Genomic DNA, 57,124 nt, shown 5'->3' on the forward strand with positions numbered 1-57,124 from the left:
GCGCCCGCAGGGCCGCGGCCCACCGGTCGGCGAGCCCGCCGACCGGCTCCAGCAGGCCGATCGCGCCGTGCACCTCGTCGAGCCGGCCGCGCATCGCCGCCGCACCGGCCGCGTCCAGCCCGGTGCAGGCGGGCGGCAGACCGACGCAGATCCGGTCGGCGAGGCCCGCCGCGACCTCGCCGAGCGCGCCGTGGTCGGTACCGCGGACGTCGCCGTAGCGCAGCGCGCGGACCAGCGCGGGCAGGGCGCCCGCCAGCTGGGCGACGTCGGTGTCCAGCGCGGCGCAGTCGGCGAGCACCCGCATCACGGCGGGCAGCGCGTCGGCCAGCCCGGCGAGCAGGCAGGCCTCGACCAGGGCCGTCAGCTCGGTGAGCTCCACCGCGGCCCGCGCCGCACCGACCGCCCGGCCGGCCGCCGCGCCCTCGACGGTGGTGCCCCACTGGGCGGCCTCGACGATCCGGACGGCGAACTCGGGCTGCCAGCGGAGCCGCCAGCTCTCCCGGAAGGTGCCCGTCGAGTTGACGGCGGAGCGGCTCGGCACGCCCCAGTCGATGCCGAGCAGCCGCAGCCGGTGCAGCAGCCGGGAGCGCGCCGCGTCGTTCTCCTTGCGCAGGTCCAGGTCCAGCTCCCGCGGCTCCACCGCCGGCTTCAGCCGCAGCGAGCGCTGCAGCCTGGTCAGGTCCCGTTGCAGCGGCACCGCCGGCGCGCCGTCCGGCACCTCCCCGAGCGCGTCGCCGGTGACCAGGCGGTCGTGCACCAGCGCCAGCGCGACGTCCGAGCCGTCGCACATCACCGAGCGGACGGCGTCCAGGGTCTCGGTCAGCCCGGCGAGCGGGCGCTCGCGCATCACCGCGAGTGTCCGGGCCAGCCGGACGGCCTCGATCACGTGCGCGGAGGAGACCGGGTGGTCCTCGGCGCGCAGCAGCTCGGCGGCCCTGGTCAACCAGAGCGGCAGCGGATCACCCGCGGTGGTGAACAGGTGGTGGTACCAGCCCGGCGAGACGATCCCGGCGCCGTAGCCGCTCTGCTGGGAGAGCCGACGGTGCGTCCACGGCACCCAGGTGATGTCGGTTCGCACCTTCTTCGGCAGACCGGCCAGCACCGCCCGGTCGTGGGCGACGGTCGGCATGACGGCCAGCGCCGGGACGTGGAACGCCCCGCAGACCACGGCGATCCGCCGGTGCCCGGCCCGCTTGGCGGCCCGGACCTGCTGGCGCATGTACGCCTCCCGCAGGTCGTCGCGCCGGGCGGCCGGGCCGTCGGCCGCCCCGCCCTCCCGCAGCGCCGCCATCGCCTCGGCGACCGCGACGAACGGGGCCAGCGCATCCGTGCCGGGCGAGCGGTGCTCGATCACGTCCTCCCACCAGCGCTCCGGGTCGTCGCAGCCGGCCGCCTCGGCGAGCATCCCGATCGGATCGCCCGGTCGCCCGTCGGGCTGCCCGTGCCGTTCCGTCCCGGCCGGTTCCCCGGGCTCGGCCGGCTCCCCGGGCTGCCCTGGCTCCCCCGGTTCCTCGGCGAGGCTGTAGGCCGCCGGGAGGTCGATGAAGCGCACCGGCACGCCGGCGTCGAGTCCGTAGCGGATCGCCACCCACTCCGGGGAGAACTCGGCGTACGGCCAGAACGCCGCCCTGGCCGGGTCGTCCACCGCGTGGGCGAGCAGGGCGACCGGGGGCACCATGTCCTTCCCGGCCGCCAGCCCGACGATCGGGTCGGCCTCCGGCGGGCCCTCGATCAGCACCGCGTCCGGCCGCAGCCGCTCCAGCGCGGCGGCCACCGCGCGGGCCGAGCCGGGGCCGTGGTGCCGTACGCCCAGCAGCGTCACCTCTGCGCTCATCGCGCCTCCCTCCTCGTGCCCAGAACTGCCTAGAAATGCCTCGGACGGCCTCGAACCGCCTCGGCCTCAGCGGGTGTGCTCGCGGGCGGCGCGGTAGAAGTCCTTCCAGCCGTCCCGCTCGCGCAGCACGCCCTCGACGTACTCGCGCCACACCACCTGGTCGGCGACCGGATCCCGGACGACGGCGCCGAGGATGCCGGCCGTGACGTCACCGGCCCGCAGCACGCCGTCCCCGAAGTGGGTGGCCAGGGCCAGGCCGTTGGTCACCACCGAGATCGCCTCGGCCGTCGACAGCGTGCCGCTCGGCGTCTTGACCTTCGTCCGGCCGTCCACCGTGAGGCCGGCCCGCAGCTCACGGAAGACGGTCACCACGCGCCTGATCTCCTCGGCCCCGCCGGGCAGTCGGGCCAGCTCCAGCGAGCGGCCGAGCTGGTCGACCCGCCGGGTGACGATGTCCACCTCCTCCTCCAGCGAGGCGGGCAGCGGCAGCACCACGGTGTTGAACCGCCGGCGCAGCGCGCTCGACAGCTCGTTGACGCCGCGGTCCCGGTCGTTCGCCGTGGCGATCAGGTTGAAGCCGCGCACGGCCTGCGTCTCGCCACCCAACTCCGGTACCGGCAGCGTCTTCTCCGACAGGATGGTGATCAGACTGTCCTGCACGTCCGCCGGGATCCGGGTCAGCTCCTCGACCCGGGCGATCTTCCCGTCCGCCATCGCCCGCATCAGCGGCGAGGGCACCAGCGCCTCCCGGCTCGGACCCTCCGTCAGCAACCGGGCGTAGTTCCACCCGTACCGGACGGCCTCCTCCGGTGTGCCGGCCGTCCCCTGGACCAGCAGGGTCGAATCACCGCTGATCGCGGCCGCGAGATGCTCCGACACCCAGGTCTTCGCGGTGCCCGGCACGCCGAGCAGCAGCAGCGCCCGGTCCGTGGCCAGCGTCGTCACGGCGACCTCGACGATCCGCCGCGGCCCGACGTACTTGGGGGTGACCACGGTGCCGTCCGGCAGCTCGCCGCCGAGCAGATAGGTCGCGACGGCCCACGGCGACAGCTTCCAGCGCTCGGGGCGCGGGCGGTCGTCCTGCCCGGCCAGCGCGGCCAGCTCCGCCGCGAAGGCGTCCTCCGCGTGCTGCCGCAGAACGTCGGTCATGAGAGGGGCTCCTTCGGGTCGGCCGCCGGACACACCTGTGGCAGGCGGCGAGGTGATCGGGGGGAGCCAGGTCGGCGTCCCGGCCTGCGAGAACAACCCTGCACCGGACCACTGACAATCCTGACCGGACCTCAGTTCGACCACCCTGCCTGTCAGTCCCCCCGCCTACCGTCGTCGGCATGGAGGAACGCTGGAGCACCGAACACGTCCTGTCCCTGGCACCCGACGCGAGCTCGCAGAAGGCCGCGGGCAAGCTCTCCTCGCCCGCGCCCTGGTCCGCCACGGGCACCGACGGCACCGCGCTCTGGGGCGAGTGCGAGGGCAGCGGCCGGACGCCGTACCGCACCGCCGTCGAACTGGCCACGCCCGCCTATTCGTGCACCTGCCCGAGCCGCAAGTTCCCGTGCAAGCACGCCCTCGGGCTGCTGCTGCTCTGGAGCGGCACCCCCGAGGCCGTCCCGGCCGGCGAACCGGCCGACTGGGCGTCCGACTGGCTGGCGGAGCGCCGGGACCGCGCCGAGCGGCGCGCCACCGGCGCGGCCGCCCCGGCGGACCCGGTGGCCGCCCGGCGCCGGGCCGAGAAGCGCAACGCCCGGGTGGCCGCCGGCGCCGGCGAGCTGCGCCTGCGGCTGGCCGACCGGATCCGCCACGGCCTCGCCGACCCGTCCGCCGCCGGCCCGTGGGAGGAGGTCGCCGCCCGGATGGTCGACGCCCAGGCCCCCGGCCTCGCCACCCGCGTCCGCGAGCTCGACACCACGCCCGGGCCCCACCTCCTGGAGGAGTACGCCATGCTCCATCTGCTCGCCACCGCCGCCACCCGGATCGACGACCTGCCCGGCCCGCTCGCCGCCACCGTCCGGGCCCGGGTCGGCTACACCACCGACGCCGCCGAGGTACTGGCCGGGCCCAGCGTCCGCGACCGCTGGCTCGTCCTCGGCAGCCGCACCTCGCCGTCGGAGGGCGGTGCGGACGATCGCCTCACCACCCGCCGCCTCTGGCTGCGCGGCGCCAAGACCGGCCGCCCCGCCCTGCTCCTCGCCTTCGGCCGCCCCGGCCGGGCCCCCGACCTCGCCCTCCCCACCGGCCGGCTGCTGGAGGCCGAGCTCGCCTTCCACCCCGGCGCCCGCCCCCTGCGCGCCGCCCTCGGCACCCGCTACGGCGCCCCCGGGCCGGGCCCCGCCGCCCCACCGCCCGGCGTCACCCCCGCCGAGGCCGTCGCCGCCTACGGCGCCGCCGTCGCCGACGACCCCTGGCTCGACGCCTGGCCCACCGTCCTGACCGGCGTCGTCCCCGTCCTCACGCCCGACGGCTGGCACCTCACCGACGGCCGGCACACGCTCCCGGTCCACCGCGGCGCCGCCCCCGAAGCCGCCCTGTGGCGCCTCGCGGCCGTCTCCACCGGCCGCCCCCTCACCGTCTTCGGCGAGCACGGCCACCAGGGCTTCGCCCCGGTCACCGCCTGGGGCACGGACCACCGCCCGATCGACCTGACCGCCCCATAGGGCCCCGTCCGGGCCCCGTCCGGCGCGCGGGCGGCCCCGCGCGCGACGCCCGCCCGGCCCCGTCCCCGGAGCTGACCGGGAGCGGCCCCGAAGCCGCCTCCCGAGAGCCTCCGCACCGCACCCACCGACCGCAGGAGCCCCGCGTGCCGCTCACCACCCCGCCCCCCGCCGACCCCTGGGAGACCCTCCACACCACCGCCCTCCTCGGCACCGACCGCCGCCCCCTGCCACCCCCCGCCGTCGACGACTCCCCCGCCCACCGGGCCGTCGACCGCACCGACCCGGCCACCGCCCTGCTCGAACTGGCCGCCCTGGAGACCGTCCGCCGCCGCGCCGGCGCCCTCCCGGCCCCCGCCACCGAAACCGTGACCGCCCTGCTCACCGCCCCGGCCCCCGAGGACCACCGGCCCGAACTGCCCGCCCCCGCCGCCCGCCGGCTCACCCTGCTGCTCGGCAGCCGGAGCGCCGGGTCCCCCGGCACCGTCGCCAACCTGACCGAGCTGCTCCCGCAGTGGCTCGCCACGGCCCGCGCCCGAGGCCTGCGCCCGCCCGCCGCCGTCGTCCCGGCCCTGCTGGACGCCGCCCGCGGCCGGACCGAGCTGCGCCCCGACGCGGTGGCGCTGGCCGGCCCCCTGGGCCGCTGGCTCGCCACCCGCAACCCCGACTGGCGGTTCGTCCTGCGCACCACCGCGGACGCGCCCGGCGGCGCACCCGGGCCCGACGGCGCGGCGGCCGCCGCCGGGGACGACCACCTCTGGCACGAGGGCCTCTTCGCCGAGCGCGTCACCCACCTCACCGCGCTGCGCCGCACCGACCCCTCCGCCGGACTCGCCCTGCTCGCGAGCACCTGGCCCACCGAACGCGCCGAGGACCGGCTGCTCTTCCTCGACGCCCTCCAGGACGGCCTCGCGCTCGCCGACGAACCCTTCCTGGAGGCCGCGCTGGGCGACCGCAGCAAGAACGTCCGGGCCACCGCCGCCGAGTTGCTCTCGACCCTCCCCGGCTCCGCCCTCGCCCACCGGATGGCCGAGCGCGCCCGGGCCGCCGTCCGCCTCTCCGAGCGCGGCACGCACCTGCTCGTGACCCCGCCCACCGAGTGCGACGCCGAGATGCAGCGCGACGGCATACCGCTCAAGTCACCCACCGGGCGCGGCGAGCGGGCCTGGTGGTTCGGCGAGGTGATCGCCGCCGCGCCGCTGCGCCTCTGGCAGGAGTCCACCGGCCTGACGCCGAGCCGGCTGCTCGGGCTCCGGGTGGGCGACAGCATCGACGAGACCAACAGCAGCTGGGCCGACGACCTGCGCGAGGCCTGGGCCCGGGCCGCCGTCCGCCAGCAGGACGCCGACTGGGCGCGGGCGCTGCTGGGGCCGGCCCCGGCCCCGGCCCCGGGTGGCCGCACCGCCCGCGCCCCCCGGAGCACCGGTGCCCCCGCCAAACTGCTCTCGGTCCTGCCGCCCGCCGAACGCGCCGCCTGGACGGCCGCGTTCATCGAGGTGCACGGCCTGGGCGAGGCCTTCCAACTGCTCGGCGCCTGCGGGGCCCCCTGGACGCCGCCGCTGTCCACCGCCGTCGTCGCGGCCCTGGCCCGGGCGGCCGCCTCCGGTGCCTACCCGTGGAGCCACAGCGGGGTGCTCGGCATGACGGAGCGCGCGCTCTCCCCCGGAACGGCCGCCGCCGTCGAGGAGTTGGCGGCCGAGGCCGCTCCCGCCGGCGCCTGGGCCGAGACCTTCGCCCGCCTGGCCGGCACCCTGCGCTTCCGGAAGGCCATGCTCGCCGAACTCGGCGCCTGAGGCACCTGAGGCACCCGGGGCACCCGCAACCGGGAACGGCCGAGCCGGTACGGGACACCCGTACCGGCTCGGCCGAGGACTCGGCGGCAACCCTGGCAGCCGCACCCGCCGGCGCGTGTCCCGAAGGCGCGTACCCGGGAACCGCACGCCAGGACGCACGTGCCCGGAAGGCGCGTGCCCCGAGCGCGCGTGCTCAGGAAAGCCGCACCCGGCGGAGGACGTCCGCCGGAGGGCTCAGCTCGCGGCCCGCAGGTTCGCCTCGACCCAGGCCACCACGTCCCGGGTCGGCGTCCCCGGGGTGAAGATGTCCGCGACGCCCATCGCCTTGAGCTCGACGATGTCCTCCTCCGGGATGATGCCGCCGCAGAAGACCTTGATGTCCTCCGCCTCGCGCTCCCTCAGCAGCTCGAGCACCCGCGCGCAGAGCGTCATGTGCGCCCCGGAGAGGACCGACATCCCGATGCCGTCCGCGTCCTCCTGGATCGCGGTGTCGACGATCTGCTCGGGCGTCTGGTGCAGGCCGGTGTAGATGACCTCCATCCCGGCGTCACGCAAGGCGCGCGCGATGACCTTGGCGCCGCGGTCGTGACCGTCGAGCCCGGGCTTGGCGACCACCACACGGATCGGGCCTGACACACCCATCACTGCCTCCTGGACTTCGTCGTCCACCACCCCACGGACCTCGTCGGGCACGGGCGCGGTTAACCAGCAATAACCAACCTGAGGGGAGGTTAGCGTCACCCGGCCGGGCTGACCGTGCCGCCCCTCAAGAGGAGGGAAAAATCACAGCTCCCCCTCTTGCTACCGGTCGGTACACCTGCCGGATCCGCCCGCAGCGCGCCAACTCCCCTCTTGACATCCGGACTTTTGTCCGGATGTCGGCGTTGCGGCTACAGTCTCGGCTGTTTTCCCCTCGTCTTTCCGCCCGCCCTTCCCCTCATCCTTCCCCTCGCCTTTCCCCTCGCCCGACGACGTGCCAGAGGCCCACCGAGGAGGCAGCCCCCGATGGCTCCCGACGCAGCCGCCCGCCCGACCCGTGCGGAACTGCGGGTGGCCGCCCGCGAGCAGGTGCGCGCACAGCGCCGCGGCGCCGCCAAGGCGGCCACCCGGACGGCGCTGCTGCGCGTCGCCCTGCCCTCGGTGGCCGCCCTCGGCGTGGCCGGGGCAGCCGCCGTGACCGTCCAGGGCGAGGCGGACCAGCAGCGCGCACAGGCGGCCGGCCGGGCTCCCGAGCAGGCCGCCGAGGCCCCGGGCACCGCGCCCGCCAGGGCCGCCGCCCAGCAGGCCCTCGCCGCGGGCGAGGCCGACCAGGCCTCCCGCGGCGACGCCCGCACGCCGTTCTCCGGCACCCAGCCCGTCGGCACGGCCGGCGGCCCGCCCGTGGCCGAGGACGGCCCGGCCCCCGCTCCCGCGCTCCCGAAGGTCTCCCTCCCGGTCGCCCAACGGGGGCTCGGCGAGATGTTCGGCGCGTCCGGTACGCACTGGGCCGCCCGTCACACCGGCATCGACTTCCCCGTCGACGGCGGCACCCAGGTCATGGCGGTCAGCGACGGCACGATCCGCACGCAGTGGAACCCGTCGTACGGCTACATGTCGATTCTGAAGATGGCCGACGGCACCGAGGCCTGGTACTGCCATCTGCGGTCGTACAAGATCCGCAAGGGCACCGTGAAGGCGGGCGACGTCATCGCCTTCGTCGGCAGCAGCGGCAACAGCACCGGCCCGCACCTGCACTTCGAGATCCGCCCGGCCGGTGGCGGCGCACCCGTCGACCCGCTGCCGTGGTTCCTCGCCCAGGGCGTCGACCCGCGCTGACCCCGGCCACGCCGCCGCCTGACCCCGGCCCCGGCCACGCCGCCGCCCGGCCACGGCCCCGGCCACGCCGACCCCGGGCCCGGATGGCGGCGCCACCCGGGCCGGAGCGGGCCGGGGGCCCGGCCTCCCGAAGCTCTACAGCTTCTCCACCGGCGCGTACCGCAGCAGCAGCTGCTTGCGCCCCTCCGTCCCGAAGTCCACCGTGGCCTGCGCCTTCTCCCCGACCCCGGCGGTGGCCACCACGGTGCCCAGGCCGAAGGTGTCGTGGGTGACGCGGTCCCCCACCGCCAGGGCCACGACCTCGCGCTCGACCGCGGCCCCGGCGCGCCGCGCCGACTGCCCCCAGCCCGCCTTCGGCGAGGCCGCCGCCGCCGCGCCGCGCGAGGCGCCCCGGGAGGAGCCGCCCGAACCGGCGGACTTCCCGCCCCAGGACGACCCGGAGGAGTACCCGCGCGAGGCGGGCACCGTCGACGCCCCCGTCCGCTTCCACTCGACCAGCGTGTCCGGGATCTCCTCCAGGAACCGCGAGGCCGGGTTGTACGAGGGCTGCCCCCAGGCGCTGCGCAGCACCGAGCGCGTCAGGTAGAGCCGCTCGCGCGCCCGGGTGAGCCCGACGTACGCGAGCCGCCGCTCCTCCTCCAGCTCCTTGACCTGGTTGAGCGCCCGCATGTGCGGGAAGATGCCGTCCTCCATGCCGGTCAGGAAGACCACCGGGAACTCCAGCCCCTTGGCGGTGTGCAGGGTCATCATCGTGATGACGCCCCGGCCCTCCTCGTCGTCGTCCGGGATCTGGTCGGAGTCCGCGACGAGCGCGACCCGCTCCAGGAAGTCGGGCAGCGAGCCGACCGGCGGCGCGCCGTCCTCGCCCGCGTCGGGCCGCTCGCCCGGGTCCTGCTCGTACTCCAGGGCGACGGAGGCGAGCTCCTGGAGGTTCTCCACCCGCGTCTCGTCCTGCGGGTCCGTCGAGGACTGCAGCTCGGCGAGGTACCCCGTCTCCTCCAGCACCGCCTCCAGCACCGCGGCCGGGCCGGCACCGGACTCGACTACCTGCCGCAGCCCGGCCATCAGCGCGTTGAACTTCTTCACCGCGTTCGCCGAACGGGCGGCCATCCCGTACGCCTCGTCGACCCGCTGCAGCGCCTGCGCGAAGGAGATCCGCTCGCGCCCGGCGAGCGCGTCGATCATCGCCTCGGCCCGTTCGCCGATCCCGCGCTTGGGCACGTTGAGGATCCGGCGCAGCGGCACGGTGTCCTCCGGGTTGGAGAGCACCCGCAGGTACGCCAGGACGTCCCGGACCTCCTTGCGCTCGTAGAAGCGCACCCCGCCGACCACCTTGTACGGCAGGCCGACCCGGATGAACACCTCCTCGAACACGCGCGACTGGGCGTTGGTCCGGTAGAAGATCGCGACGTCGCCGGGCTTGGCGTCGCCGGCGTCGGTGAGCCGGTCGATCTCGTCGGCGATGAACTGGGCCTCGCCGTGCTCGTCGTCCGCGACGTAGCCGACGACCTTCTCGCCGTGGTCGCCGGCCGTCCAGAGCTTCTTCTCGCGGCGGCTGGTGTTCCGCTCGATGACGGCGTTGGCGGCGCTCAGGATGGTCTGCGTGGAGCGGTAGTTCTGCTCCAGCAGGATGGTGGTCGCGTTCGGGTAGTCCTCCTCGAACTGGAGGATGTTGCGGATCGTCGCGCCGCGGAAGGCGTAGATCGACTGGTCCGCGTCGCCGACCACGCACAGCTCGGCCGGCGGCACCTCGGCGAGGCGCCCGGTCGCCGGGTCCACGAAGTCGCCGTCGACGGTGCGCTTCGGCGCAGCCGTGGCGGAGCCCCCGCTGAGTTCCCGCACCAGCATGTACTGGGCGTGGTTGGTGTCCTGGTACTCGTCGACCAGGATGTGCCGGAACCGCCGCCGGTAGTGCTCCGCGACGTCGGGGAACGCCTGGAGCAGGTTCACCGTCGTCATGATGATGTCGTCGAAGTCGAGCGCGTTGGCCTCGCGCAGCCGCCGCTGGTAGAGGAAGTAGGCCTCGGCCAGCTTCTTCTCCATCGGGTTCGCCGCCTGGTCGGCGTACGTCTCCTCGTCGATCAGCTCGTTCTTGAGGTTGCTGACCTTGGCCGTGAAGGACTTCGGCGGGAACTGCTTCGGGTCCAGGTCGAGGTCCCGGCAGACCAGGGACATCAGGCGCTGCGAGTCGGCCGAGTCGTAGATCGAGAACGACGACGTGAAGCCGAGCAGCTTGCTCTCCCGGCGCAGGATCCGCACACAGGCGCTGTGGAAGGTGGAGACCCACATCGCGCGGGCCCTGGGCCCGACCAGCTGCTCGACGCGCTCGCGCATCTCGCCGGCCGCCTTGTTGGTGAAGGTGATCGCCAGGATCTCGCCCGGCTGCACCCCGCGGGCGCCGAGCAGGTGGGCGATCCGGTGGGTCAGCACGCGCGTCTTGCCGGAGCCGGCGCCGGCCACGATGAGCAGCGGCGAGCCGGCGTGCAGCACGGCCTCGCGCTGCGGGTCGTTCATCCCCTCCAGCAGCTGGGCCGGGTCCACCACCGGGCGGGCGGCACCGTTGCGGTAGAAGGCGTCCCGCTCGGCCTGGGCCGCGTGGTCGGTGTGGAAGAGCCCCTCCGGGATCGCCTCCTCGTAGGCGTCGTACGGGACGTCGTCCTCGAACGGCGGCGGCTCCTGGGCCGTCGGGGCGGCGGCGGGCTGCTGCTTCGACCCGGCGGCGGGGGCCTCGAAACCGGGGAGCGGGAGGTCGTCAAAGAGGCTACTCATGGCCCTACGAGTCTATGGCCCCGCACTGACAAGCCCGCCCGGCCGGAAGGAATCCGGGCCGGGCGGGAGGCGTCGGGGGCGGTCAGACCAGGCGGCGGGCCGTGGCCCACCGGGTCAGCTCGTGCCGGTTGCTCAGCTGGAGCTTGCGCAGCACCGCCGAGACGTGGCTCTCCACCGTCTTCACCGAGATGAACAGCTGCTTCGCGATCTCCTTGTACGCGTAGCCGCGCGCGATCAGCCGCAGCACCTCGCGCTCGCGCTGGGTCAGCCGGTCGAGGTCCTCGTCCACCGGCGGGGTGTCCGTGGCGGCGAAGGCGTCCAGCACGAAGCCGGCCAGCCGCGGCGAGAACACCGCGTCGCCGTCGGCGATCCGGAAGACCGCGTTGACCAGGTCGGTGCCGGTGATCGTCTTGGTGACGTACCCGCGGGCACCACCGCGGATCACCCCGATGACGTCCTCGGCGGCGTCGGAGACGGACAGCGCCAGGAACTTCACCTGCTCGCCCATCAGCCCGGCCGAGCGGCGCAGCACCTCGACCCCGCCGCCGCCCGGCAGGTGGACGTCGAGCAGCACCACGTCGGGCCTGGTCTCGGCGACCACGCGGACCGCCGACTCCACGTCGTCGGCCTCACCGACCACGTCGATGCCGGTGACCTCGGTGCGCCCGATCTCGGCGCGCACCCCCGTGCGGAACATCCGGTGGTCGTCGACCAGCACGACCCGCGCGACCCTTCCCCCGCCCTCGGCCGGGGTCCCCCCCGTCGGCGCTGCGTCAGTCATTCGTTCTCTCCATCTCCAGCTCGACCTCGGTGCCGCCGTCCGGCGCGGGCCGCACCCGTGCGGTGCCGCCGTGGCGCTTCATCCGGCCGATGATCGACTCGCGGACACCCATCCGGTCCTCGGGCACCGAGTCGGGATCGAAGCCGGGGCCGTGGTCGCGTACGAACACCGACACCGTCTCTCCCTCCACCTCGGCGTAGACCTGGACCGGTCCCCCGCCACCGTACTTGGCCGCGTTGACCGTCGCCTCCCTCGCGGCCTGCATCTGCGCGGCGATCCGCTCGTCCATCGGGCAGTCGCCGACCACGACCAGCTCGACCGGGACGCCGTGCCGGTCCTCGACCTCGGCGACCACCGCGCGCAGGCTCTCCGCCATGGTGTCCGGCGCGTCCTCGGCGACCGCCTCCGGGCGGTAGAGCCAGAGCCGCAGCTCGCGCTCCTGGGCCCGGGCGAGCCGCAGCACCTCCTTCGGGTCCTCGGCCCGGCGCTGGATCAGGGTCAGGGTGTGCAGCACCGAGTCGTGGACGTGCGCCGCGATCTCGGCCCGCTCCTGGGCGCGGATGCGGGCGGTCCGCTCGGCGCCCAGGTCCTGCCACATCCGCAGCGCGTACGGGCCCACCAGCACCAGGACGCCGGCCAGCACCGCCAGCGAGGCCTCGACCACCGAGCCGAGCGTGGAGCCGCTGCCCTGCATGGCGAGGAAGGCGATGGTGCCGGCCACCACCAGCAGCACGCCGCCGCCGACCCGGGTGTAGGCGCCGCGCCGCTTCTCGCCCTCCTCCAGGCCGAACCAGCGCTGCCAGCGGGAATCGTCGGCCTGCCGCCAGACCAGCGCGACACCGACGCCGATCGCCAGCAGCGGCCAGGTGTAGGGCCGGGCGGTCTGCACGCCGAGCACGCTGAGCAGGGCGATCAGACCGATCACCATCATGACCAGCGCGGCGAGCTGGCCCAGTCCGCCCTGGCGCCTCCCGGAGGCCGACCGGGCCGGAGTGCTCTCCCCGCCCGGTTCGGCCGCAGCCGTGGCGGGCTCGCCCTGCAGGGCATGCTGGAGCAGTTCGCGCAGCCGGCCGATCCAGCCGCGCCGGCCCTTGCTCAGCTCCGCCCCGGAGGCACCGGAGGCCTGCCAGGAGCCGGACGGCACGAAGGCGCCGTTGACGTAGACCCAGTGCGCACCGCCGCGCTGCGCGGGCTCGCCGATGCCGATCGGCACCACGAACCAGAACGCCGCGTACAGCAGCGCGCCGATCCCCTGCGCGAAGAAGAGCAGCACGAAGGCGACCCGGACCCAGGCGACCGGCAGCCCGAGGTGCACCGCGAGCCCGTGCGCGACGCCGCCGAGCATCCGGCCCTGCGGGCTCCGGTAGAGCCGCCGGTACGGCGGGCGCTCGCCGCCGGGCGCGGCCGGGTCGGCGCTCGCCGCCGTCGCGGTGTCGGGGGCGAGGGGTCGGGGATCGGTACCGGGTGCTGCCACGGCACCGATGGTTCCACGCGCGCGGGCCCGGGCGCATCAGGGTGGAGCCCCCATCCGTCTCAGGGACAAGTCAGGGTCCGGACAGGGCTTCCACCGGTTGGGCGGGGCCACGGAAGCCACCAGGATGGTGGGCATGACCGAAGACCACCGCATCCAGGAGACCGGGCCGAGCGCCCCGCCGGCACCGGACCGGCCGCCGCTGAACCGCACCGAGCACCACCGCGTGGTGGCCGGTGTCTGCGGCGGCCTGGGCCGGCACCTGGACATCGACCCGGTGGTCTTCCGGGTGGTGACGGTCGTGCTCTGCCTCTCCGGCGGCCTCGGTCTGTTCCTGTACGGGCTGGCCTGGCTGATCGTCCCGACCGAGTCGGTCCCCGACGGCCGGGGCGGCAGCAGGGCGGGCCGCACCGAGCTCCAGCGGGTGCTCACCGGCCGGGTGGACGGCCAGTCGATCGGCGCGGTGCTGCTGACCGTGATCGGCACCGGTGTCTTCTTCGCCTCGATGGGCGACGGGGACACGCTGTTCCCGCTGCTGCTGCTCGCGGCCCTGGTCTTCCTGGCGGTCCGCTACGACCCGGAGCGGCGCCACGGCCGCCTGCGGGGGCGCCGGCGCGGCCGGGAGCGGCGGCCCGGCCCGTACGACCGGTGGTTCCCCGAGTCGGAGCCGTCGGCCGTCGACCACTCCTGGCCGGGCACGGACGAGAACGGGCGGGCCCGCGAGCGGCACGCCCGGGAACGGGCGGCCGGCACGGTGCCGACCGACACCCCGCACGCCGGCCCGAGCGGCTACCTGTGGGACCCCCGCCACCCCGAGCGCAACCCGTACGGCGCAACCGCCGGCCCGCCGCCCGGCGGGCCGGCGCAGCCGTGGTGGCAGCGCACCGACCTGCCCGAGGGCGACCCGCTGCGCAAGGGCGGCCCGGCGGGCCCGCCGCCGCGGCCGGTGGTGGTGCGCCACCGGCACGAGCGCTCGCCGCTCGGCCTGGTCGGGCTGCTCCTGGCGGTCGGCGCGGCCAGCGCGGTCTGGTCGGCCTCCGCTCACGGCGACGCCAAGGTGGTGACCGGTACGGTGCTGGCCACCGCGCTGCTGGTGGTCGGGCTGACCCTGCTGGTCGCCGCCAGGTACGGCCGGGCCCGCAAGCTGGTCGTGCCGGGCCTGCTGCTCACCCTGGTGCTGGCGTTCTCGGGCGGCTCGTCGTTCTCCGTCCGGAACGCGCTCGGCGACCGCGACTGGACCGTCGTCGCGGCGAGCGACCTGGAGGACCGGTACACCCTCGGACTCGGCGACGCCAAGCTCGACCTCACCGGGCTCGACCCGGCCGGCGGCACCCTGCGGAGCACCGTCGAAGTCGGTGCCGGGCAGCTGACCGTCCTGGTGCCGCCGGACGTGACGGTGAACCTGGAGACCAGGGTCGGGCTGGGCAACGTCAAGGTGCCCGGGGCGGACGAGGTCAGCGGCAACAGCTCCCGCAGCTTCGAGCTGCACCCCGTGAACGGTCAGGCATCCAAGGGCACGCTCGACCTCAGGCTGATGGTCGGGCTCGGCGACATCAAGGTGGTCCAGTCGTGAGGAAGCACCAGCTCGATCTGTTCTCGCTGATCGCGGGCGGGCTGTTCACCGTGATCGCGGTGCTCTACCTGGTGGCGGCGCTGAACGACATCTCCGTGAACGGCCGGATCGTCATCCCGGTGACCTTCATCGTGCTCGGCGTCGGCGGGCTGGCGGGCGCGGTCGCGGCTGCGGTGCGGCGCGACCGCCGGGACCCGCGGGACCAGGAGGCGCCCTGACGGCCGGGCGTTCCCGGCCGTCCCGTTCAGCTCTGCAGCGGGCCGAGGTTCAGCTTGTCGCCGTCCTTGGTGACGCCGTACCTGGGCAGCGGCTTGGTGGCCGGACCGTTGACCACCGCGCCGGTGGCCGCGTCGAACCGGGAGCCGTGGCACGGGCAGTACAGCTGGCCGTTCTTCGGCGCGTCGACCGCGCAGCCGGAGTGCGTGCAGGCCGAGGAGAAGGCGCAGTACTGGCCGGCCTTGGGCTGGACGATGTAGACCGCGTCGCCGGTGGCCGGGTCCTTGACCTGGGCCGAGCCGCCGACCGGGACGCTCGCGGCGTCCACCGAGACGGCCGGCCCGGCGGGCGCCGGCGCGGCCGACGGCCCGACGGCCTTCTTGTCCCGCCCGAAGGTGGCGGTCAGCGAGCCGGTGAGCAGCCCGGCGCCACCGATCGCGACGGCCGCGATCCCGCCGTCCACCAGCGCCCGCCGACGAGCGTGCTGCTCGCGCAGCCCGCGCTCACGGTCCCGGGCGGCCCGCCGGGCCAGGTAGCCGTCCAGCGAGAGGTACGGGGTGCCGGCCAGCACCAGCGGGGTCCACGCCATCAGGTAGACGAGGTCGTTGCCGAGGTAGTACGGCGAGACGTTCCAGCTGACGGTCAGCCAGAGGCTGAGGTTGATCAGCGCGCCGCCGACGGCCGCGACCCGGCCCCAGAGGCCGAGCAGGGTGCCGAGGCCGACCGCCAGCTCACCGAAGGCGATGGCGAGCGCGAACAGGGTAGGCGCGTGGAGCGTGGCGCCGAGCAGGAACGAGATCGGGCTGGAGCCCTCGGCCGCCCGGGTCTGCGAGACGAAGGACGCCGGGTCGCCCGCGCCGGCCAGGTAGTGCGTGTCGGCGAGCTTGTCCAGCGCCGCGTAGACGAAGGTGACGCCCAGGAAGATCCGCAGCGGCAGCAGCGCGTACCGGGAGGCGGCCGCCTTGAGCTGGGCCGCCCGCTCGGCCCAGCCGCCGCTCGCCGCCGCTCCGGTCGCCGTGGAGTCGCCGTCTGCCGTGGAGTCGCTGGTCGCCACGGAGCTGCTGGCCTCCGACATCCCTCACACCTTCCTTCACGGCCCGCCATCACCTGACGGGTCCGGTCCGCATTCTGCACGCTCGTGAACGCTTTCGGTGGGAGATCCCACCCGGTGGGCGCCCGGTGCCCCGGTCGTCCACCGCGAACGGCCGCGCCGCCGCTCCCTTGTGTACGGGAACGACGGCGCGGCCGTTCAATGCCGGTTCAACGCCGGCGGGGAGTGCCTACTCCCACTCGATGGTGCCCGGCGGCTTGCTGGTGCAGTCCAGCACCACGCGGTTCACGTCGGGGACCTCGTTGGTGATCCGGGTGGAGATCTTCGCCAGCACGTCGTACGGCAGGCGCGACCAGTCGGCCGTCATGGCGTCCTCGGAGGAGACCGGGCGCAGCACGATCGGGTGGCCGTACGTCCGGCCGTCGCCCTGGACACCGACGCTGCGGACGTCCGCGAGCAGCACCACCGGGCACTGCCAGATCTCCCGGTCCAGACCGGCCGCGGTCAGCTCCTCGCGGGCGATCGCGTCGGCCTCGCGGAGCAGGTCGAGACGCTCCTTGGTGACCTCGCCGACGATCCGGATGCCCAGACCCGGGCCCGGGAACGGCTGGCGCTGGACGATCTCCTCCGGCAGGCCGAGCTCCTGGCCGACCATCCGGACCTCGTCCTTGAACAGCTTGCGCAGCGGCTCGACCAGCTGGAACTGCAGGTCCTCGGGCAGACCGCCGACGTTGTGGTGGGACTTGATGTTGGCGGTGCCGGTGCCGCCGCCGGACTCCACCACGTCCGGGTACAGGGTGCCCTGGACCAGGAAGTCCACGGACTCGCCGTGCTCGCCGGCCTCGGCCACGATCTCGGCCTGCGCCTGCTCGAAGACCCGGATGAACTCCCGGCCGATGATCTTGCGCTTCTCCTCCGGGTCGCTGACGCCCTTCAGCGCGTTCAGGAAGCGCTCCTGCGCGTCGACGACCTTCAGCTGCACGCCGGTGGCCGCGACGAAGTCCTTCTCGACCTGCTCGGTCTCGCCCTTGCGCATCAGGCCGTGGTCGACGTAGACGCAGGTCAGCTTGGTGCCGATGGCCTTGTTGACCAGGGCCGCCGCGACCGCGGAGTCCACGCCGCCGGAGAGGCCGCAGATGGCGCGCTTGTCGCCGACCTGGGCGCGGATCAGCGCGACCTGCTCGTCGACCACGTTGCCGGTGGTCCAGGTCGGCGCGATGCCGGCGCCGCGGTAGAGGAAGTGCTCCAGGATCTGCTGACCGTGGTCGGAGTGCAGCACCTCGGGGTGGTACTGCACGCCGTAGAGGCGGGCCTCGTCGTTCTCGAAGGCCGCGACCGGCACCACGTCGGTGGAGGCGGTGACGGTGAAGCCCTCGGGCGCGGCGGAGCAGGCGTCCCCGTGCGACATCCAGACCGAGTGCTGCGCCGGGACGCCCTCGAACAGGGTCGAGCCGGTGCGGGAGACGACCAGCGGGGTGCGGCCGTACTCGCGGGCGCCGCTGTTGTCGACGGTGCCGCCGAGGGTCTTGGCCATCAGCTGGAAGCCGTAGCACATGCCGAAGACCGGCACGCCGGCCTCGAAGATCGCGCGGTCGAGCTGCGGCGCGCCCTGCTCGTAGACCGACGAGGGGCCGCCGGAGAGGATGATCGCCTTCGGGTTCTTGGCGAGCATCTCGGCGACCGGCATGCTGCTCGGCACGATCTCGCTGTAGACCCGGGCCTCACGCACCCGACGGGCGATGAGCTGGGCGTACTGGGCGCCGAAGTCGACCACCAGAACGGTGTCGGTCTCAGGCACGGACTGGTCGGGAATAGCAGAGGACACGGACGGCCTTCCGGCAGCGGTATCTAGAGGTGTCGCGGAACACGCCCCCCGGAGGGCGGCGGCGGGCGACGGGAGGGGGTCTGGAAACGAGTCTACCGGGCTGGCCGGTTTCACTCGTCTGCACCTCCAAGAGGCCGTGACCGGCCGGGCGGCCGCTTCGTTGGATCTCACGACCGCACGACCGCGCCGCGCCTGCCAGGTGCGCCGCCTCCGCCCCGGCAGGGGCGCCGCCGTGCGGGCTTGCAGGACCACGCGTGGAGCTCATCCCAGTCCACCGGCGCGCGTGGCGCCGCCGCGGTCCCGGCCCCGCCGGGAGCGGTGCGCCGTGGGACCGTGCGCGGGTGCAGCGGCCGGCCAGCAGGGGACAGCGACCCCGGCCGCGACTGGACCCAAGGAGGTGGGGCGGCCGGCCCCGGGGACGCCCGGGTGCCGGCCGCCGCACCCCTGCGCACCCCGGGCGCACACCCTTCACCGTCCCGCTCCGCTACGCGCGTCCCTGTGCGCTCCGGCGCCACCACTACGCACGGTGATCATCGATAGCGCCCGCCGCCTGACTCGTCGGCGGCCGCCGGGCCCGTCCGGACGGACCGCCACGCACCGGCCGGGCCGAAAATGGACTGTGCCGAATCATGCCGAATCGGTTGCAGAGCAAGCCCTTCGTCCAGCACGATGCTGCTTGGAAGAGGTTCTCCCGGCGGCCGAAGGCCGACTGCGGAGTGCCGCCCCGTTGCCGCCGAGACCCGTGATGGCAACGATTGTCACCTCACGCTCCGTGAGCGAAAGCTCGGCGCAGGCATGCGCGCGGGCCCGCCCCGCCGCGTGTGGACGCGCCACGCGCGACCGGCCCACTCACGCCGGCGCCGCGACGGCGCCACCCAGAAGCCATTCGACGCGACGGCGCTCCTCCCCCGGCGCCGTCACCCCAGCACCGGCGCAGCCCTGACGCCGCGTGCTGAGCGACAAAGGGCCCCGTTCCCCCGCGGGGCCCTTTGCCCTGTCCGGGGCCGGTCGGAGCCGGCCGGCCGGCCGCCAACCGGGTGAGGGGGCGCGGACCGAAGTCCGCGCCCCCTCACCCGCTACTGCTGCTTGCGCCAGACGCTCGGGTCGACCGGGCCGACCTCGCCCGGCGGCCGCGCGGCGGGCACCCCGCCGGCCGGGTGCGCCGGCGGCTCCTCGTGCGAGCCGATCACCTCGCTCACCCCCGACGGCACCGAGGACTCCGGCGCGGCCCCGCCCTCCTGCGGCACGCGGCCCGGGGAAGGCGCCCGCTGGTACGGCACGTCCTGCGGCGCCGCCGCCCCGGGCGGGCCGACCTGCCGGCCGCCGATCGCGGCCGCCAGCAGCGGCGGCACCGCCAGCGCACCGACGGCCGCCCAGATCACGTTGGCCGCCAGCAGCGTGGCGAGGACCAGGCCGACCGCGTACTCGTGATCGAGCTCCCGCTGGCGACCGAAGTACGACGTGGTCGAGCTCGTCGAGAGCACCGCGCCGGCGATCGCCATCAGCAGGCTGAGCCCGGCCGCGTACACCACCGCCAGCCGGATCCGGTCGGCCGCGTCCAGCCGGCGCCGGTACGCCGTCCACCCCAGGAAGGCCACCGCAGCCAGCGCGAGCAGACCGGTCCACCGCCAGTCGGCGCTCTCGTGGTGCAGGTCGAAGAGGGAGAACTCGTCGCCGCCGGACGCGCCGGACACCCGGTCCGAGTCGGAGGAGGGGCCGCTCTCGCCACTGGTCCAGCTGAGCGTCGCCCCCGAACCCAGGCCGAGCAGCAGCAGGCCGACGTTGGGCAGGACGGCCAGCGAGGCGCCGGCCTGCCCGTCCTCGCCCTGGGCGGAGATCAGCACGAAGCCGACCAGCGCGGCGAGGCCGACCGTCATCGCCAGCGCACGGCCCGCAGCCAGCGCGGCCACCGCCCAGCCGCGCACCGCGCGGTTGCGCCAGGCCGCCCAGCGCAGCGCGTCCGTGCCGTGCACGGTGAACGCCAGCAGTCCGGCGAGCAGCGCCGTCCAGCCGACGGCCTGGAGCCAGCCGGCGTCAGCCGAGTACGTCACCCCGCCGAACCGGTCGGAGTAGTCGTCCTCGCCGAACCCGACCCCGCCGTGCGGGGACCCGGGCCGCCAGGTGGTCCCGCAGACGAGGCCGATCAGCAGGGTCACCGCCGCCGCGGCCACCGCGGTGCGCAGCGCCTCACCGGCCGCCTGCCGCCTGGTCGGCTGCTCACCGGTACGAACCTGCCGGCGGCGCGCGCCGGCCCGCAGACCGAGCCAGAGCGCGAACAGCCAGAGCGCGGTGACCGTCATCGGCACCGCCCGCACGAGCACCTCCCCGCCGCCGTCCGAGTAGCGGCCCCCGCCGGAGAAGCCCAGCTCGAACGGGGCACCGAGGGCGGCCAGGGCCAGCGCCAGCGCGCCGCCGAACCGCTTGCCGAAGGACGGCGCCTTGAAGAGGTAGAAGAAGGTGTAGTCGTCCGGGATCGCCGCGATCAGCGCCGCCAGGAACAGCACCGCGGTCGGCGCGATCAGCACCCTGAACGCCGGCCACCAGTCCTCGCCGGTGAGCCCGCGCAGGACGGCCGGGCGGGCGGCGGCCGGGTCGTAGGGCCGGCCGGCCCCCCAGCCGCCCACCGCCGGGGGTGCCGGGACGGGTGGGGGCGGGGGCGTCACCGGCACGACGGGCGGAGCGGGCGGCTGATAGGTGGCCCCGGCGGGCGGCGCCGAGGGCAGAGCGGGCGGCGGCGGGGGCGGCGGCGGCGTGAGCGGCCGCCCGCAGGAGGCGCAGGCGAGCGCCCCTTCCCCCGAAGCCGCGCCGCATGATGCGCAGATGGCCATGGACCGCGATCCCCCCGTGAACGGTTCTCCCTGGTCCCCCCAGGGAGCCCGTTTATCCCACCGTGCCCGGACGGCTGTCAACCGGCCCCGGCCAGGAGTCGCGCGGCACCGGGCAGTGCGTCAGGAGGCCGTTCCACCAAGCTTCTTGGGCACCTTCGGCACGGCCAGAAGTGGCAGCCGCAGCGCGCCGAACGCCTCCGCCGGCACCGCCGGGCGCACCGGCGCCACCGCCTCGACCCGCCGGTACGCCTCGCCCGGGGCCGGGCGGCCGTCCGCCTCGCCCTTGTTGGGCCACATCGACATGGCCCGCTCGGCCTGCGCGGTGATCGTCAGCGAGGGGTTCACCCCGAGGTTCGCGGAGACCGCCGAACCGTCCACCACGCTGATCCCGGGGTGGCCGTAGAGCCGGTGGTACGGGTCGACCACGCCGGTCTCCGCGGAGTCGCCGATCGGGCAGCCGCCGAGGAAGTGGGCGGTCATCGGGATGTCGAAGATCTCGCCGACGGTACCGCCCGCGAAGCCGTTGATCTCCTCCGCCAGCGCCTGGGCGCCCTGCTCGGCCGCCGGGATCCAGCTCGGGTTGGGCGCGCCGTGGCCCTGGGTGGAGGTCAACTGGCCCTTGCCGAGGCCCTTGGTCTTCAGCGAGACGGTGATCGAGTTGTCCAGCGACTGCATCACCAGGCCGATGATGGTCTTCTCCGACCAGCGGTGCTGGTTCATCGACCGGGCGAAGGTCACCGGGTGCCGGGCCGCCGTCCCCAGGTAGCGCAGCCAGCGGGGCCCCTTGCCGCCACCCTTGACCTGCATGATCGACAGCGCGCCCATGGCATTGGAGCCCTTGCCGTAGCGCACCGGCTCGATGTGGGTGTTCTCGTCCGGGTGGATCGAGGAGGTGATCGCGACGCCCTTGGTGAAGTCCGCCCGGCTGCCGTAGCGCCGGTCGGTGGTCTGCGCGCCGACCAGCGCCTCGGAGTTCGTCCGGGTCAGCTCGCCGAGCCGGCCGGAGATCCGCGGCAGGTGACCGCCGTCGCGCATCCGGTGCAGCAGCGACTGGGTGCCGTAGGTGCCGGCCGCGACCACCACCCGGGCGGCGGTGATCGTCCGCGCCCCCGCCTTCACCGGATCGGTCGTGGAGCGGGCGTCGGTCCGGCGGACGTCCACCGCGAAGCCCTCCCCGTGCTCGCGGATCCGGGCCACCGTGGTGAGCGGGTGGATCTCGGCGCCGCCGCGCTCGGCCAGGTAGAGGTAGTTCTCGGTGAGCATGTTCTTCGCGCCGTGCCGGCACCCGGTCATGCACTCGCCGCACTCCACGCAGGCCCGCCGCGCCGGGCCGGCGCCGCCGAAGTACGGGTCGGCGACCTCCTCGCCGGGCGCCGCCCCGGCCGTGTGGTCGGCGTCCTTCCCGTCGCCGAAGAAGACCCCGACCGGCGCCAGGTGGAAGGTGTCCCCGACGCCCATCTTCTCGGCCGCCGCGCGCAGATGGACGTCGGACGGGGTGACGGTCGGGTTGAGCCGCACCCCGAGCATCCGCTGCGCCTGGTCGTAGAAGGGCGCCAACTCCTCCTGCCAGTCGGTGATGTGGCGCCACTGGCGGTCCTCGAAGAAGGCCTTCGGCGGCACGTACAGGGTGTTGGCGTAGTTCAGCGAGCCGCCACCGACCCCGGCGCCGGCCAGGATCATCACATTGGCCAGCAGGTGGATCCGCTGGATGCCGTACAGGCCGAGCCTGGGCGCCCACAGGTACTTGGCCAGGTCCCAGGAGTTCTTGGGCAGTTCGTCGCGCTCGAAGCGCCGCCCGGCCTCCAGGACGGCGACCCGGTACCCCTTCTCGGTCAGCCGCAGCGCGGAGACCGAACCACCGAAGCCCGAGCCGATCACGACCACGTCGTAGTCGAAGTCCGCCTCGTCGCGGGACCCCACCATGTGCCACTGCTCCTTCGCGAAACGAACGGACGTCAGGACCGGGCCGGCCGGCCCCGACGGACGGACCGGGCTACTTGAACCGCAGGGCCTTCAGCACCCGCAGCCCGCCGGTGAACACCGCGGCGAACTGCCGGTCGTCCAGGCCGAAGGCGGGCGCGAGCGGCATCACCCGCTGGCTGGCGATGGTCTGCGCCTCGGTGAACCGCAGGATGCCCTCGGCGCCGTGCCGCCGGCCGAGCCCCGACTCGCCCATGCCACCCATCGGCGAGCCGACCGACCCGTACGCCGCCGCGTAGGCCTCGTTGACGTTGACCGTGCCGGTGCGCAGGCGGGCCGCGATCGCCCGGCCGCGCCGCAGGTCCTTCGTCCAGACGCTGGAGTTGAGGCCGTACGGCGTGGAGTTGGCGGTGGTCACCGCCTCGTCCTCGGTATCGAAGCGGTACACCGAGACGACCGGCCCGAAGGTCTCTTCGGTGCAGACCGCCATCTCCGGGGTGACGCCGTCCAGGATGGTCGGCTCGTGGAAGAACGGGCCGAGGTCCGGCCGGGCGCGGCCGCCGGCCACCACGGTGGCGCCGGCCTTGACCGCCTCCTCCACGTGCCGGGTGGTGGCGTCCAACTGTCGTACGGAGACCAGCGATCCCATGTCCGCGCCGTAGGCCAGGCCACCGCCGAGGCGCAGCGCACGGGTCCGCTCGGCGAACTTCGCCAGGAACTCGTCGGCCACCGCGCGGTGCACCAGCAGCCGCTCGATCGAGATGCAGAGCTGGCCGGCGGAGGAGAAGCAGGCCCGGACGGCCCCCTCCGCGGCCCGGTCGAGGTCGGCGTCGGCGAGCACCAGCATGGCGTTCTTGCCGCCGAGTTCGAGCGAGGCTCCGACCAGCCGGGCGGCGGCGCGCTGGGCGACCTCGCGGCCGGTGCGGGTCGAGCCGGTGAACGAGACGTAGTCGGCGTGCTCGACCACGGCCGGCCCGACCACCGGGCCGTCGCCGACCACGATCTGCCAGAGGTCGGCCGGCAGCCCGGCCTCGACCAGCAGCTCGCGGGCCCAGAGCGCGGTCAGCGCGGTCTGCGTGTCCGGCTTGTTGACCACCGCGTTGCCGGCAACGAAGGCCGGCAACGCGTCGCCGACGGACAGCTCCAGCGGGTAGTTCCAGGGCGAGATGTGCCCGATCACGCCCTTGGGGCGGCGGGCCTCGACCGCCCGGGTGAGCAGCGGCAGGGCCCCGCCGTGCCGCTTGTCGCGCAGGTAGCCGTGCGCGGCGCGCCCGTAGTGCCGGGCCGCCATCGCGACGGCCAGCACCTCCTCGAAGGCGTGCAGCCGGGCCTTGCCGGTCTCGGCCTGGATGAGGTCCAGCACCTCGTCCTGGCGCTTGAGCAGCAGGTCGTGGAAGCGCAGCAGGACGGCGGCGCGGCGGCGCACCGGCAGCGCGGCCCAGGCCGGCTGGGCGCGCCGGGCCAGCTCGTAGGCGACCTCGACGTCGGCCGGGGTCGAGCGTGGCAGGCCGGCCAGCCGCTCACCGGTCAGCGGGGCGACGGTCTCCACCAGGTCCGGCTCGCCGGCCGCGGTGACCCCGGCGGCGAGGCGGGCGACCAGGGAGGGCGGGACGGCCGCGGCGACGGTGCGGCCGCCACCGGGGGCGGCGGGGTTGCGGTCCGCGGCGCCGGCGCCGGGCTGCCCGGAGACCGTGGCATCTGCTGTGAGGTCCGTCATGGGGCGCAGCCTAGGCGCTCGACGGCCGGTTCGGTACCCGGCGGTAACAAGAAACTGTCGGGGCCTGAGTGGCGCCCGCGGCCGTCGGCCCCGCCCTCCGGACGGCGGGCGGGCGGCGGACGGACGGGCGGACGGACGGGCTCAGCGGGTCGGGGTGAAGTCCTTGAGCACGGCGTTGAACCGCTGCTCCCCCTCCGGCCAGTCCTTGTCCGTGTCGGGGCTGGACAGGTAGATGGCGTAGCCGGTCCCGTCCGCGTCGATGAACTCCGCCTCTATCGCCCGCCGACGGCCGCCCTCCTTGGCCGCGTAGCTGAACTCCCAGACCGCCGCGTCGTGGCCGTTCACCAGGACGCTCGTCAGCTTGTGCTGGCGGTAGTCCTTCAGCTTCGAGACCGTGGTCTCCATCTGTCGCAGATGCTCCAGCGGCTTGACCGACTGGCCGACGGTGACGGCGAACTGGAGGTAGTGCGTCTTGTTGTCCGGACTGTAGAAGATCTGGTTGGCGGTGTCGGTGGTGCGCTGCCAGGGCGGAGTGGCCACCGGCAGGGGGAAGCGGAACCCTGCCGGATCGTCCACCCAGCGGTAGCCGGTGGGCGCCGGGCCGGTCCCGGCGGTGGCGGTGGGCTGTGGCTCCCCGGAGGCGGTCGGGGTGGGGCCCGGCACCCGGGTCCCGTGGTTCCGGGTCGCCAGGAAGGTCGCCCCGGCGGCCACCACGGCGACGACCAGCACGATCGCGGCGATCCGCAGCACTCCCCGGCGGGCGGCCGGGCCGCGCGCGGGCGAAACAGAGTGCGCTCCGGGCGCGAGTGAGGCGGAGTGCGCTCCGGGCGCGGGCGAGGCGGAGTGCGCTCCGGGCGCGACTGAGGAGCCCCGCGCCGTGTCGCCGACCACCCCGTCGAGTTCCACCGGCCCCGCACCCGCGCTCCCGACGGCCCCGACAGCCCGCGCCGGAGGCTGCGGCACGGTCGGCCCCTCGGACTCCCCGGCCGGAGCCGGCCCTGACGACGCGTCGGTCCGGTCGACCACCGGCACCGACTGGGTCGGCGCCTTGACCGGCGCGACGGGCTTGAAGCCCATCGTGTGCCCGGCCTTCACCTCGGCCAGCATCCGGGCCGCCTCGTCCGCACTCGGCCGCTCCGCCGGGTCCTTGGCCATCAGCGCGGCCAGGACCGGCCCCAGCGCCCCGGCCCGCCGCGGCTCCGGCAGCGGATCGCCGACCACCGCGGCCAGCGTGGTCAGCGGCGAGGTCCGGCGGAACGGCGACTCGCCCTCCACCGCCGCGTACATCGTCGCCCCGAGACCCCACAGGTCGGAGGCCGGGCCCGGCCGCTCGCCCTGGGCTCGCTCCGGCGCCAGGTAGTCCGGTGAGCCCACCAGGTCGCCCGGCCGGGTCAGTTCGGCCGAGCCCTCGTACGTCGCGATGCCGAAGTCCAGCAGCACCACCCGCCCGGTGCCGCGCTCCAGCAGGACGTTGGCCGGCTTCACGTCCCGGTGCAGCACGCCCAGCTGGTGACCGCGGTGCAGCGCGGCCAGCACCTGGCTGCCGACCTCGGCGACGGCGCGCGGCTGGAGGGTGCCGTCCTGGCTGATCACATCGGCCAGCGAGCGGCCGTCGACCAGCTCCATCACGATCCACGGCCGGCCGTCGTGCTCCAGCACGTCATGGACGGTGATCACCCCGGGGTGCTTGATCCGGGCGGCCGCGCTGGCCTCGCGCTTCATCCGGGCGTGCAGGATCTGCAGCTCCTCCTCGGGGAGGTGGCTGACGGTCAGCTCCTTGACCGCGACCTCGCGGTCCAGCATCCGGTCCCAGGCGCGCCAGACCGTGCCCATGCCGCCCCGGCCGAGCCGGTCGCCCAGCTCGTAGCGTCCGGCCAGCAGCCGCTCCCCCTCGGCCGCCTCCGGCCGGTCCTGCACGCCCATCGGCGACCGCTCCCCCTCCTCCACCTGCCGTCACCGCGACGGAGGGCCCGGTACAGACCACTTTTCGAACAGATCTCACGCACACCCTAGGCGCACCGCGCGGGCCCCGATAACCTCCCCCGTGCGCGGGAGAGTCGGCAACGGCCCGGCGGGCACCGTCAGCCTGCGAACATCACCACGGCCGCCACCCCGAGCACAAGCAGCAGGAACACCCCGCCGACCAGGACCGGGCCCAGCAGGGCCGGCGGCAGCAGCGGTGCCCGGCCCGGCAGCGGGCCGGCGCCCGCCGCCACCGGCTCCGGGGGCGGGGCACCGCGGCCGCGCCGACGCGGGCTCAGCGGCACCAGCGGGCCCTCCGAGCGCAGCGTGAGCGCCCGCGCCGCGCGCTCCTCGTCGGCCGGCTCCGGGGCGCCCGCGAGCAGGTCCGCCAGCTCCCGCCGGATCGCCGCCGCCGCCGGCCGCAGCGCCGGATCGGGCTGCAGCAGCCGCTCGACCAGCGGCGCCAGCGGGCCGCACACCGTCGACGGCTCCCGCCGACCGTCCCGCACCGCCGTCACCAGCTCCGGCACTCCCTGGTCGGGGTACGGCGAACGGCCCGTCACCAGCCGGTGCAGCAGCACGCCGAGCGCCCAGCAGTCGCCGGCCGGGCCGCCGTCCAGCGGCCAGCGCTCCGCCACCGAACCGACAAGGGTGGCCCGGACCTCGTACCGGCGGCGCCCGCCGGGCCCGCCCAGCTCCTCGGCCAGCGCCTCCTCGGCCACCCCGGGGAGCAGCCCGCCCAGCAGTGCCGCGCCGTCCTCGCAAACCAGGACCGACTCGACGGTCAGATTCCCGTGCGTGAGCCCGGCGCCGTGCAGCGCCCGCAGCGCGCCGGCCAGGTCCGCCGCCAACTCGGCCGCCCGGTACGGCGCGATCGGCCCGGCCGCGGTCAGGTCGGCCAGCAGCACCCCGGCCGGCCGCTCCTCCACCGTCCAGAGCAGCTCACCCTCGACGAACGCGCCGACGCCCTGCAGCAGCCTGGGGTGCACGGGTGCGGCCGAGCCCGCCTCGGCCACCCGGTGAACCAGCCGCTCGCCCTGCTCGGGGACGGGCTCGTCCGGATCATGACCGCTCGTCAGCAGAGCGGGCAGCTCCAGGGCGCACAGGAGGACGGTGGCTCCCGTCCGCTCGTCCACGGCGAACGCTCGCAGCGCCTCCGGACGGTCCGTCAGCCGGTAACGCCCCGCCAGTACCTGACCCGGACCCGCTCGCATGCGTGTTCCTCTCGCTCACCGCCCAGCCTAGGCCCTGCCCCGTCGATCCTCGTCGGGTGCGCGGCGACCGGCCGAACGGGGCCCGCCGACGGCCCCACTAGGCTCGGTCCCATGGACTGGACCGATCTGATCGACGCGGCCTTCGACGTGGCCGGCAACAGCAACCGTGACAACCGGGCCGAAGCCCTGCGCACCGTCGAGGCGAACGTCGTGCCCGACGAGAGGCCGGTCGCCTCCACGGCGGGGCGCCACCCGGACCACTTCCGCAAGGGCGTGCTGGTCCTCACCACCCAGCGGCTGCTCTTCCTCAAGGACGGCAAGCCGCCCGTCCCGGTTCCGCTCTCCGCGGTGACGGACGCGACCGTCAGCAGGAGCAGGTTGAACGGCGAGGTGCTGCTGGTGGTCGCGCTCACCGGCTCGCACCGGTTCGAGGACGTGGTCAAGGCCGAGGTGTTCGCCGAGCAGATCCGGGCCGCCGCCCGGCTGGCGCGCAGCACCGCGGCCGAGCTCCCGGCCGCGCCCGCGGCGCCGGCCGCCTCCGGCGCCGAGCTGCTCGACCAGTTGGAGCGACTCGCCGCCCTGCACGCCGCGGGGGCGCTCACCGACGAGGAATTCGGCCGCGCCAAGCAGCGCCTGATCGGCTGACGCCCGGCGGCGGGCCCCGGCCGCAGGGCGCCGCTTTCGGGCCTCGCGGCCCGGGGTGCCCTACGGCGCGGGGTGCCCTACGGCGCGGGCTGGAAGGTGTCGAAGGCGACCTGGCGGGCCTGCACGTTCGCCGGCGCGCTCCAGTCCGCGTCCTGCATGGTCCAGTAGATCGCGTACCCGTACTTGGCCGGGGTGCCGGTGACGAAGCCCCGGTTGAGCGAGTGCGTCCGAGGAGTGCCGTTGGTCCACTCCCAGTCGGCGGCGTTGGTCCACTCCCGGTAGGTGACGGCCTGCAGCTGCACCCGCTGGTAGTTGCTGACCTGGCCGCGCAGCCCGGGCTCGGACTCCTGCCAGTCGGCGACGGCGCTCTGGCCCGGGGTGGTGGTCCACTCGACCTTCAGGGTGCCGCCGTTGCCCTTGAAGACACGGCGGTTGGACTCCGAGCCGGCGGGCTGCAGCCAGTCCGGCAGGACGATCGAGAAGCCGGTCGGGTCCTTGTACTCGTGGTACCCGGCGGGCACCGTCGCACCGGTCGCCGTCGGGGCGGGCGGCGCCGGGGCGGGCGGCGCGGCCGGCGGCTGGGTCACGGGTGCGGCGACGGGCTGGGTCGAGGGCGCGGCGGCCGGGGTGGTCTCGGCCGCACCGGGCCCGCCGCCGACCGGGGCCGTCGCCGCACCCGGCGCGGCAGCCGAGGAGGTGCCGGGCCCCGCAGTGCCGGATCCCGCGGTGCCGGACCCGGCGGTGCCGACCGCCGAGGTGGCGCCCGCCCCCGGAGAGGTGGCACCCGCGCCGTTGGCGGTCCCGCCGTCGGCGCCGCCGAAGGCCCGCACCATCGCCACCACTCCGGCGATCAGCAGCAGCACCACGACCACGGTGACCACGGCCAGCCGCCGCCGGCCCTTGCGCGGGTCGGCACCGGCGGCCTGGGTCGCCCCCAGGGTCCACTCACTGGTCACCGGCCGGATCGGATCCGTCGCGGGTGCGGAGCCGGCCCCGGTGCCGGCGGCCTCGGCCGCGGGCGTCTCGGGCTCCGCGGCGGGTTGGGCGTCCTTGGCGCGGCTCCCCACCCGGACGGTACCGAGCAGCCCGGCGACCGTGCGACGGCCGGCGCCCCCGCCCGCGGGCTTCTCCTCGGCGCCGCCCTCGGCCTGGTCGGCCGCCCGCTCCGGGGCGGCCCCGGCGGCCGGCTTGATCGGCATCGCGTGCTCGGTGGTCGATTCCGCCCGGGTGGTGGCCTCGGCCACCACCCGCTTGAGCAGCGAGCGGGTCTGTGAGGCGTCCAGCCGCTCGGCCGGGTCCTTCGCCAACAGCCCCTCGATGACCGGCCGCAGCGGACCGGCGTTCAGCGGCGCGCCGAGCTCCTCGGTCATCACCGCCGTCAGGGTGGCGAGCGCCGAGCCCCGGTCGTACGGCGGCCGGCCCTCGACCATCGCGTACAGCGTGCCGCCCAGCGACCAGAGGTCGGCCGGCGGTCCGGGCTTCTGCCCGCGGGCCCGCTCCGGGGATATGTACGAGGGAGCGCCGACCAGCATGCCGGTGGAGGTCACCGAGGCGTCCCCCTCCACGCTGGCGATGCCGAAGTCGGTGAGCACCACCCGGCCGTCCTCGCCGATCAGCACGTTGGACGGCTTGACGTCACGGTGCAGGATGCCGTGGGCGTGGGCGGCGACGAGCACGCCCAGCACGTCCAGGGCGATCTCGGCGGCTCGGGCGGGCCGCAGCGGCCCGTCCTCCTTGATCACGTCCGCCAGCGAGCGGGACTCGACCAGCTCCATGACGATCCACGGCCGGTCGTCCTCCTCGACCACGTCGAAGACGGTGACGGCCGAGCTGTGCCGGATCCGGGCCGTCGCCTTGGCCTCGCGCAGCGTCCGGACGATCAGCCGGTGCTTCTCGTCCTCGTCGACGCTGCCGTTCATCCGCAGTTCCTTGACCGCGACGATCCGGCCCAGCATCTCGTCCTCGGCACGCCAGACGGTGCCCATGCCGCCGCGCCCGAGCACCGCGTCCAGCCGGTAGCGGCCGGCCAGGAGGCGGCCGGTGGAACCCTGCGCCTGGGTCATTCGGAACGTTCCCCCATGTGCTGCTGGCGGTCGAGGTGACGGCGCGTCGGCCCGGCGCGGGCCCGAACGCCAAGCCTCCATCATCCCCTGTCCGGAGGGTCCGCGACCACCCGGCCCCCGGCCACCCTGGTCGCGGACCGGGAAGGCCCCGGCGCTCCGTGCCCGATCTGTGATCGAAAACTCTGTCCGGCCGCCCCCGGGCGCTGCTAGCGTTCGGCAGCTCACCGTCTTTCCGGGGGGATTTCGACGCCCATGACCGCACCCGCACCGGGCGCTGACGGCCGGTCGGACCGGCCGCGGACGGCCCCGCACTACTCCGTCGCACCGGAGCCGGAGACCCCCGAGGGCTACGTCCCCCCGGGCATGCCCGGCACGCCGGTGGCCGGTTACCGACCCACCCCCGCGGCCGGACCCGCCCCGCGCCGCCGGACCGGGCGCACCGCCGTCGCGATCGCCCTCGCCGTCGCCGCGATGCTGGCCGGCGCGCTGGCGTACGGGCTCGCGCCGGCCCGCGCGGCGACCACCGTCGGCTGGCTGGCCATCGCCCCGGCCGCCGCCGTCGCCTGGCCGCTCGGCCGGCTCGGCGGCCGGGGCCGCGCCCTGCCGCCGCTGGGCGCGCTGCTCGCGGCCGGCGCGCTCTTCCTCGGCCAGCTGATCGGCCTGATCCGCCGCCTGCACGAGCCGGCCGGCACCGCGTACGGCGAACTGCTCCGGGACGCCCTGACCGTCTGGCGCGCGGACCGCCGCCTGCTGGACGTGGCCTTCTACGGCATCGCCGTGATCGGCGGCTTCCTGCTCACCCGCCGCGCGGCCACCCGGGACTGAACGCGGGAGGCCCCCGCCGGATCGCGTCCGGCGGGGGCCTCCTGCACGGGGGCGGCTCAGCGGTGGTGGAGCGCCGGGTTGACGGTCACCTCGACCCGCTGGAACTCCTTGAGCTCCGTGTAGCCGGTGGTGGCCATCGCGCGGCGCAGCGCGCCGAACAGGTTCATGGTGCCGTCGGGGGTGTGCGACGGGCCGGTGAGGATCTCCTCGGTGGTGCCGACGGTGCCGAGGTTCACCCGCTTGCCGCGCGGCAGCTCCTCGTGGACGGCCTCCATGCCCCAGTGGAAGCCCTTGCCCGGAGCGTCGGTGGCACGGGCGAGTGCCGCACCGATCATCACCGCGTCGGCGCCGCAGGCGACGGCCTTGGGGATGTCGCCGCTGTAGCCGACACCGCCGTCCGCGATCACGTGCACGTAGCGGCCGCCGGACTCGTCCATGTAGTCACGGCGGGCGGCGGCGACGTCGGCGACGGCGCTGGCCATCGGCACCTGGATGCCGAGCACGTTGCGGGTGGTGTGGGCGGCGCCGCCGCCGAAGCCGACCAGCACGCCGGCCGCGCCGGTGCGCATCAGGTGCAGCGCGGCGGTGTAGGTGGCGCAGCCGCCGACGATGACCGGGACGTCCAGCTCGTAGATGAACTGCTTGAGGTTGAGCGGCTCGGCGCCGCTGGAGACGTGCTCCGCGGAGACGGTGGTGCCGCGGATGACGAAGACGTCGACGCCGGCGTCCACGACGGCCTTGGAGAACTCGGCGGTGCGCTGCGGGGAGAGCGCGGCGGCGGTGACCACGCCGGAGTCGCGGACCTCCTGGATCCGCTGCTTGATCAGCTCGGCCCGGATCGGCGCGGCGTAGATCTCCTGCAGGCGGCGGGTGGCGGCGGCCTCGTCGGTGAACGTGGCGATCTCGTCCAGCAGCGGCTGCGGGTCCTCGTAGCGGGTCCAGAGGCCTTCCAGGTTGAGCACGCCCAGACCGCCGAGGCGGCCGATGGCGATGGCCTGCTGCGGGGAGACCACGCTGTCCATCGGGGCGGCCAGGAACGGCAGCTCGAAGCGGTAGGCGTCGATCTGCCAGGCGATCGAGACCTCCTTCGGGTCCCGGGTGCGGCGGCTGGGGACGACGGCGATGTCGTCGAATGCGTACGCCCGGCGGCCGCGCTTACCTCGCCCGATCTCGATCTCAGTCACTTCGTTCGAGCCCTTCTGGTTTGTTGCTCATACCCGCCGGGTCACCCCGGCCGCCCCCAGTATCCCGCACCCGCTGTGACTCGCGCGCTCGCCTCCGAGGGCTGGGACCGCCGTCGGCGGTCCCGGCCTCGCGGACATGCGCGAGGGGCCCGCGGCTGCGGGCCCCTCGGTGTCCGGCGGGTCAGCGACTGGTGTAGTTCGGCGCCTCGACGGTCATCTGGATGTCGTGCGGGTGGCTCTCCTTGAGGCCCGCCGAGGTGATCCGGACGAACCGGCCCTTGCTCTCCATCTCGGCCACGGTGGCCGCGCCGACGTAGCCCATGGTCTGCCGCAGGCCGCCGACCAGCTGGTACAGCACGGCGGACAGCGGACCGCGGTAGGGCACCTGGCCCTCGATGCCCTCGGCGATCAGCTTCTCGTCCGAGGCCACCTCGGCCTGGAAGTAGCGGTCCTTGGAGTACGAGCGGCCCTGGCCGCGGGACTGCATCGCACCCAGCGAGCCCATGCCGCGGTAGGACTTGAACTGCTTGCCGTTGATGAAGAGCAGCTCGCCCGGGGACTCCTCGCAACCGGCCAGCAGCGAGCCCAGCATCACGGTGTCGGCACCGGCGGCGAGCGCCTTGCCGATGTCGCCGGAGTACTGCAGGCCGCCGTCGCCGATCACCGGCACGCCGGCCGCCCGGCACGCGAGCGCGGCCTCGTAGATGGCGGTGACCTGCGGGACGCCGATGCCGGCGACCACGCGGGTGGTGCAGATGGAGCCGGGGCCGACGCCGACCTTGACGCCGTCCACGCCGGCGTCGATCAGCGCCTGGGCGCCGTCACGGGTGGCGACGTTGCCGCCGACCACGTCGATGCCGACGGCGGCCTTGATCTTCGAGATCCAGGCCAGCGCGTTGTGGCTGTGGCCGTGCGAGGTGTCCACGACCAGGAAGTCCGCGCCCGCCTCGACCAGGGCCTGGGCCCGGTCGAACGCCTCGGCGCTGGCGCCGACGGCGGCGCCGACCAGCAGCCGGCCCTCGGCGTCCTTGGCGGCGTTCGGGTACTTCTCGGCCTTGACGAAGTCCTTGACGGTGATCAGGCCCTTGATCCGGCCCTCGTCGTCGACCAGCGGGAGCTTCTCGATCTTGTGGCGGCGCAGCAGAGCGATCGCGTCCTCGCCGGAGATACCGACCTTGCCGGTGATCAGCGGCATCGGGGTCATGATCTCGCGGACCTGACGGCTGCGGTCCGACTCGAAGGCCATGTCACGGTTGGTGACGATGCCGAGCAGCTTGCCCGCCTCGTCGGCGATCGGCACGCCGCTGATCCGGAACTTGGCGCAGAGCGCGTCCGCCTCGGCCAGGGTGGTCTGCGGGCCGACCGTGATCGGGTCGGTGACCATGCCGGACTCGGAGCGCTTCACCAGGTCGACCTGGTTGGCCTGGTCCTCGACCGAGAGATTGCGGTGCAGGACGCCGACGCCGCCCTGGCGGGCCATCGCGATCGCCATCCGCGCCTCGGTGACCTTGTCCATCGCCGCGGAGAGCAGCGGGATGTTGACGCGCACGTTCCGGGAGACCCGCGAAGAGGTGTCGACCTGGTTCGGCAGCACCTCGGAGGCCCCGGGCAGCAGCAGCACGTCGTCGTACGTGAGCCCGAGCATCGCGAACTTCTCGGGTACGCCTGCGGCGTTGTAGGACATTTGGGGGTACCTTCCGTGGCCGGCCTAATCCGCTCGCGCCCTGAGGGTGGGGCGCACTCCATCGCTCACTCGCTCAGGCCGCCGAAAGCTCGGTGCCATTGGAGGAACCTCCAGGGAAACCCCGCTCGCACCCACGGAACTTTGGCGACCCGCCCAGGCGCCGATACCCCATGGTACTGGCACCGCGAATGTGTCCTCGTGTGCCCTTGACAACACCCACCGGCCGTGGACCATTCCGGCCCCCACCAGGGCGGACGATCAGGAGGACTCCTCCGCGAGCGCCCGCAGCCGGCTGAGCGCCCGGTGCTGGGCGACCCGGACCGCGCCGGGCGACATCCCGAGCACCTCGCCGGTCTCCTCCGCCGACAGCCCGGCGGCCACTCGCAGCAGCACCAGCTCGCGCTGACGCGCCGGCAGGTTGGAGAGCAGTTCCTTGGCCCAGGCCGCGTCACTGCTGAGCAGCGCCCGCTCCTCGGGGCCGAGCGCCTCGTCCGGCACCTCCGGCAGGTCGTCCTGCGGGACGACCGTCGAGCCGGGGCCGCGCATCGCGGCCCGCTGCAGGTCGGCGATCTTGTGCGCGGCGATGCCGTAGACGAAGGCCTCGAACGGGCGGCCCTGGTCCCGGTAGCGCGGCAGCGCGCAGAGCACGGCGACGCAGACCTCCTGGGCGACGTCGTCCACGTGGTGCCGGGCCCCGCCCGGCAGCCGGACCAGTCGGCCCCGGCAGTAGCGCAGCGCCAGCGGGTGCACGTAGGCGAGCAGGGCGTCGATCGCCGGGCCCTCGCCCCGGACGGCGGCCGCGACCAGCTCGCCGACCAGCGGGGAGCCGCCGGTGCCGAGCACCGGGGCCCGACCGGAGCCCGGCTCGCCGGAGCCGTGGTCGGAGCCGCGCTCGGGGCCCTGCCCGGGCTCGCCGTCGCCGAGATCCGCGTACGACTGACCGCGACCCGGTCCGGAGGGCTCGGCCTCCATCGGGTCAGCCTCGCCGGAAGTACCGGCAACGTCGTCACGCATCGGTCCATGGTGCCTGGTCGAACGGGAAAACGCGGCACCGCGTCCGGAGTTGTGCACCGGAACGTTATGCGGTGCGGCGCCGGGCACCGCGCCACCGCGCACCACCGGCCCCTCCTGCACCGTGCCGCCTCCCGCCCCGCCGCCGTCGGTGGTCCCGTCCGTCGCGCCGTTCGCCGAGTGTCCCGCGGCTCCGTGGTTCGCCGCAGTGCCTGTCCGCTGGTCCCCGAGGTGCTCCACACCTCCATGGTGCAACCTCGGGACCGTAACGTCATACGCCCCTGCGAAGGGAACCGCGACCAGCGCGCCGCGGCCGGCGGAACCGGCGGTGATCAGCGGACCAGGCCCCACCGGAAGCCCAGGGCCACCGCGTGCGCGCGGTCCGAGGCGCCGAGCTTCTTGAACAGCCGTCGGGCGTGGGTCTTCACGGTGTCCTCGGAGAGGAAGAGCTCGCGGCCGATCTCGGCGTTGCTGCGGCCGTGGCTCATGCCCTCCAGCACCTGGATCTCACGTGCCGTCAGCGTCGGCGCGGCGCCCATGTCGGGGCTGCGCAGCCGGCGCGGGGCGAGCCGCCAGGTCGGGTCGGCGAGCGCCTGGGTGACGGTCGCCCGCAGTTCGGCGCGCGAGGCGTCCTTGTGCAGGTACCCGCGGGCACCGGCGGCCACCGCGAGGGCGACGCCGTCGAGGTCCTCCGCGACGGTGAGCATGATGATCCGCGCACCCGGGTCGGCGGACAGCAGCCGGCGGACCGTCTCGACCCCGCCGAGGCCGGGCATCCGGACGTCCATCAGAACGAGATCGGAGCGGTCGGCCACCCAGCGGCGGAGGACCTCCTCCCCGTTCGTCGCGGTGGTGACCCGGTCGACGCCGGGTACGGTCGCGACCGCGCGGCGAAGCGCCTCGCGGGCGAGCGGGGAATCGTCGCAAACGAGAACGGAAGTCATGACCGTCGTCCTCCGCAGCTGATCCGCGTCACGTTGAGCCTCCTGGCTGGTACGAATCTCTCCGACACGGCCGATTGGCGACGGACTCCGTGCCGATCGCCTGAACTTCCCGCGATCGTTCCCGACGTCCGGCGCCCGCTAACCGCCTCCGCACTTCCAACGACCGTCACTCGAATGAGTTACGGCTTTCAGGGCCATCTCCACCACTGTACGTGGCCGACCCGTTACCGATCAGCCACCTCGCGGTGCACACGCCGCACTTTTGTGCAGCTCGTGCGCGGTGGGCGCACGACCCGCACGCCGGTGCGGAGCGTCGTGCGCCCGTCGACCACCCGATTGCCACGTCCGCGCCCGCCGAACTCCATGCCCACTTTGCCCGTTTTTATAGCTTTTGTATGGTCATTGACTGTTGTGCCACTCTGTGGGTGACTTGTCCATGGAGTTGCCGTAAGTCATATTTCCAGGTGTCCACATCAGCGCATCGAAGCCTCGCCGTGCCGCGCAGCCCAGCCCGCCGATGGCCGGTCCGCGGCCGCCGAGCCTCTGAAGGGAATGAGCCATGGCAGATTTCTCCCGCCTCCCCGGCCCCAACGCCGATCTCTGGGACTGGCAGCTCTCCGCGGCTTGCCGCGGCGTGGACAGCTCGCTCTTCTTCCACCCCGAGGGGGAGCGCGGCGCCGCGCGCAGCTCGCGCGAGGCGAGCGCCAAGGAGGTCTGCATGCGCTGCCCGGTACGCACCGAATGCGCGGCGCACGCGCTGGCGGTCCGTGAACCGTACGGCGTCTGGGGAGGCCTGACCGAGGACGAGCGCGAGGAGATGATGGGCCGCTCGCGCAACCGCCTGGTGGAGGTCCCGCTGGTCGCGCCGACGGGGCTGTCGCGCTAGACACGCACCCGTTTCGCGCTGTGAAGAAACGTTTCTTCTCGGTGCCCGGGGCCGTCGGCCCGCCCGCCCGAGGGCTCGGTCAGCGCCCGGCCGCCGCGCCCGCCAGCCGCTCCAGCATCAGCGCCACCGCCGGCACCTCGGCGAGGTCCGGCAGGGTCAGGGCGACCACCTGTCGCACCGCCGGCGCCCCCGAGGCGGTCCGCACCTGCACCTCCGACACGCCGTCGGGGCGCACCGACTCCAGCGCCAGCCCCGGTAGCACCGCCACCCCCAGCCCGGCCGCCACCAGGCCGACCACCGCCGGGTAGTCGTCGGTCGCGAAGTCGATCCGGGGCTCAAAACCCGCCCCCGCGCAGAGTTCCACCAGGTGCCCCCGGCACTGCGGGCAGCCGGCGATCCACTGCTCCCCCGCCAGCTCGGCGAGTTCCACCGGCCCCCGCCCGCCGCCGCGCCCCGCCAGCGGGTGCGCGGCGGGCAGCAGGCCGACCAGCGGGTCGTCCAGCAGCGGGGTGACCACCAGATCGGACCAGTCGGTGGTGGCACTGAGCTGCTGGGCCTCCAGGTTGGCCTCGGCCCGGGCCTCGCGCGGCGTGCCGTGCGCGGGAGCGGGCGCCGGGGCGCCGCCGGGCGCCTGCGGATAGCGGAAGGCCAGCGCGATCTCGCACTCGCCGCCGCGCAGCATCGCCAGCGACTCCGGCGGCTCGGCCTCGACCAGCGACACGCGCACCCCCGGATGGCTGTCCCGCAGCCGGGCGACGGCCGGCGGCACCAGGGTGGAACTCGCGGTCGGGAAGGAGACCAGCCGCACCCGCCCGGCCCGCAGTCCGGCGATCGCCGCGACCTCCTCCTCGGCCGCGGAGAGCCCGGCCAGGATTCCGGTGGCATGCTTGAGCAGCACCCGCCCGGCCTCGCTCAGCTGCATGCCGCGCCCCGAACGGACCACCAGCGGCGTGTCCACCGACTTCTCCAGGGCCTTCATCTGCTGGCTGATGGCGGGCTGCGTACAGCCCAGCTCACGGGCGGCGGCGGAGAAGGAGCCAGTGCGGGCGACAGCACGCAGTACGCGCAGGTGGCGGGCCTCGATCATGCCTCAGTTATAAGGCAATCTTTACGTTATGCAAAATTCAACTGATAGTTGAAGAGTGAAGCGCGGGACACGCCGCAGGCCCGGCCCGTACCCCCGAGGGGGCGCGGACCGGGCCTGCGGTCACTGATCAGGCGTCAGTGGGAGTGGCCGTGACCACCGTGCGAGTGGCCGTTGTCGGCCTCCTCTTCCTTCTTCTCCACCACGAGGGTCTCGGTGGTGAGCAGCAGGGAGGCGATCGACGCGGCGTTCTCCAGCGCGGAGCGGGTGACCTTGACCGGGTCGATGACGCCGGCCTTCAGCAGGTCGCCGTACTCGCCGGTGGCCGCGTTGAAGCCGTGACCGGCCTCCAGCTCGGCGACCTTGTGGGTGATGACGTAACCCTCGAGGCCGGCGTTCTGGGCGATCCAGCGCAGCGGCTCGGCGAGCGCCTTGCGGACGACCGCGACACCGGTCGCCTCGTCGCCCTCCAGGCCCAGGCCGCCCTCCAGCACCTTGGCGGCGTGGACGAGGGAGGCGCCACCACCGGCGACGATGCCCTCCTCGACCGCGGCACGGGTCGCCGAGATGGCGTCCTCCAGGCGGTGCTTGCGCTCCTTCAGCTCCACCTCGGTGGCGGCGCCGACCTTGATGACGCAGACGCCGCCGGCCAGCTTGGCCAGGCGCTCCTGCAGCTTCTCGCGGTCCCAGTCGGAGTCCGTGTTGGCGATCTCGCCCTTGATCTGGGCGACGCGGCCGGCCACGGCCTCGCTGTCACCGGCACCGTCGACGACGGTGGTCTCGTCCTTGGTGATCGTCACGCGGCGGGCGGTGCCCAGCACGTCCAGACCGGCCTGGTCGAGCTTGAGGCCGACCTCCTCGGAGATGACGGTGGCACCGGTCAGGGTGGCCAGGTCGCCCAGGATCGCCTTGCGGCGGTCACCGAAGCCCGGGGCCTTGACGGCGACCGCGTTGAAGGTGCCGCGGATCTTGTTCACCACGAGGGTGGACAGCGCCTCGCCGTCGACGTCCTCGGCGATGATCAGCAGCGGCTTCGAGGAGCCGCCCTGCAGGATCTTCTCCAGCAGCGGCAGCAGCTCCTGGATGGAGGAGATCTTGCCCTGGTTGATCAGGATGTACGGGTCCTCCAGGACCGCCTCCTGCCGCTCCGCGTCGGTGACGAAGTACGGCGACAGGTAGCCCTTGTCGAACTGCATGCCCTCGGTGAAGTCCAGCTCCACACCGAAGGTGTTGGACTCCTCGACGGTGATGACACCGTCCTTGCCGACCTTGTCGATCGCCTCGGCGATCAGCTCGCCGACCTGGGTGTCCTGCGCGGAGAGGGACGCGACGGCGGCGACGTCGTCCTTGCCCTCGATCTCGCGGGCGATGGAGAGCAGGTGCTCGGAGACGGCGGCGACGGCCTTGTCGATGCCCTTCTTCAGGGCGGCCGGGCCGGCACCGGCGGCGACGTTGCGCAGACCCTCGTTGACCAGGGCCTGGGCCAGCACGGTGGCGGTCGTGGTGCCGTCACCCGCGACGTCGTTGGTCTTGGTGGCGACCTCCTTGACGAGCTGCGCGCCAAGGTTCTCGTACGGGTCGTCCAGCTCGACCTCACGCGCGATGGTGACGCCGTCGTTGGTGATCGTCGGGGCACCGAACTTCTTGTCGATGACGACGTTGCGGCCCTTGGGGCCGATGGTCACCTTGACGGTGTCGGCCAGCTTGTTGACACCGCGCTCCAGCGAGCGGCGGGCGTCCTCGTCGAACTGCAGGATCTTCGCCATGTTCCCTATTCCCTCGGGGCTGCGGCCGGCACGCCGGCCACCGGACTTACGTGAACCAACAACCACGCCCCGGGCCCCTGTCACTGGGACACGGATCCGGGGCGGGCTGGAACGTCTTACTTCTCGGTGCTGCTTACTTCTCGATGATGGCGAGAACGTCGCGCGCCGAGAGGACGAGGTACTCCTCGCCCTGGTACTTCACCTCGGTGCCGCCGTACTTCGAGTACAGGACGATGTCACCGACGGCGACGTCGAGCGGCAGACGCTGGCCGTCCTCGAAGCGGCCCGGGCCGACAGCCAGGACGACGCCCTCCTGGGGCTTCTCCTTGGCGGTGTCCGGGATAACCAGGCCGGAGGCCGTGGTGGTCTCGGCGTCGAGCGGCTGGACCACAATGCGGTCCTCGAGCGGCTTGATGGCAACCTTGCTGCTGGTGGTCACGTCCGAGCTCCCCTTCGGAGATTACGGGGTTTTCTAACAGGTAGTTGGCGAACCTGCGGGCCTGCCGTCGCGGGGGTCAGACACACGTCGTCGCGTTAGCACTCACCATGGGGAGAGTGCCAAGGACGACCATAGGCCGCGGTTAGCACTCAGTCAACCAGAGTGCCAACGGCGCGCCCGAACGGTTCGGACGGCGGGTGTCCGGCCGCACTCCTGTGCGATGCCGCGGCCGGGTCCCCGCCCGCTCCGCCACCCGCCACGCACCCGCCCCGGTCCGCCCGGTCCGGGGCGGGCGGACGCCCCGACCGGGGAGAATGACGGGGTGGAGACCGAGAACCTGCAGCCCCTGCTGACCCCCGAGGGGCAGTCCCTGCTCGCCGAGCTGCGCGAGTTCACGCCCGAGGAGGAGCTCGCGCTGGCGACCAGGCTGCGCCGGGAGCACTCGGCGGACCTGGTCTCGGCCGCGTTCGGGCAGGCCCGGCTGCGGCAGCGGGCGCGGGCGAAGTTCGGCGCGGACGCCGACCTGATGTACTTCACGGCCAACGGCGTCGAGCAGTCCACCCGGCGCAGCGTCGCCGAGTGGCGGGCCCGGCGGTTCGCCGGCCTGGGCGTGCGCCGGCTGGCCGACCTCTGCTGCGGGATCGGCGGGGACGTCCTGGCGCTGGCCCGGGCCGGGATCGAGGTGCTGGCCGTCGACCGGGACCCGGCGGCCTGCGCGGCCACCGCCGCGAACGCCGCCGCGCTGGGCCTGGCGGACCTCGTCGAGGTGCGGTGCGCGGACGTCGCCGACATCGACGTCACCGGCTACGACGCGGTCTTCACCGATCCGGCCCGCCGCACCGCGCGCGGCCGGGTGTTCGACCCCGAGGCGTACGCCCCGCCGCTCTCCTGGGCGATCGAGGCCGGCCGGCGCGCCCCGATCGGCGCGCTCAAGGTGGCCCCGGGCATTCCGCACGAGGCCGTACCGGCCGACGCGGAGGCCGAGTGGGTCTCCGACCACGGCGACGTCAAGGAGGCGGTGCTCTGGTTCGGCACCGGAGCCGGGCACCCGCACCGCGCCACCCTGCTGCCGCACGGCGCCTCGCTGACCGGCGGCGACCTGCCCGACCCGCCGGCCGGCCCGGTCGGCCGCTACCTCTACGAGCCGGACGGCGCGGTGATCCGGGCGCACCTGGTCGCCGAGGTGGCCGCGCAGGTGCACGGCCGGCTGATCGACCCGAAGATCGCCTACCTCACCTCGGACCGACTGGTCGCCACCCCGTACGCGCACGCCTTCGAGCTGACCGACGTGCTGCCGTTCCACATCAAGAAGCTGAAGGCGCTGCTGCGCGAGCGGGCCGTCGGCACCGTGGTGATCAAGAAGCGGGGAATGGCGATCACCCCGGAGGAACTGCGCCGCCAGCTGAAGCTGAGCGGGCCGAACAGCGTCACGGTGATCCTCTGCCGCACCGACCGGGGCCCGCTGATGATGCTCGGGCAGCCGGTGACGCTCCCGTAGACCCGGCCGGGCGCGGGGCCCGGGCCGGGCGCAGACCGGTCCGGGCCCGGGCCGCCCGGGCCGGGCCCGGGTCAGGTGGCGGGCGCCTGGATGTAGTCCTCCAGCCGGGCCACCGCGAAGCCCTGCTCCTGGATGCGGGCCAGCAGCTCCCCGAACATCTGCGTCATCGTCTCGCCCTTGAGGTCCTTCGGCCCCCGGAAGTGGGCGAGGACGATGTCGCCGGGCCGCAGCTTCTTGTCCGCCGCCTGGTACTGCATGTCGTGGATCTGCATCGACTCGCGCCAGAGCACGATCGCGCGCGGCCCGCACTGCTGCACCGAGGTGTTCAGCGCCGGGGTGTTGGCACCGTCCCCGTACGGCGGGCGGAACAGCAGCGGCGCGCTGCCGTACTGCTGGGTCAGCGCTGACTGGGCGTCGCAGACCTCGGACTTCTGCTTCTCCGGCGTGACCTTGCTCATCTGGGCGTGGTCCACGGTGTGGTTGTGGATGTGGTTGCCGAGCGCCTGGAGCGGCTTGAAGTAGCCGTAGTTCTCCTTGACGATGTCCCGGGTCAGGAACATCGAGATCGGCACCTTGAGGTCGGTCAGCATCTCGACGAACTTCGGGTCCTTCTCGGCGCCGTCGTCGATGGTGACGAAGACGACCTTGTCGGCGGTCTTCACCTCGCTGAACACCGGTACGACGCCGGTCCGTTCGAGCTTGATCGGCTTGTCCGCGGGCGCCGCGGGAGCGGGCGGCAGCGGCTTGAGGTTCCACTTCGCCCAGGCCGCCGCGTCCCCGGCGGCGGGCGCCGCGGCGGGCGTCGGGTTCGCAGCGGGAGGCGTCCGCGGTGCGGTGGCAGCGGCCGTCGGCGTCGTGGCGGCGGTGGCCGCCGGCCCGGCGCCCGCACCGCCGCTGCCACAGCCGGTGGCGGCGGCCACCAGGGCCAGCGCCCCCACCGCGTACGTCCTCGTCCTGCCCCGCCCGTGCCACTTCACCGCGCCGCGCTCCCCGGTACCGTCCAGCTGTTCCTCAGCTATGCACGGTAACGGTCAGCTGTTCGGTTCCAGGACAGGCTTGCGAACGGCTACTCCACATGCTCGCTGACGAAGGACCAGCGGTGCACCGGACGGCCGATCAGCCCGGCGGGCGGCTCGGCGAGCGCCACCGGCTCCGCCGTCCACCAGGTGATCAGCAGCACGCGGTCGCCCGGAGCGCCGAACAGCTCGGCGCGGACCAGGCCGGCCGAGCCGCGCAGCGTGGGCAGCGCGACCTCGCGGACCCAGGCGGACAGGTCGGCGCCGCGGCCGTCGGCGGCCCGCGCCTCCCACATCGCGGCGGTGGTGGTCACCGCCCGCCGCCCAGCGCCTGGTACGCCTGGCCGTGCACGTCCGTGTGCGGGACGTGGACCTCGGTGACGGGCAGCGAGGAGTCGGCCGAGAGGTCGAAGGCCGAGGGCGCGCGGTCGCGCCAGACCATCTCGGACCCCAGCGCGGCGACCATCGCGCCGTTGTCGGTGCACAGGCCCGGGCGCGGCACCCGCAGCCGGATGCCCGCCTTGTCGCAGCGCTGCTGGGCCATCTCGCGCAGCCGCGAGTTGGCCGCCACCCCGCCGCCGATCATCAGGTGGTCGACGCCGTTGTCCTTGCAGGCCCTGACCGCCTTGCGGGTCAGCACATCGGTGACCGCCTCCTGGAACGAGGCCGCCACATCGGCGATCGGCACCTCCTCGCCGGCCCGGCGCCTGGCCTCCACCCAGCGGGCGACGGCGGTCTTCAGGCCGGAGAAGGAGAAGTCGTACGCCGGGTCCTTCGGGCCGCTCAGACCGCGCGGGAAGGCGATCGCCTTGCGGTCGCCCTCGCGGGCGGTGCGGTCGACCACCGGTCCGCCGGGGAAGCCCAGGCCGAGCACCCGGGCGACCTTGTCGAAGGCCTCGCCGGCCGCGTCGTCGATGGTCGCGCCGAGCGGACGGACGTCGCTGGTGATGTCCTCGCTGAGCAGCAGCGAGGAATGCCCGCCGGAGACCAGCAGGGCCATCGTGGGCGAGGGCAGGCGGCCGTGCTCCAGCTGGTCCACGCAGATGTGCGAGGCCAGGTGGTTGACCCCGTAGAGCGGCTTGTCCAGCGCCCAGGCGTAGGCCTTGGCCGCGCTCACGCCGACCAGCAGCGCACCCGCCAGGCCCGGGCCGGCGGTGACGGCGATGCCGTCCAGGTCACTCGCCTTGACCCCGGCGGTGTCCAGGGCGCGCTGGATGGTCGGGACCATCGCCTCCAGGTGCGCGCGGCTGGCGATCTCGGGCACCACACCGCCGAACCGGGCGTGGTCGTTGACGCTGGAGGCCACCGCGTCGGCGAGCAGGGTGGTGCCGCGCACGATGCCGACGCCGGTCTCGTCGCAGGAGGTCTCGATGCCGAGGACGAGCGGTTCGTCAGCCATGGCGGTCTTCCTTCGGGTCCTTCGGTTCGGTACGGGGGTTGTCGAGGCGCATCACCAGCGCGTCGATGCCGGCCGGCTGGTAGTAGTTGCGCCGGATGCCGACCGCCTCGAAGCCGAAGCGCTCGTAGAGCCGTTGGGCGCGCGGGTTGTCCACCCGCACCTCCAGCAGCAGTTCGGCGCAGTCGCGCCGAGCGGCCTCCCGGATCAGGTCGGTGAGCAGCGCAGCGCCGAGGCCGGTGCCCTGGTGCCGCCGGTCGACGGCAATGGTCTGCACATCGCCCTCGCCGGCCACCGCCATCAGTCCGGCGTAACCGACGATCGCGCCGTCGGCGGCGGTGGCCACGGTGTAGTGGCGGGTGCCACCGGGGTGGGCCTCGGCCAGCTCGGACCAGTACATCCCGGTGGACCAGGCGTCCTCGGGGAAGAGCTCCAGCTCCAGCTCCATCACCGGGGCGATGTCCCACCAGCGCATCGGGCGCAGGGTGGCACCGCCGGTCACGCCGGTCACGCCGTTCGGGCCGGTCCGGCCGTCGTCGGGGCCGTTCGGGCCGGTCACGCCGGGAGCACCGCCTTGTAGCCGGCGGGCACCTGGGCGTCCGGGCGGCGCAGGTAGAGCGGCACGTTGGGCAGCAGCTCCCGGCCGGCGGCCAGCTCGGCGGCCGCGAAGTCGGCCAGCGCGCCGGCCGAGACGTGCTCCGGCCCGTGCGCCCCCGGGAACGCCTCCGGGTACAGCAGCGCGCCGGCGCCGACGGCCCGCGGCCGGGGTGCCAGCTCGGCCGGGCGGTCCACGGCGGGGCCCTCGGTGCGGCGGCCCTCCGCGTCGTACGAGGCCCAGTAGACCTCCTTGCGCCGCGCGTCGGTCGCCACCGTGAACGGCCGCCCGGCGAGGCCCTCGGCGCGGGCCCGGTGGGCGATCGCGTCCAGGGTGCAGACACCGTGCACCGGTACGCCCAGCGCGTGGCCGAGCGCGGCGGCGGTCACCAGACCGACCCGCAGACCCGTGTAGGGGCCGGGGCCGACACCCACCGCGATGCCGGTCAACCGGTGCTTGTCGACGCCGGCCTCCCGCAGCACCCGGTCGATGGCGGGAAGGAGCAGCTCACCGTGGCGCCTGGCGTCGACCTGGTCGGTCTCGGCCAGGACGGCCGAGCCGTCATGGACGGCGGCGGTGACGGCGGGGGTGGCGGTGTCGAACGCGAGCAGCAGCACGGGTCAAGGTTAGACCGGACGGAGCCGTGGCCCACTGCCGGTCTTGGTCCGCCCGATCGACAAGGCGTCCGGGTTCGGAACACACGTCCTACGGGGTGCGGGTGCGGGCGAGGGACCTGGCACGATGGGGCCGACGGATTTCGGGACGGCGGTGGGAGCGACACGTGGCGAAGATGGGTCCTGGAGTGGTGGTCACCGGGCTGACCCTGGGGGCCCTGGCGGTGGTGAGCCTGCTGGCCTTCCAGGCCAACGGCGCACAGGACCGCGCGGGAGCCACCCGGCCGAGCGCGAGCACGACCGCCCCGTCGAGCGCACCGTCCGCCTCGGCCACCCCGACCGCTTCGGCCACCCCGACCGTCCCGACCCTGCCGGCCAGCTCGGGCAGCGGGCTGCGGGTCGTCTACTCGGTCGGCAGCCACTACGTCTGGCTGGTCGATCCCAAGAAGAACCCGCAGGTGGTGGCCTCCTTCGCGGTCACCCCGGGCTCGGTGGAGCCGACCCCCGGCAGCTACTCGGTGTACAGCCGGACGCCCACCACCACCGGTACGGACGGCCGGCAGATCGAGCACGTGGTGCGCTTCGCCCAGCAGAACGGCGTGGTGTTCGGCTTCAGCGCGGCGGTGGACGGGGCCACCCCGACCGCCGACCCGAAGGCCAAGACCGGCGGCATCCGCAGTGGTCGACCGGAGGGTCAGCTGATCTGGGACTTCGCGCCGAACGGCATCAAGGTCGTCGTGGTCGCCTGAGGATGCGGGCGTGCGGGGGCGCGCCTTCGGGCGCGTCCGGTTCAGGTGCGCCCGGCCCGGGCGCGTGCGGGCGGGCCCGGGGGTCAGGCCGCGCGGCGGGTTTCGGTCACGGGCTCGGCGGGCGTCGCACTCTCGCGCCGCTCCGGCGGGGTGGAGACCGCCTCCGCGGCCGCACATGCGGCCAGCAGGGCTCGCATCGACCCGCCCTGAACGCTGCGGGCGGGCTCTCCGGCCCCGGTACCGCGCGGCGCGCGCTCCGGGGCGGGGGTGGTGCTCGACATGGCGCCTCCCTAGTTAGGCAGACCTAACCGCAGCACCTATCCCATCACGCCCGGCACCCCGCCCGCAACACTTTCCCGACAGTCTGTCGGCATCGGTCGGCTCAGGCCAGCGCGGCCAGCTCCACCCCGGTCCAGCGCGGGCCGATCCCGGTCAACCGCACCTGGCGCGGGTCCAGGTCGTCCCCGTCCGCCGTGCCGCCGATGGCACGCTCGATCCGGACCTCCAGCCGGTCCTCGGCGAGCCGCTCGACCTTGCCCTCGCCCCACTCGACCACCACCACCGACTCCGGCAGCGAGACGTCCAGGTCGAGGTCCTCCATCTCGTCCAGGTCCCCGCCCAGCCGGTACGCGTCCACGTGCACCAGTGCCGGGCCGCCGACCAGCGAGGGGTGCACCCGGGCGATCACGAAGGTCGGCGAGGTGACCGCCCCGCGCACCTGGAGACCCTCCCCCAGGCCCCGGGTGAGCGTGGTCTTGCCCGCCCCGAGCTCGCCCGAGAGCAGCACCAGGTCCCCCGGCCGCAGCAACGCGGCCAGCTCCCGGCCGAGCCGGCCCATCCGCTCGGGAGTGGCGACGGTGAGAGTGGCGTGCGAGCCCATGCGCGATTCAAGCCCTTCGGTCCGTACTGCGGCGCACCGACCGCCGGGCGCCTCCGCTACGGTGCCACATCCCGCCCGCCCGTGCGCCGGGCCCGGCCTGTCCCGCCGTGATCGGCCCTGGGCCCCGACCGGCCGCCCGAGCCGAAACCCGCCCCCGGAAGGTTCCAGGCCCGCGCCACGGTGCTCGCTCCGATCCCCGTTCCCGGCGCGCCCCTGCCACGTCCGGATCCCGCGCCCGGGCCACCGGAGCGGCTACTCCGACTCCCCCAGCGAGGGCGGCAGCGGCGCCGCGCCGCGGCGGTCGACCGCCTGCTTGAGCAGGGCGACCAGGCGCTGGTCGACGAGGTCGGGGCGCTCCAGCATCACCAGGTGCCCGGCGTCCTCCACCAGGAGCAGCTCGGCGCCGGGCAGCTGCTCGGCCATCGCCTCGCTGTGCGCGGGCGGGGTCAGCAGGTCCTTGGTACCGGCGAGCACCAGCGTGGGGATGCCCCGCAGGGCCGCCAGCGCGGCGGTCTTCTCGTGCGCACCGAAGACCGGGTAGAACTCGGCCACCACGTCGATCGGGGTGGCGTCCAGCAGTTGTTCGGCGAACCGGACCACACCCGGGTCGACGTCCTTCCCGCCGAAGGAGAACCTCCGGTAGAAGACGGCGCTGACGTCCGCGCCCAGTCGCCGGGTCGCCTCCACCAGCTCGACCTGACGGCCGAGGAGCTTCATCACCCCGGGCGCGACCTTCTTGAACAGCTTGGCGCCGACCGCCGGCAGACCGAGCGTCACGGCCTCCCAGTCCCCCGCCAGCGTGCCGATCAGCGCGACCCCGGCGACCCGCTCCCGGAACAGCTCCGGGTCCTGGTCGGCCAGCGCCATCACCGTCATGCCGCCCATCGAGTGACCGACCAGGACGAGCGGGCCGGTCGGCGCGACGGCTTCGATCACCGCCCTGAGGTCCCCGCCCAGTTGGTCGATGCTCGCGGGCTCACCGGCCAGGTACGAGCGGGAGCGCTCGGACCGGCCATGGCTGCGCTGGTCCCAGAAGACCAACCGCACGCCCTCGCGCAGCGCGGCCCGCTGGAAGTGCCAGCTGTCCTGGTTGAGGCAGTAGCCGTGGCAGAAGATCACGGTCAGCGGCTCGCGTCGGGCGACGGCGGCGGGGCCGAGGCCCGACCGTCGACCGGCCCGCACCAGCGCGCCGGAGCCGCCCAGCAGGCCGGGCAGTCCGCTGCGGTCGACCGGCTCCTCGCCGCTCCCGGCGCCGTCCCCCCGACGGCGGACGAACCAGCCGCGGCGGCCGGTACCGGCACCGGGCCCGGTTTCGCCGTCCGTCGCGTCCTCGCCGGGTGCCGGGGCCTCGGGGCGCACCCGGACGGGGTCGGGCCAACCGGTGCCGTCCAGCTCGACGTACAGCTCGGTGCCGTCCGCGGCGGCCACCGTGCGCGGACGCCCGCGCAGCGAGCCGTACGGGGCGTTGGCATCCAGCTCCGCGCGCGCCCGGCGGCGGGTCGCCCGACTGACGGTGAGCCGCTCAATCGCCACGCCGGCGGCCGCACCGGCCGCGACCACGCCGACCGAGATGCCGATCAGGCCGGCCCGGCTCACTCCGGAGGCCGCACTCGCTGCCTTGGCCACCGCCGCGACCGAGCCGGAGCCGGCCTCCTCGCTCATACGGCCGGGCCCTCGGCGATCGCACCGACGTAGCGGCGCGGCACCCGGGCACCGATCCGGGTCACGATCTCGTAGGAGATGGTGCCGCAGGCCCGGCCCCAGTCCTCGGCGGTCGGTTCGCCCTGCTCGCCGTTGCCGAACAGCAGCACCTCGTCACCGACCGCGGGGGTGTCCCCGCCGAGGTCGACGACGAACTGGTCCATCGCGACCCGGCCGGCCACCGTGCGCCACTTGCCGGCGATCTGCACCGGGCCGGTGCCGCTGGCGTGCCGGGGGATGCCGTCGCTGTAGCCGACCGGGACCAGGCCCAGGGTGGTCGGGCCCGGCGTCGTGTAGTGGTGGCCGTAGCTGACGCCGTGCCCACCCGGGACGTGCTTGACCAGCGCCAGCCGGGCGGTCAACGCCATCACCGGGCGCAGCCCGAAATCGGCCGGCGACCCGACCTCCGGGACGGGCGAGAGCCCGTACATCGCCAGACCGGTACGGACCATGTCGTAGTGCGACTGCGGGAGCAGCAGGGTGGCCGGCGAGTTGGCGAGGTGGCGGACCGCAGGGCGCAGCCCGGCCGCCTCGGCGTACGCCAGCGCCTCGCGGAACGCGTCCAGCTGGGCCTGGACGGAGGGGTGGCCCGGCTCGTCGGCCGCCGCGAAGTGCGACCAGACGCCGACCACCGCGAGCAGGCCCTCGGACTCGGCACGGCGGGCCGCGGCGACCAGCTCGGGCCAGTCGTGCGGCTGGCAGCCGTTGCGACCGAGGCCGGTGTCGGCCTTCAGGTGCACCCTGGCCGGGACGCCGGTCGCCCGGACGGCGGCGAGCAGCTCGTCCAGTGCCCACTGGGCGCTGACGGAGACGTCGACGTCGGCGAGCAGCGCCTCGCGCCAGGGGCCGCCCGGGGTCCAGAGCCAGCAGAGGATGCGAGCCTGGTCGGGACGGATCCCGGCGGCGCGCAGGGCCAGCGCCTCCTGCGGGAGCGCCGTACCCAGCCACCCGATGCCCGCGGCGACCGCCTCGCGGGCACAGCGGACCGCGCCGTGGCCGTAGGCGTCCGCCTTGACCGTGGCCATCACCGTGGCGGCGCCGACGCGCTCGCGCAGCGCGGCGAGGTTGCCGCGCAGGGCGGCCAGATCGATGGTCGCCTCGGCCCGGACGCCGTCGGTGAGGGTGGCCGTGCCGGTCGTGTTCGCAGTTGTCATCAGGGTCAGTCTCCCAGACGTCTCATCGTCCTCGCCGAACGGCCCGTCGGCGCGGCGGACCGGCGCCCACCCGCCGACCGGCCCGTACACCCCACCACCTCGTCCCGGACGCCCCCGAAGCACCACCGGTTCCCCGGAGCGGGAGGGGAGGGGGTGCAGCGGAGGAGGGCGGAAGGCAGGAAGTGCGGGGAGGGCGGGGAGGGCGGGCGCAACGCGCGGAGCCCGCCGGTCGGCCGAACCGCCCACTGCCCGGGACCCGGCCGGGCACCCGTCCCACTCAAATATGTAGACCGGTCTACATCAGCGCGCGGCCTCCAACGCCGGCCTCACCACCGCCCCCACCCCCGCCCCCCGACCCCCGCACGAAAAGTCGACCCAGCCGACTTCCCACTCCGCCCAGGCGAAGACCCTCCGCCAAGCCCCTCACCCGCCGAGCGCATCCGGGACCTCAATATGTAGACCGGTCTACCTCTACGGCCGACCGCCACCCTCGCCCCCGCACAGGAAGTCGACCCGGCCGACTTCCCACTCCACTCAGCCGGCCCACCACCTCCCCCCGAGGTCCGCCCGCCGCCCCACCGGACCAAATATGTAGACCGGTCTACATTCCCACCCAGCCCGCAGCACTACCCGCCAGCACCATCCCCCCGCGAGAAGTCGACCCACCCGACTTCCTACTCCCCCAGCCGCCCCAGAATTATGTAGACCGGTCGGTCTATTCCTCCGCCGAGGCCCGCACCTCGCGCCAGACCACCGGCAGAGCGGCGGCCACCTGCAACGCCGTGACCGGCGCACCCGCTGCACCGGCCACATCAAGTACGCCCCCCGCGCCCGCCGGGTGGCGGCCTGCCAGGCCGTGCAGGTAGGCGGCCACCGAGGCCGCGTCCAGCACGGGCAGGCCCGTAGCCAGCAGGGAGCCGGCCAGCCCGGCGAGCACGTCGCCGCTCCCGGCCGTCGCCAGCCACGACGTCCCGGTCGGATTGACCCGCACCGCGCCCCCCGGGTCGGCGATCACCGTGGTGGAGCCCTTCAGCAGCACCGTCGCCCGATACGCGGCGGCGAGCCGGCGCGCGGTGGCCAGCCGGGAGGCGGCCAGGTCGTCGGCGGCCGGCGGTGCGCTGTCCCCCGCCTCCGCTCCCGCCAGCAGCCGGGCCGCCTCCCCGGTGTGCGGGGTGAGCAGCGTGGGCGCCGTCCGCCCGGCCAGGGCCTGCGGGCCGAGCCGGCCCAGTTCGGTGAGCCCGTCCGCGTCCACCAGGACGGGCACGTCGCTGGCCAGCGCCTCGCCGAGCGCCTGCCGGGCTCCCTCTCCGCCGCCCGGGCCGACCACCCAGGCCTGCACCCGCCCGGCTCCGGCCGGCCCGCCCTCGGTGACCAGGACCTCCGGGAACCGTCGCACCACCTCCTCGGCGGCCGTCCCGACGTACCGCACCGCGCCCGCCCCGCCGTGCAGCGCGCCGGCGACCGCCAGCAGCGCCGCCCCGGGGTACGTCGCCGAACCGGCCGCCACCCCGACGACGCCGCGCCGGTACTTGTCGCTCTCCGCTCCCGGGACCGGCAGCAGCGCCGCGACCTCGGCGTGCTGCAGGGCCTCCACCTCCGCCGTCGGCAGTTCCAGCCCGATCCCCACCAACTGCACCGCGCCGGCGTACGAGGCACCCGGGTCGATCAGCAGCCCCGGCTTGTACGTGCCGAAGCAGACCGTGACGTCCGCCCGTAGCGCCGGACCCGTCACCTCGCCGGTGTCGGCGTCCACCCCGCTGGGCACGTCCACCGCCACCACCACGCCGCGCCGCCCGGCCCGCGCGTACGGCTCCGCCTCCGGGCGCAGGCCACCCCGCCCACCGATCCCGACGATGCCGTCCAGCACCAGGTCGGCGCGCGAGAAGTCGGCCAGGCCGACTTCCTGTTCCAGCACCACCCGGCCGCGCGCCGCCCGCAGCGCCGCCAACCCGTCCGCGTGGGCACGCCCGGGAGCGAGCAGCACCGCCGTCACCCGCGCGCCGCGCCGGGCCAGCACCGCGCCGGCGTACAGTGCGTCACCCCCGTTGTCGCCGCTGCCCGCGAGCACCACCACCCGGCTGCCGTACACCCGGCCGCGCCGGCGCGTCAGCAGTCGGGCGCAGGTGGCGGCGAGGCCTGCGGCGGCCCGTTGCATCAGAGTGCCCTCGGGCAGTCGGGCCATCAGTTCGGCCTCGGCGGCCCGGACCTGTTCGACACGGTGAGCGCGGCGCATGCGAAAGCCCTAACCCTCGGCGACAACTACCGCCGACGCTACGCCCGCATCATGGCCGAGCGACACGTGCCACGAGACGACGCCCGGCTGTGCCGCCCGCGCCGCGACCGTCCCGCCCACCCGTCCCGCCCACCCGCACCGACCGGCCCGAGTCGGCGCTCACCACCTCGGCGTCGGTCCAGACCGGCCCGCCGGGCGCGCCGATCGCCTCGGCCGGCGCCTCCGTCGCCGCGAACCGCGCCGCCGGCGAGGCCCCACCCCGCCGTTGCCCCGACCCCGGCCGCAGCTCCCCCGGCGTGAACGGCGTGAACAGCGTGAACAGTCGCTCCGCCAGCCCCGGCGTGCGCTCCAACGTCGCCGCGAACCGGCCGATCCCCGCCACATCGCTCCCGACCCCGATGATCACGGACTGCTGCTCCGGCTTTGCGGGGCACTTTCGAGTGGCAACCACTTCGATCCCCCCACCGGCGTCGGTCCGTACACCCACCGTGTCGCACGCGTGGAACGGCAGGAGCTGGGGCGGCAGGAGCTGGGAGATCGTCGTGACGCCGCCGGACGGATCGCACGAGACCGCGTTCTCGCTGCTCGCCAGGCCGTTCTTCCGCAAGGCCGCGGTCGACCTCGACCTCTCGCCCAACACGGGACTGATCACGCCGAGGGGCCGGTACGTCCCGGACGGCACCGTCAGCCGGTCGGGCACTTCGAGAACGCGGCTTCCTGGGCTCCGACGACTGCGGTCCTGCTCGTCTTCGAGGTGACGTCCACCCACCCGCACGACGTCCACCCACCCGCACAAGGACCGCGGGCCCAAGCGCCACGGCTACGCCGCGGCGGGTATCCCCTGCTACCTGCCGGTCGACCGCGGCGAGGGCGAGGTGAGGCTGTTCACCACCCCGCAGGGCGAGGACTACATCACCCGTGGCCAGGTCGAGTTCGGCAAGCCCCTCGACCTCCCCGCCCCGTTCTCCTTCACGCTCGACACGCCGGCGCCCCTGCGGTAGGACGCAGCCACCGCAGGGGCACCGGGCCGAGGGCGCCGTGAACGGCACCCGGAGGTACTACTCCACGGTGACCGACTTCGCCAGGTTGCGCGGCTGGTCGACCTCGTGGCCCTTGGCCGTGGCCAGCTCGCAGGCGAAGACCTGCAGCGGCACGGTGGAGACCAGCGGCTGGAGCAGGGTCGGCGTCACCGGGATGCGGATCAGGTGATCCGCGTACGGGACGACCGCCTCGTCGCCCTCCTCCGCGATGACGATGGTGCGCGCACCGCGCGCCCGGATCTCCTGGATGTTGGAGACGATCTTGTCGTGCAGGATCGACCGCCCGCGCGGCGACGGCACGACCACCACGACCGGCAGCCCCTCCTCGATCAGCGCGATCGGCCCGTGCTTCAGCTCGCCCGCCGCGAAGCCCTCGGCGTGCATGTACGCCAGCTCCTTGAGCTTGAGCGCGCCCTCCAGGGCCACCGGGAAGCCGACGTGCCGGCCGAGGAACAGCACCGAGGTGGCGTCCGCCAGCGAGCGGGCCAGCTCGCGCACCGGCTCCATGGTCTCCAGCACCTGCTCGACCTGTCGCGGGGCGTCGCCGAGCTCCTTGATGACGGCGAAGATCTCGTCGCCCCACTTGGTGCCCCGTACCTGGCCCAGGTAGAGCGCGACCAGGTAGCAGGCCACCAGCTGGGTCAGGAACGCCTTGGTGGAGGCGACCGCCACCTCCGGACCGGCGTGCGTGTAGAGCACCGCGTCCGACTCGCGCGGGATGGTCGAGCCGTTGGTGTTGCAGATCGCCAGCACCTTGGCGCTCTGCTCGCGCGCGTGCCGCAGCGCCATCAGGGTGTCCATGGTCTCGCCGGACTGCGAGATGGCGATGACCAGCGTGCCCGGGCCCATGATCGGGTCGCGGTAACGGAACTCCGAGGCGACCTCGACCTCGCACGGGATCCGGGTCCAGTGCTCGATCGCGTACTTGGCGATCATGCCGGCGTGGAAGGCCGTGCCGCACGCGACGATGACGACCTTGTCCACCGAACGCAGGTCGGCGTCGGAGATCCGCAGCTCGTCGAGGGTGAGCCGGCCGTCGGTGCCGATCCGGCCGAGGAGGGTGTCGGCGACGGCCTTCGGCTGCTCGGCGATCTCCTTGAGCATGAAGTAGTCGTAGCCGCCCTTCTCGGCGGCCGAGGCGTCCCAGTCGACGTGGTACTCGCGCACGTCCGCCGGGTTGCCGTCGAAGTCGGTCACCGTGACGCCTTCGCGGCGCAGCTCGACGACCTGGTCCTGCCCGAGCTCGATCGCCTCACGGGTGTGCGCGATGAACGCGGCCACGTCGGAGGCGAGGAAGTTCTCGCCGTCGCCGCGCCCGACCACCAGCGGCGAGTTGCGACGCGCGCCGACCACGACGTCCGGCGCGTCGGCGTGCACGGCGACGAGGGTGAAGGCGCCGTCCAGCCGGCGGCAGACGATCCGCATGGCCTCCGCGAGGTCGCCCTCGTACACCTCGGCCAGCAGGTGCGCGACGACCTCGGTGTCGGTCTCCGAGCGCAGCGTGTGGCCGCGCTCGGCCAGCTCCGCCCGCAGCTGGGCGAAGTTCTCGATGATGCCGTTGTGGACCACGGCGACCCGGACGGCGTCGTCCAGGTGAGGGTGGGCATTGGCGTCCGTCGGGCCGCCGTGGGTGGCCCAGCGGGTGTGACCGATGCCGGTGGTGCCGCCGGGAAGAGGGGTCTCGGCGAGCGACTTCTCCAGGTTGGCGAGCTTGCCGGCCCGCTTGTCGGTGGCCAGGCTCCACTGCCCGTCGGAGCCCTGCACCTGCACCGCGACACCGGCCGAGTCGTAACCCCGGTACTCCAGTCGCTGCAGGCCTGCGATTACTACATCCAGAGCGGGCTGAGAGCCCACGTATCCAACGATTCCGCACATGCGTGCCAGCATAAGGGCGCCCAAGACGCCCCATTCGCACGCTTCGCCCACTGCGCGTGACCGACACCACAGCCACCGTGAACGCCGCTACGGCCCACAATGGAGCATGTGCTGACCGAACTCTGTACGCGGGGCGCCGCCACGCCCGGCCCGTCGCCGTCCCCCTACGTGGACCTCAGCCGGGCCGAGTGGAGCGCGCTGCGCGAGCGTACGCCGCTGCCGCTGACCGCGGAGGAGGTGGAACGGCTGCGCGGCCTCGGCACCGCCCTCGACCTGGACGAGGTCCGTGACGTCTATCTGCCGCTGTCCCGCCTGCTGAACCTCTACATCCACGCCACGCACGATCTGCGCGGCGCGCTGGGCACCTTCCTGGACACTCCGGACACCGAGCGCACCCGCACGCCGTTCATCATCGGCGTGGCCGGCTCGGTCGCGGTCGGCAAGTCCACCACGGCGCGCCTGCTGCAGGCGCTGCTGGCCCGCTGGCCCGAGCACCCCCGGGTCGCACTGGTCACCACCGACGGCTTCCTGCTGCCCAATGCCGAGCTGCGTCGGCGGGGCCTGATGGCCCGCAAGGGCTTCCCGGAGTCCTACGACCGCCGCGCGCTGATGCGCTTCGTGGCGGACGTGAAGGCCGGCAAGGAGCTGGTCACCGCCCCCGTCTACTCGCACCTGGTGTACGACATCGTGCCCGGCCAGCGGCTGACCGTGGAGCGCCCGGACATCCTCATCGTCGAGGGCCTGAACGTGCTCCAGCCGGCCCTGCCCGGCACGGACGGCCGGACCAGGCTCGCGGTGACCGACTACTTCGACTTCTCGATCTACGTCGACGCCCGCACCGACGACATCGAGAGCTGGTACCTGGACCGCTTCCGCAAGCTGCGGCAGACCGCCTTCCAGGACCCGAACTCCTACTTCCGCCGCTTCACCGAAGTGCCGGAGGAGGAGGCGATGGAGTACGGCCGCCAGGTCTGGCGCACCATCAACAAGCCCAACCTGCTGGAGAACGTGCTGCCCACCCGGGGCCGCGCCACCCTGATCCTGCAGAAGGGTCAGGACCACAAGGTCCGCCGCGCGCTGCTGCGCAAACTCTGAGCGCCCCCGACGCCGCAGGGCCCCCGCCGTACGAAACGGCGGGGGCCCTGTGCGTGCGCGGGCGTCAGCCCAGGTGCGTACGGACCGCCTCGGCCAGCCGCTCGGCGACGGCCTTGGCCTGCACCTGGTCGGCGGCCTCGACCATCACCCGGACCAGCGGCTCGGTGCCCGAGGAGCGCAGCAGCACGCGGCCGGTGGAGCCCAGCTCGGCCTCGGCCTCGGCAACCGCCGCGGCCAGCTCGGGGCTGGTGTTCACCCGGCTCTTGTCCACGCCCTTGACGTTGATCAGCAGTTGCGGCAGCCGGGTCATCACGGCGGCCAGGTCGGCGAGCGGCTGCTTGGTGGCGGCCAGCCGGGCGCCCAGCATGAGGCCGGTCAGGGTGCCGTCGCCGGTGGTGGCGTGGTCCAGCAGGATGACGTGGCCGGACTGCTCGCCGCCGAGCGCGAAGCCGTGCTCCTTCATCGCCTCCAGCACGTAGCGGTCGCCGACCGCGGTCTGCACCAGCTCCACGCCCTCGCGCTCCATCGCCAGCTTGAAGCCCAGGTTGGACATCACGGTGGCGACGGCCGTGTTGCCGCGCAGGGTGCCGGCCTCCTTCATGGCGACGGCCAGGATCGCGATGATCTGGTCGCCGTCGACCTCGTCGCCCTCCGCGTCGGCGGCCAGGCAGCGGTCGGCGTCGCCGTCGAGCGCGATACCGAGGTCGGCCTGGTACTCCTTCATCGCGGCGCGCAGCCGGTCCAGGTGGGTGGAGCCGACGCCGTCGTTGATGTTCAGACCGGTGGGCTCGGTCCCCAGGGTGTGGACGACCTCGGCGCCGGCCCGGGCGAACGCCTCGGGCGCGACGTAGGCGGCCGCGCCGTGCGCGCCGTCGATGACGACCCGGATGCCGTCCAGGCGGTTGGGCAGCACGCCGATCAGGTGCGCGACGTACTTGTCGAAGCCCTCGGTGTACTCGCGGACGCGGCCGACGGCCTCACCGGTGGGGCGCTTCCACTCCTCGCCGCCGACGGTGTGGGTGCGGTAGTGCGCCTCGATGGCGTCCTCGATCCGGTCGTCCAGCTTGTGGCCGCCCCGGGCGAGGAACTTGATGCCGTTGTCCGGCATGGCGTTGTGGCTGGCGGAGAGCATCACGCCGAAGTCGGCGCCGAGGGCGCCGGTGAGGTAGGCCACCGCCGGGGTGGGCAGCACGCCGACCCGCAGCACGTCGACGCCCGCACTGGCCAGGCCGGCGATGACCGCGGCCTCCAGGAACTCGCCCGAGGCGCGCGGGTCGCGGCCGACCACCGCGACCGGCCGGTGGCCGTCGAAGGCCCCCGCCTCACCGAG

General features: G+C 74.3%; 44 protein-coding genes and 3 pseudogenes (2 of these 47 cut by a window edge). 12 read left to right on the forward strand and 35 right to left on the reverse strand.

Translation table 11 applies throughout. The features are described from left to right. Both AB0J08_RS12840 and AB0J08_RS12845 read right to left on the reverse strand, forming a co-directional pair. Positions 1-1,834 carry the 5' portion of a DUF5682 family protein gene (locus AB0J08_RS12840; protein ID WP_360631490.1) on the reverse strand. It extends 530 nt beyond the left edge of the window, so only the first 1,834 of its 2,364 coding nucleotides appear in the window; its start codon is at positions 1,832-1,834; its stop codon lies beyond the left edge, outside the window. A gap of 66 nt (positions 1,835-1,900) precedes the next feature. Next, on the reverse strand, positions 1,901-2,983 hold the full coding sequence (locus AB0J08_RS12845) for an AAA family ATPase (protein WP_360631493.1): 1,083 nt from the start codon (positions 2,981-2,983) through the stop codon (positions 1,901-1,903). A gap of 179 nt (positions 2,984-3,162) precedes the next feature. Here AB0J08_RS12845 and AB0J08_RS12850 point away from each other — a divergent pair, with 179 nt between their 5' ends. Continuing rightward, the gene (locus AB0J08_RS12850) at positions 3,163-4,485 is read left to right on the forward strand and encodes an SWIM zinc finger family protein (RefSeq protein ID WP_360631496.1); all 1,323 of its coding nucleotides are present in this window, start codon (positions 3,163-3,165) and stop codon (positions 4,483-4,485) included. A 143-nt stretch (positions 4,486-4,628) separates the two neighbouring features. Further along, on the forward strand, positions 4,629-6,275 hold the full coding sequence (locus AB0J08_RS12855; RefSeq protein ID WP_360631499.1) for a DUF5691 domain-containing protein: 1,647 nt from the start codon (positions 4,629-4,631) through the stop codon (positions 6,273-6,275). A gap of 234 nt (positions 6,276-6,509) precedes the next feature. Here the strand turns inward: AB0J08_RS12855 and AB0J08_RS12860 are convergent, their stop codons facing one another. Continuing rightward, positions 6,510-6,917 (reverse strand): cobalamin B12-binding domain-containing protein, encoded by a 408-nt coding sequence (locus tag AB0J08_RS12860; RefSeq protein ID WP_360631502.1) that lies wholly within the window; start codon positions 6,915-6,917, stop codon positions 6,510-6,512. Positions 6,918-7,280: 363 nt separating this feature from the next. Here AB0J08_RS12860 and AB0J08_RS12865 point away from each other — a divergent pair, with 363 nt between their 5' ends. After that, entirely contained in the window at positions 7,281-8,090 is an 810-nt protein-coding gene (locus AB0J08_RS12865; RefSeq protein WP_360631504.1) for a M23 family metallopeptidase, read from the forward strand. A 135-nt stretch (positions 8,091-8,225) separates the two neighbouring features. Here the strand turns inward: AB0J08_RS12865 and pcrA are convergent, their stop codons facing one another. The 3 genes from pcrA to AB0J08_RS12880 form a co-directional block, all read right to left on the reverse strand. After that, positions 8,226-10,859 (reverse strand): DNA helicase PcrA, encoded by a 2,634-nt coding sequence (pcrA, locus tag AB0J08_RS12870; protein ID WP_360631507.1) that lies wholly within the window; start codon positions 10,857-10,859, stop codon positions 8,226-8,228. Between the two features lie 82 nt (positions 10,860-10,941). Then, positions 10,942-11,640 carry a response regulator transcription factor gene (locus AB0J08_RS12875; RefSeq protein WP_329488057.1) on the reverse strand — a complete coding sequence of 233 codons (699 nt, stop codon included), beginning with the start codon at positions 11,638-11,640 and terminating at the stop codon, positions 10,942-10,944. Beyond that, positions 11,633-13,114, reverse strand: a complete 1,482-nt coding sequence (locus AB0J08_RS12880; RefSeq protein ID WP_360631510.1) for a PspC domain-containing protein — start codon at positions 13,112-13,114, stop codon at positions 11,633-11,635. The genes AB0J08_RS12875 and AB0J08_RS12880 overlap by 8 nt, the downstream gene beginning before the upstream one ends. 133 nt (positions 13,115-13,247) lie before the next feature. Between AB0J08_RS12880 and AB0J08_RS12885 the strand changes: the two genes are divergently transcribed. Together AB0J08_RS12885 and AB0J08_RS12890 are read left to right on the forward strand one after the other, a co-directional pair. Continuing rightward, positions 13,248-14,684, forward strand: a complete 1,437-nt coding sequence (locus AB0J08_RS12885) for a PspC domain-containing protein (RefSeq protein WP_360631513.1) — start codon at positions 13,248-13,250, stop codon at positions 14,682-14,684. After that, the gene (locus AB0J08_RS12890) at positions 14,681-14,902 is read left to right on the forward strand and encodes a hypothetical protein (protein ID WP_360631516.1); all 222 of its coding nucleotides are present in this window, start codon (positions 14,681-14,683) and stop codon (positions 14,900-14,902) included. The genes AB0J08_RS12885 and AB0J08_RS12890 overlap by 4 nt, the downstream gene beginning before the upstream one ends. Positions 14,903-14,928: 26 nt before the next feature. Here the strand turns inward: AB0J08_RS12890 and AB0J08_RS12895 are convergent, their stop codons facing one another. From AB0J08_RS12895 to AB0J08_RS12930, 8 genes and pseudogenes are all read right to left on the reverse strand, one after another. Further along, the gene (locus tag AB0J08_RS12895; RefSeq protein WP_360631653.1) at positions 14,929-15,363 is read right to left on the reverse strand and encodes a Rieske (2Fe-2S) protein; all 435 of its coding nucleotides are present in this window, start codon (positions 15,361-15,363) and stop codon (positions 14,929-14,931) included. Between the two features lie 57 nt (positions 15,364-15,420). After that, positions 15,421-15,840 (reverse strand): annotated as a pseudogene (locus tag AB0J08_RS12900) (DoxX family membrane protein); the annotation flags it as partial. 340 nt (positions 15,841-16,180) lie between these two features. Next, on the reverse strand, positions 16,181-17,776 hold the full coding sequence (gene guaA / locus AB0J08_RS12905; protein WP_360631519.1) for a glutamine-hydrolyzing GMP synthase: 1,596 nt from the start codon (positions 17,774-17,776) through the stop codon (positions 16,181-16,183). Positions 17,777-18,852: 1,076 nt separating this feature from the next. Beyond that, a complete protein-coding gene (locus AB0J08_RS12910; RefSeq protein ID WP_360631522.1) occupies positions 18,853-20,439 on the reverse strand; it encodes a hypothetical protein in 1,587 nt (528 codons plus the stop codon). Between the two features lie 285 nt (positions 20,440-20,724). Then, positions 20,725-22,527, reverse strand: coding sequence for a GMC family oxidoreductase (locus tag AB0J08_RS12915; RefSeq protein ID WP_360631526.1), 1,803 nt, complete (start codon positions 22,525-22,527; stop codon positions 20,725-20,727). A gap of 70 nt (positions 22,528-22,597) precedes the next feature. After that, positions 22,598-24,241: a succinic semialdehyde dehydrogenase gene (locus AB0J08_RS12920; RefSeq protein WP_360631529.1), complete on the reverse strand. Its 1,644-nt coding sequence runs from the start codon at positions 24,239-24,241 to the stop codon at positions 22,598-22,600. A gap of 141 nt (positions 24,242-24,382) precedes the next feature. Then, positions 24,383-26,164, reverse strand: a complete 1,782-nt coding sequence (locus tag AB0J08_RS12925; RefSeq protein WP_360631532.1) for a protein kinase — start codon at positions 26,162-26,164, stop codon at positions 24,383-24,385. Positions 26,165-26,322: 158 nt separating this feature from the next. After that, on the reverse strand, positions 26,323-27,417 hold the full coding sequence (locus tag AB0J08_RS12930) for a protein kinase (protein WP_360631535.1): 1,095 nt from the start codon (positions 27,415-27,417) through the stop codon (positions 26,323-26,325). A 111-nt stretch (positions 27,418-27,528) separates the two neighbouring features. Here AB0J08_RS12930 and AB0J08_RS12935 point away from each other — a divergent pair, with 111 nt between their 5' ends. After that, positions 27,529-28,062 carry an SHOCT domain-containing protein gene (locus AB0J08_RS12935; protein WP_360631538.1) on the forward strand — a complete coding sequence of 178 codons (534 nt, stop codon included), beginning with the start codon at positions 27,529-27,531 and terminating at the stop codon, positions 28,060-28,062. A 77-nt stretch (positions 28,063-28,139) separates the two neighbouring features. Here AB0J08_RS12935 and AB0J08_RS12940 read toward each other — a convergent pair whose 3' ends face one another. Next, positions 28,140-30,125 carry a serine/threonine-protein kinase gene (locus tag AB0J08_RS12940; RefSeq protein WP_360631541.1) on the reverse strand — a complete coding sequence of 662 codons (1,986 nt, stop codon included), beginning with the start codon at positions 30,123-30,125 and terminating at the stop codon, positions 28,140-28,142. A gap of 252 nt (positions 30,126-30,377) precedes the next feature. Here AB0J08_RS12940 and AB0J08_RS12945 point away from each other — a divergent pair, with 252 nt between their 5' ends. After that, the gene (locus tag AB0J08_RS12945; RefSeq protein ID WP_360631544.1) at positions 30,378-30,950 is read left to right on the forward strand and encodes a hypothetical protein; all 573 of its coding nucleotides are present in this window, start codon (positions 30,378-30,380) and stop codon (positions 30,948-30,950) included. A 56-nt stretch (positions 30,951-31,006) separates the two neighbouring features. Here the strand turns inward: AB0J08_RS12945 and AB0J08_RS12950 are convergent, their stop codons facing one another. The 4 genes from AB0J08_RS12950 to AB0J08_RS12965 all read right to left on the reverse strand — a co-directional run bounded on the left by AB0J08_RS12950 (position 31,007) and on the right by AB0J08_RS12965 (position 35,773). Beyond that, positions 31,007-32,134 carry a GuaB3 family IMP dehydrogenase-related protein gene (locus tag AB0J08_RS12950; RefSeq protein WP_360631547.1) on the reverse strand — a complete coding sequence of 376 codons (1,128 nt, stop codon included), beginning with the start codon at positions 32,132-32,134 and terminating at the stop codon, positions 31,007-31,009. A 181-nt stretch (positions 32,135-32,315) separates the two neighbouring features. Next, positions 32,316-33,818 carry an IMP dehydrogenase gene (gene guaB, locus AB0J08_RS12955; protein ID WP_360631550.1) on the reverse strand — a complete coding sequence of 501 codons (1,503 nt, stop codon included), beginning with the start codon at positions 33,816-33,818 and terminating at the stop codon, positions 32,316-32,318. A 258-nt stretch (positions 33,819-34,076) separates the two neighbouring features. Next, positions 34,077-34,637, reverse strand: a complete 561-nt coding sequence (shbA, locus tag AB0J08_RS12960; protein WP_206671019.1) for an RNA polymerase sigma factor ShbA — start codon at positions 34,635-34,637, stop codon at positions 34,077-34,079. Between the two features lie 524 nt (positions 34,638-35,161). Next, entirely contained in the window at positions 35,162-35,773 is a 612-nt protein-coding gene (locus AB0J08_RS12965; RefSeq protein ID WP_014136228.1) for a response regulator transcription factor, read from the reverse strand. 559 nt (positions 35,774-36,332) lie between these two features. On the opposite strand from AB0J08_RS12965, the gene AB0J08_RS12970 reads away from it, so the two are divergent. Beyond that, entirely contained in the window at positions 36,333-36,659 is a 327-nt protein-coding gene (locus AB0J08_RS12970; protein ID WP_360631553.1) for a WhiB family transcriptional regulator, read from the forward strand. A 79-nt stretch (positions 36,660-36,738) separates the two neighbouring features. On the opposite strand, the gene AB0J08_RS12975 is transcribed toward AB0J08_RS12970, so the two are convergent. From AB0J08_RS12975 to groES, 3 genes are all read right to left on the reverse strand, one after another. Continuing rightward, a complete protein-coding gene (locus AB0J08_RS12975) occupies positions 36,739-37,746 on the reverse strand; it encodes a LysR family transcriptional regulator (protein WP_360631556.1) in 1,008 nt (335 codons plus the stop codon). A 134-nt stretch (positions 37,747-37,880) separates the two neighbouring features. Next, complete coding sequence (groL, locus tag AB0J08_RS12980) at positions 37,881-39,509, reverse strand: chaperonin GroEL (protein ID WP_360631559.1); 1,629 nt, start codon at positions 39,507-39,509, stop codon at positions 37,881-37,883. A 133-nt stretch (positions 39,510-39,642) separates the two neighbouring features. Next, positions 39,643-39,948: a co-chaperone GroES gene (gene groES / locus AB0J08_RS12985; RefSeq protein ID WP_014136232.1), complete on the reverse strand. Its 306-nt coding sequence runs from the start codon at positions 39,946-39,948 to the stop codon at positions 39,643-39,645. Between the two features lie 322 nt (positions 39,949-40,270). Between groES and AB0J08_RS12990 the strand changes: the two genes are divergently transcribed. Beyond that, the gene (locus tag AB0J08_RS12990) at positions 40,271-41,446 is read left to right on the forward strand and encodes a class I SAM-dependent methyltransferase (protein WP_360631563.1); all 1,176 of its coding nucleotides are present in this window, start codon (positions 40,271-40,273) and stop codon (positions 41,444-41,446) included. A gap of 71 nt (positions 41,447-41,517) precedes the next feature. Here AB0J08_RS12990 and AB0J08_RS12995 read toward each other — a convergent pair whose 3' ends face one another. The 5 genes from AB0J08_RS12995 to tsaB form a co-directional block, all read right to left on the reverse strand. Next, complete coding sequence (locus AB0J08_RS12995) at positions 41,518-42,423, reverse strand: polysaccharide deacetylase family protein (protein ID WP_360631566.1); 906 nt, start codon at positions 42,421-42,423, stop codon at positions 41,518-41,520. An 89-nt stretch (positions 42,424-42,512) separates the two neighbouring features. Continuing rightward, positions 42,513-42,776, reverse strand: a complete 264-nt coding sequence (locus AB0J08_RS13000) for a hypothetical protein (protein WP_360631569.1) — start codon at positions 42,774-42,776, stop codon at positions 42,513-42,515. Further along, a complete protein-coding gene (gene tsaD / locus AB0J08_RS13005) occupies positions 42,773-43,861 on the reverse strand; it encodes a tRNA (adenosine(37)-N6)-threonylcarbamoyltransferase complex transferase subunit TsaD (protein WP_360631572.1) in 1,089 nt (362 codons plus the stop codon). Before tsaD ends, AB0J08_RS13000 begins: the two co-directional genes overlap by 4 nt. Next, the gene (rimI, locus tag AB0J08_RS13010; RefSeq protein WP_360631656.1) at positions 43,854-44,333 is read right to left on the reverse strand and encodes a ribosomal protein S18-alanine N-acetyltransferase; all 480 of its coding nucleotides are present in this window, start codon (positions 44,331-44,333) and stop codon (positions 43,854-43,856) included. The genes tsaD and rimI overlap by 8 nt, the downstream gene beginning before the upstream one ends. A gap of 80 nt (positions 44,334-44,413) precedes the next feature. Then, on the reverse strand, positions 44,414-45,070 hold the full coding sequence (tsaB, locus tag AB0J08_RS13015) for a tRNA (adenosine(37)-N6)-threonylcarbamoyltransferase complex dimerization subunit type 1 TsaB (protein ID WP_360631575.1): 657 nt from the start codon (positions 45,068-45,070) through the stop codon (positions 44,414-44,416). A gap of 173 nt (positions 45,071-45,243) precedes the next feature. On the opposite strand from tsaB, the gene AB0J08_RS13020 reads away from it, so the two are divergent. Further along, positions 45,244-45,816: a hypothetical protein gene (locus AB0J08_RS13020; RefSeq protein WP_360631659.1), complete on the forward strand. Its 573-nt coding sequence runs from the start codon at positions 45,244-45,246 to the stop codon at positions 45,814-45,816. Between the two features lie 83 nt (positions 45,817-45,899). Here the strand turns inward: AB0J08_RS13020 and AB0J08_RS13025 are convergent, their stop codons facing one another. The 6 genes and pseudogenes from AB0J08_RS13025 to AB0J08_RS13050 form a co-directional block, all read right to left on the reverse strand. Continuing rightward, complete coding sequence (locus AB0J08_RS13025; protein ID WP_360631578.1) at positions 45,900-46,097, reverse strand: hypothetical protein; 198 nt, start codon at positions 46,095-46,097, stop codon at positions 45,900-45,902. 101 nt (positions 46,098-46,198) lie between these two features. Next, on the reverse strand, positions 46,199-46,696 hold the full coding sequence (gene tsaE / locus AB0J08_RS13030; protein WP_360631581.1) for a tRNA (adenosine(37)-N6)-threonylcarbamoyltransferase complex ATPase subunit type 1 TsaE: 498 nt from the start codon (positions 46,694-46,696) through the stop codon (positions 46,199-46,201). Positions 46,697-46,948: 252 nt separating this feature from the next. Beyond that, positions 46,949-48,358, reverse strand: a complete 1,410-nt coding sequence (locus tag AB0J08_RS13035) for an alpha/beta hydrolase (RefSeq protein WP_360631584.1) — start codon at positions 48,356-48,358, stop codon at positions 46,949-46,951. Beyond that, the gene (gene alr / locus AB0J08_RS13040) at positions 48,355-49,551 is read right to left on the reverse strand and encodes an alanine racemase (protein WP_360631587.1); all 1,197 of its coding nucleotides are present in this window, start codon (positions 49,549-49,551) and stop codon (positions 48,355-48,357) included. The genes AB0J08_RS13035 and alr overlap by 4 nt, the downstream gene beginning before the upstream one ends. Positions 49,552-50,266: 715 nt before the next feature. Beyond that, complete coding sequence (locus AB0J08_RS13045) at positions 50,267-51,784, reverse strand: NAD(P)H-hydrate dehydratase (RefSeq protein ID WP_360631590.1); 1,518 nt, start codon at positions 51,782-51,784, stop codon at positions 50,267-50,269. A gap of 9 nt (positions 51,785-51,793) precedes the next feature. Further along, a pseudogene (locus AB0J08_RS13050) lies at positions 51,794-52,190 on the reverse strand (holo-ACP synthase). A gap of 394 nt (positions 52,191-52,584) precedes the next feature. Here AB0J08_RS13050 and AB0J08_RS13055 point away from each other — a divergent pair. Beyond that, positions 52,585-52,785: pseudogene (locus AB0J08_RS13055) on the forward strand (Uma2 family endonuclease); the annotation flags it as partial. Positions 52,786-52,842: 57 nt separating this feature from the next. On the opposite strand, the gene glmS reads toward AB0J08_RS13055, so the two are convergent. Further along, a complete protein-coding gene (glmS, locus tag AB0J08_RS13060) occupies positions 52,843-54,699 on the reverse strand; it encodes a glutamine--fructose-6-phosphate transaminase (isomerizing) (RefSeq protein WP_360631593.1) in 1,857 nt (618 codons plus the stop codon). A 99-nt stretch (positions 54,700-54,798) separates the two neighbouring features. Here glmS and coaA point away from each other — a divergent pair, with 99 nt between their 5' ends. Further along, the gene (gene coaA / locus AB0J08_RS13065; RefSeq protein ID WP_360631596.1) at positions 54,799-55,794 is read left to right on the forward strand and encodes a type I pantothenate kinase; all 996 of its coding nucleotides are present in this window, start codon (positions 54,799-54,801) and stop codon (positions 55,792-55,794) included. A gap of 64 nt (positions 55,795-55,858) precedes the next feature. On the opposite strand, the gene glmM is transcribed toward coaA, so the two are convergent. Continuing rightward, positions 55,859-57,124, reverse strand: partial view of a phosphoglucosamine mutase gene (gene glmM, locus AB0J08_RS13070; protein WP_360631599.1) — the 3' portion only. The gene runs 99 nt beyond the window's last position; only the last 1,266 of its 1,365 coding nucleotides appear in the window; the start codon falls outside the window, past its right edge; it ends in the stop codon at positions 55,859-55,861.

The organism is Kitasatospora sp. NPDC050463 (assembly GCF_040655255.1).
Taxonomy (GTDB): Bacteria; Actinomycetota; Actinomycetes; order Streptomycetales; family Streptomycetaceae; genus Kitasatospora.

What these genes read in the sequence shown, in the direction of transcription:
- AB0J08_RS12845 (WP_360631493.1), bottom strand. Translation starts at nt 2,983, where the DNA reads ATGACCGACGTTCTGCGGCAGCACGCGGAGGACGCCTTCGCGGCGGAG.
- AB0J08_RS12850 (WP_360631496.1), top strand. Translation starts at nt 3,163, where the DNA reads ATGGAGGAACGCTGGAGCACCGAACACGTCCTGTCCCTGGCACCCGAC.
- AB0J08_RS12860 (WP_360631502.1), bottom strand. Translation starts at nt 6,917, where the DNA reads ATGGGTGTGTCAGGCCCGATCCGTGTGGTGGTCGCCAAGCCCGGGCTC.
- AB0J08_RS12865 (WP_360631504.1), top strand. Translation starts at nt 7,281, where the DNA reads ATGGCTCCCGACGCAGCCGCCCGCCCGACCCGTGCGGAACTGCGGGTG.
- pcrA (WP_360631507.1), bottom strand. Translation starts at nt 10,859, where the DNA reads ATGAGTAGCCTCTTTGACGACCTCCCGCTCCCCGGTTTCGAGGCCCCC.
- AB0J08_RS12875 (WP_329488057.1), bottom strand. Translation starts at nt 11,640, where the DNA reads ATGACTGACGCAGCGCCGACGGGGGGGACCCCGGCCGAGGGCGGGGGA.
- AB0J08_RS12885 (WP_360631513.1), top strand. Translation starts at nt 13,248, where the DNA reads ATGACCGAAGACCACCGCATCCAGGAGACCGGGCCGAGCGCCCCGCCG.
- AB0J08_RS12915 (WP_360631526.1), bottom strand. Translation starts at nt 22,527, where the DNA reads ATGGTGGGGTCCCGCGACGAGGCGGACTTCGACTACGACGTGGTCGTG.
- AB0J08_RS12920 (WP_360631529.1), bottom strand. Translation starts at nt 24,241, where the DNA reads ATGACGGACCTCACAGCAGATGCCACGGTCTCCGGGCAGCCCGGCGCC.
- AB0J08_RS12925 (WP_360631532.1), bottom strand. Translation starts at nt 26,164, where the DNA reads ATGGGCGTGCAGGACCGGCCGGAGGCGGCCGAGGGGGAGCGGCTGCTG.
- AB0J08_RS12930 (WP_360631535.1), bottom strand. Translation starts at nt 27,417, where the DNA reads ATGCGAGCGGGTCCGGGTCAGGTACTGGCGGGGCGTTACCGGCTGACG.
- AB0J08_RS12935 (WP_360631538.1), top strand. Translation starts at nt 27,529, where the DNA reads ATGGACTGGACCGATCTGATCGACGCGGCCTTCGACGTGGCCGGCAAC.
- AB0J08_RS12940 (WP_360631541.1), bottom strand. Translation starts at nt 30,125, where the DNA reads ATGACCCAGGCGCAGGGTTCCACCGGCCGCCTCCTGGCCGGCCGCTAC.
- AB0J08_RS12945 (WP_360631544.1), top strand. Translation starts at nt 30,378, where the DNA reads ATGACCGCACCCGCACCGGGCGCTGACGGCCGGTCGGACCGGCCGCGG.
- guaB (WP_360631550.1), bottom strand. Translation starts at nt 33,818, where the DNA reads ATGTCCTACAACGCCGCAGGCGTACCCGAGAAGTTCGCGATGCTCGGG.
- AB0J08_RS12965 (WP_014136228.1), bottom strand. Translation starts at nt 35,773, where the DNA reads ATGACTTCCGTTCTCGTTTGCGACGATTCCCCGCTCGCCCGCGAGGCG.
- AB0J08_RS12970 (WP_360631553.1), top strand. Translation starts at nt 36,333, where the DNA reads ATGGCAGATTTCTCCCGCCTCCCCGGCCCCAACGCCGATCTCTGGGAC.
- AB0J08_RS12975 (WP_360631556.1), bottom strand. Translation starts at nt 37,746, where the DNA reads ATGATCGAGGCCCGCCACCTGCGCGTACTGCGTGCTGTCGCCCGCACT.
- groL (WP_360631559.1), bottom strand. Translation starts at nt 39,509, where the DNA reads ATGGCGAAGATCCTGCAGTTCGACGAGGACGCCCGCCGCTCGCTGGAG.
- tsaD (WP_360631572.1), bottom strand. Translation starts at nt 43,861, where the DNA reads ATGGCTGACGAACCGCTCGTCCTCGGCATCGAGACCTCCTGCGACGAG.
- rimI (WP_360631656.1), bottom strand. Translation starts at nt 44,333, where the DNA reads ATGCGCTGGTGGGACATCGCCCCGGTGATGGAGCTGGAGCTGGAGCTC.
- AB0J08_RS13020 (WP_360631659.1), top strand. Translation starts at nt 45,244, where the DNA reads ATGGGTCCTGGAGTGGTGGTCACCGGGCTGACCCTGGGGGCCCTGGCG.
- AB0J08_RS13025 (WP_360631578.1), bottom strand. Translation starts at nt 46,097, where the DNA reads ATGTCGAGCACCACCCCCGCCCCGGAGCGCGCGCCGCGCGGTACCGGG.
- tsaE (WP_360631581.1), bottom strand. Translation starts at nt 46,696, where the DNA reads ATGGGCTCGCACGCCACTCTCACCGTCGCCACTCCCGAGCGGATGGGC.
- AB0J08_RS13035 (WP_360631584.1), bottom strand. Translation starts at nt 48,358, where the DNA reads ATGAGCGAGGAGGCCGGCTCCGGCTCGGTCGCGGCGGTGGCCAAGGCA.
- alr (WP_360631587.1), bottom strand. Translation starts at nt 49,551, where the DNA reads ATGACAACTGCGAACACGACCGGCACGGCCACCCTCACCGACGGCGTC.
- AB0J08_RS13045 (WP_360631590.1), bottom strand. Translation starts at nt 51,784, where the DNA reads ATGCGCCGCGCTCACCGTGTCGAACAGGTCCGGGCCGCCGAGGCCGAA.
- glmS (WP_360631593.1), bottom strand. Translation starts at nt 54,699, where the DNA reads ATGTGCGGAATCGTTGGATACGTGGGCTCTCAGCCCGCTCTGGATGTA.
- coaA (WP_360631596.1), top strand. Translation starts at nt 54,799, where the DNA reads ATGGAGCATGTGCTGACCGAACTCTGTACGCGGGGCGCCGCCACGCCC.